The sequence below is a fragment of the Lentibacillus sediminis genome (assembly GCF_002763455.1).
Lineage (GTDB): Bacteria > Bacillota > Bacilli > Bacillales > Amphibacillaceae > Lentibacillus_D > Lentibacillus_D sediminis_A.
This window is the reverse complement of record NZ_NIXK01000006.1, coordinates 173,015-230,685: the sequence shown is the minus strand read 5'-3', so window position 1 is coordinate 230,685 and position 57,671 is coordinate 173,015. Positions and strand designations below refer to the sequence as shown.

Annotated in this window: 54 protein-coding genes and 1 riboswitch (1 of these 55 cut by a window edge); of the genes, 49 read left to right on the top strand and 5 right to left on the bottom strand. The window is 44.1% G+C overall.

Annotated elements, in window-relative coordinates; genetic code table 11:
* From CEG13_RS11915 to CEG13_RS11870, 10 genes are all read left to right on the top strand, one after another.
* Nucleotides 1-345, top strand: partial view of a GspE/PulE family protein gene (locus CEG13_RS11915; protein ID WP_100012104.1) — the final stretch only. It extends 1,281 nt beyond the left edge of the window; the window shows 345 of its 1,626 coding nt (coding positions 1,282-1,626); its start codon lies beyond the left edge, outside the window; the stop codon is at nucleotides 343-345.
* Between the two features lie 11 nt (nucleotides 346-356).
* Nucleotides 357-1,409 carry a type IV pilus twitching motility protein PilT gene (locus CEG13_RS11910; RefSeq protein WP_100012103.1) on the top strand — a complete coding sequence of 351 codons (1,053 nt, stop codon included), beginning with the start codon at nucleotides 357-359 and terminating at the stop codon, nucleotides 1,407-1,409.
* Nucleotides 1,399-2,595: a type II secretion system F family protein gene (locus tag CEG13_RS11905; protein ID WP_100012102.1), complete on the top strand. Its 1,197-nt coding sequence runs from the start codon at nucleotides 1,399-1,401 to the stop codon at nucleotides 2,593-2,595. The genes CEG13_RS11910 and CEG13_RS11905 overlap by 11 nt, the downstream gene beginning before the upstream one ends.
* 46 nt (nucleotides 2,596-2,641) lie before the next feature.
* Nucleotides 2,642-2,725, top strand: a riboswitch (cyclic di-GMP riboswitch).
* Between the two features lie 31 nt (nucleotides 2,726-2,756).
* The gene (locus CEG13_RS11900) at nucleotides 2,757-3,146 is read left to right on the top strand and encodes a competence type IV pilus major pilin ComGC (protein ID WP_100012177.1); all 390 of its coding nucleotides are present in this window, start codon (nucleotides 2,757-2,759) and stop codon (nucleotides 3,144-3,146) included.
* 86 nt (nucleotides 3,147-3,232) lie between these two features.
* The gene (locus CEG13_RS11895; RefSeq protein ID WP_100012101.1) at nucleotides 3,233-3,988 is read left to right on the top strand and encodes a prepilin peptidase; all 756 of its coding nucleotides are present in this window, start codon (nucleotides 3,233-3,235) and stop codon (nucleotides 3,986-3,988) included.
* Nucleotides 3,989-4,002: 14 nt separating this feature from the next.
* Nucleotides 4,003-4,908: a type IV pilus biogenesis protein PilM gene (gene pilM, locus CEG13_RS11890; RefSeq protein WP_100012100.1), complete on the top strand. Its 906-nt coding sequence runs from the start codon at nucleotides 4,003-4,005 to the stop codon at nucleotides 4,906-4,908.
* 16 nt (nucleotides 4,909-4,924) lie between these two features.
* Nucleotides 4,925-5,479 carry a hypothetical protein gene (locus CEG13_RS11885; RefSeq protein ID WP_100012099.1) on the top strand — a complete coding sequence of 185 codons (555 nt, stop codon included), beginning with the start codon at nucleotides 4,925-4,927 and terminating at the stop codon, nucleotides 5,477-5,479.
* A complete protein-coding gene (locus CEG13_RS11880; RefSeq protein WP_100012098.1) occupies nucleotides 5,460-5,996 on the top strand; it encodes a hypothetical protein in 537 nt (178 codons plus the stop codon). The genes CEG13_RS11885 and CEG13_RS11880 overlap by 20 nt, the downstream gene beginning before the upstream one ends.
* Nucleotides 5,997-6,051: 55 nt before the next feature.
* Complete coding sequence (locus CEG13_RS11875; protein WP_100012097.1) at nucleotides 6,052-6,279, top strand: hypothetical protein; 228 nt, start codon at nucleotides 6,052-6,054, stop codon at nucleotides 6,277-6,279.
* A 69-nt stretch (nucleotides 6,280-6,348) separates the two neighbouring features.
* A complete protein-coding gene (locus CEG13_RS11870) occupies nucleotides 6,349-7,656 on the top strand; it encodes a DRTGG domain-containing protein (RefSeq protein ID WP_100012096.1) in 1,308 nt (435 codons plus the stop codon).
* A gap of 307 nt (nucleotides 7,657-7,963) precedes the next feature.
* Here CEG13_RS11870 and CEG13_RS11860 read toward each other — a convergent pair whose 3' ends face one another.
* Nucleotides 7,964-8,257, bottom strand: a complete 294-nt coding sequence (locus CEG13_RS11860; protein WP_100012094.1) for a YtpI family protein — start codon at nucleotides 8,255-8,257, stop codon at nucleotides 7,964-7,966.
* 89 nt (nucleotides 8,258-8,346) lie between these two features.
* Here CEG13_RS11860 and CEG13_RS11855 point away from each other — a divergent pair, with 89 nt between their 5' ends.
* Entirely contained in the window at nucleotides 8,347-9,285 is a 939-nt protein-coding gene (locus CEG13_RS11855) for a DHH family phosphoesterase (RefSeq protein WP_100012093.1), read from the top strand.
* Between the two features lie 346 nt (nucleotides 9,286-9,631).
* Here CEG13_RS11855 and CEG13_RS11845 read toward each other — a convergent pair whose 3' ends face one another.
* The 3 genes from CEG13_RS11845 to ytrH all read right to left on the bottom strand — a co-directional run bounded on the left by CEG13_RS11845 (nucleotide 9,632) and on the right by ytrH (nucleotide 10,849).
* Nucleotides 9,632-9,826: a YtzJ family protein gene (locus CEG13_RS11845; RefSeq protein ID WP_100012091.1), complete on the bottom strand. Its 195-nt coding sequence runs from the start codon at nucleotides 9,824-9,826 to the stop codon at nucleotides 9,632-9,634.
* A gap of 187 nt (nucleotides 9,827-10,013) precedes the next feature.
* Nucleotides 10,014-10,517 carry a sporulation membrane protein YtrI gene (gene ytrI, locus CEG13_RS11840; protein ID WP_100012090.1) on the bottom strand — a complete coding sequence of 168 codons (504 nt, stop codon included), beginning with the start codon at nucleotides 10,515-10,517 and terminating at the stop codon, nucleotides 10,014-10,016.
* On the bottom strand, nucleotides 10,517-10,849 hold the full coding sequence (gene ytrH / locus CEG13_RS11835; protein ID WP_100012089.1) for a sporulation membrane protein YtrH: 333 nt from the start codon (nucleotides 10,847-10,849) through the stop codon (nucleotides 10,517-10,519). Before ytrH ends, ytrI begins: the two co-directional genes overlap by 1 nt.
* A gap of 144 nt (nucleotides 10,850-10,993) precedes the next feature.
* Here ytrH and dnaE point away from each other — a divergent pair, with 144 nt between their 5' ends.
* The 34 genes from dnaE to CEG13_RS11655 all read left to right on the top strand — a co-directional run bounded on the left by dnaE (nucleotide 10,994) and on the right by CEG13_RS11655 (nucleotide 52,085).
* On the top strand, nucleotides 10,994-14,341 hold the full coding sequence (gene dnaE, locus CEG13_RS11830) for a DNA polymerase III subunit alpha (RefSeq protein WP_100012088.1): 3,348 nt from the start codon (nucleotides 10,994-10,996) through the stop codon (nucleotides 14,339-14,341).
* A gap of 120 nt (nucleotides 14,342-14,461) precedes the next feature.
* Nucleotides 14,462-15,697 carry an NADP-dependent malic enzyme gene (gene ystJ / locus CEG13_RS11825; RefSeq protein WP_100012087.1) on the top strand — a complete coding sequence of 412 codons (1,236 nt, stop codon included), beginning with the start codon at nucleotides 14,462-14,464 and terminating at the stop codon, nucleotides 15,695-15,697.
* A 25-nt stretch (nucleotides 15,698-15,722) separates the two neighbouring features.
* The gene (locus CEG13_RS11820; protein WP_100012086.1) at nucleotides 15,723-16,352 is read left to right on the top strand and encodes a FadR/GntR family transcriptional regulator; all 630 of its coding nucleotides are present in this window, start codon (nucleotides 15,723-15,725) and stop codon (nucleotides 16,350-16,352) included.
* A 148-nt stretch (nucleotides 16,353-16,500) separates the two neighbouring features.
* Complete coding sequence (gene accD / locus CEG13_RS11815) at nucleotides 16,501-17,361, top strand: acetyl-CoA carboxylase, carboxyltransferase subunit beta (protein WP_100012085.1); 861 nt, start codon at nucleotides 16,501-16,503, stop codon at nucleotides 17,359-17,361.
* Nucleotides 17,358-18,314, top strand: coding sequence for an acetyl-CoA carboxylase carboxyltransferase subunit alpha (locus tag CEG13_RS11810; RefSeq protein ID WP_100012084.1), 957 nt, complete (start codon nucleotides 17,358-17,360; stop codon nucleotides 18,312-18,314). The genes accD and CEG13_RS11810 overlap by 4 nt, the downstream gene beginning before the upstream one ends.
* Nucleotides 18,315-18,630: 316 nt before the next feature.
* Entirely contained in the window at nucleotides 18,631-19,398 is a 768-nt protein-coding gene (locus CEG13_RS11805) for a YveK family protein (RefSeq protein WP_100012083.1), read from the top strand.
* On the top strand, nucleotides 19,373-20,020 hold the full coding sequence (locus CEG13_RS11800; protein ID WP_100012082.1) for a CpsD/CapB family tyrosine-protein kinase: 648 nt from the start codon (nucleotides 19,373-19,375) through the stop codon (nucleotides 20,018-20,020). Before CEG13_RS11805 ends, CEG13_RS11800 begins: the two co-directional genes overlap by 26 nt.
* A gap of 474 nt (nucleotides 20,021-20,494) precedes the next feature.
* A complete protein-coding gene (locus tag CEG13_RS11790; protein ID WP_100012080.1) occupies nucleotides 20,495-22,324 on the top strand; it encodes a polysaccharide biosynthesis protein in 1,830 nt (609 codons plus the stop codon).
* A gap of 367 nt (nucleotides 22,325-22,691) precedes the next feature.
* Nucleotides 22,692-23,846, top strand: coding sequence for a glycosyltransferase family 4 protein (locus CEG13_RS11780; RefSeq protein ID WP_100012078.1), 1,155 nt, complete (start codon nucleotides 22,692-22,694; stop codon nucleotides 23,844-23,846).
* Entirely contained in the window at nucleotides 23,831-24,952 is a 1,122-nt protein-coding gene (locus tag CEG13_RS11775) for a glycosyltransferase family 1 protein (protein WP_100012077.1), read from the top strand. Before CEG13_RS11780 ends, CEG13_RS11775 begins: the two co-directional genes overlap by 16 nt.
* Nucleotides 24,949-25,836, top strand: a complete 888-nt coding sequence (locus CEG13_RS11770) for a glycosyltransferase family 2 protein (protein ID WP_100012076.1) — start codon at nucleotides 24,949-24,951, stop codon at nucleotides 25,834-25,836. Before CEG13_RS11775 ends, CEG13_RS11770 begins: the two co-directional genes overlap by 4 nt.
* Before the next feature lie 16 nt (nucleotides 25,837-25,852).
* Nucleotides 25,853-26,935 (top strand): EpsG family protein, encoded by a 1,083-nt coding sequence (locus tag CEG13_RS11765; protein ID WP_100012075.1) that lies wholly within the window; start codon nucleotides 25,853-25,855, stop codon nucleotides 26,933-26,935.
* Between the two features lie 15 nt (nucleotides 26,936-26,950).
* Nucleotides 26,951-28,030: a UDP-glucose 4-epimerase GalE gene (gene galE, locus CEG13_RS11760; RefSeq protein ID WP_100012074.1), complete on the top strand. Its 1,080-nt coding sequence runs from the start codon at nucleotides 26,951-26,953 to the stop codon at nucleotides 28,028-28,030.
* 26 nt (nucleotides 28,031-28,056) lie between these two features.
* Nucleotides 28,057-28,641 carry a sugar transferase gene (locus CEG13_RS11755; protein WP_275661805.1) on the top strand — a complete coding sequence of 195 codons (585 nt, stop codon included), beginning with the start codon at nucleotides 28,057-28,059 and terminating at the stop codon, nucleotides 28,639-28,641.
* A complete protein-coding gene (locus CEG13_RS11750; protein WP_100012073.1) occupies nucleotides 28,638-29,270 on the top strand; it encodes an acetyltransferase in 633 nt (210 codons plus the stop codon). Before CEG13_RS11755 ends, CEG13_RS11750 begins: the two co-directional genes overlap by 4 nt.
* Before the next feature lie 86 nt (nucleotides 29,271-29,356).
* Nucleotides 29,357-30,547 carry a DegT/DnrJ/EryC1/StrS family aminotransferase gene (locus CEG13_RS11745; protein ID WP_100012072.1) on the top strand — a complete coding sequence of 397 codons (1,191 nt, stop codon included), beginning with the start codon at nucleotides 29,357-29,359 and terminating at the stop codon, nucleotides 30,545-30,547.
* A gap of 3 nt (nucleotides 30,548-30,550) precedes the next feature.
* Complete coding sequence (locus CEG13_RS11740) at nucleotides 30,551-30,883, top strand: helix-turn-helix domain-containing protein (RefSeq protein WP_100012071.1); 333 nt, start codon at nucleotides 30,551-30,553, stop codon at nucleotides 30,881-30,883.
* Nucleotides 30,884-30,887: 4 nt separating this feature from the next.
* Nucleotides 30,888-32,045 (top strand): glycosyltransferase family 1 protein, encoded by a 1,158-nt coding sequence (locus tag CEG13_RS11735; protein WP_100012070.1) that lies wholly within the window; start codon nucleotides 30,888-30,890, stop codon nucleotides 32,043-32,045.
* Nucleotides 32,017-33,204: a glycosyltransferase gene (locus tag CEG13_RS11730; RefSeq protein ID WP_100012069.1), complete on the top strand. Its 1,188-nt coding sequence runs from the start codon at nucleotides 32,017-32,019 to the stop codon at nucleotides 33,202-33,204. Before CEG13_RS11735 ends, CEG13_RS11730 begins: the two co-directional genes overlap by 29 nt.
* A gap of 14 nt (nucleotides 33,205-33,218) precedes the next feature.
* Nucleotides 33,219-34,274, top strand: a complete 1,056-nt coding sequence (locus tag CEG13_RS11725; protein WP_100012068.1) for a glycosyltransferase family 2 protein — start codon at nucleotides 33,219-33,221, stop codon at nucleotides 34,272-34,274.
* Entirely contained in the window at nucleotides 34,271-35,437 is a 1,167-nt protein-coding gene (locus tag CEG13_RS11720) for a CDP-glycerol glycerophosphotransferase family protein (RefSeq protein ID WP_100012067.1), read from the top strand. Before CEG13_RS11725 ends, CEG13_RS11720 begins: the two co-directional genes overlap by 4 nt.
* Nucleotides 35,424-35,840: an adenylyltransferase/cytidyltransferase family protein gene (locus CEG13_RS11715; RefSeq protein WP_100012066.1), complete on the top strand. Its 417-nt coding sequence runs from the start codon at nucleotides 35,424-35,426 to the stop codon at nucleotides 35,838-35,840. The genes CEG13_RS11720 and CEG13_RS11715 overlap by 14 nt, the downstream gene beginning before the upstream one ends.
* Before the next feature lie 11 nt (nucleotides 35,841-35,851).
* Entirely contained in the window at nucleotides 35,852-36,844 is a 993-nt protein-coding gene (locus CEG13_RS11710; protein WP_100012065.1) for a glycosyltransferase family 2 protein, read from the top strand.
* Between the two features lie 26 nt (nucleotides 36,845-36,870).
* Entirely contained in the window at nucleotides 36,871-37,869 is a 999-nt protein-coding gene (locus tag CEG13_RS11705) for a glycosyltransferase family 2 protein (protein ID WP_100012064.1), read from the top strand.
* 21 nt (nucleotides 37,870-37,890) lie between these two features.
* Nucleotides 37,891-39,084 (top strand): glycosyltransferase, encoded by a 1,194-nt coding sequence (locus CEG13_RS11700; protein WP_100012063.1) that lies wholly within the window; start codon nucleotides 37,891-37,893, stop codon nucleotides 39,082-39,084.
* 6 nt (nucleotides 39,085-39,090) lie between these two features.
* Nucleotides 39,091-40,125, top strand: a complete 1,035-nt coding sequence (locus CEG13_RS11695; RefSeq protein ID WP_100012062.1) for a glycosyltransferase family 2 protein — start codon at nucleotides 39,091-39,093, stop codon at nucleotides 40,123-40,125.
* Between the two features lie 268 nt (nucleotides 40,126-40,393).
* Entirely contained in the window at nucleotides 40,394-42,745 is a 2,352-nt protein-coding gene (locus CEG13_RS11690; RefSeq protein WP_100012061.1) for an RIO2 family protein, read from the top strand.
* Between the two features lie 153 nt (nucleotides 42,746-42,898).
* Complete coding sequence (locus tag CEG13_RS11685; RefSeq protein ID WP_239984634.1) at nucleotides 42,899-44,110, top strand: glycosyltransferase; 1,212 nt, start codon at nucleotides 42,899-42,901, stop codon at nucleotides 44,108-44,110.
* Nucleotides 44,111-44,147: 37 nt separating this feature from the next.
* Nucleotides 44,148-45,932, top strand: coding sequence for an ABC transporter ATP-binding protein (locus CEG13_RS11680; protein ID WP_100012060.1), 1,785 nt, complete (start codon nucleotides 44,148-44,150; stop codon nucleotides 45,930-45,932).
* A gap of 3 nt (nucleotides 45,933-45,935) precedes the next feature.
* A complete protein-coding gene (locus tag CEG13_RS11675) occupies nucleotides 45,936-47,225 on the top strand; it encodes a phosphotransferase (protein ID WP_100012059.1) in 1,290 nt (429 codons plus the stop codon).
* Between the two features lie 71 nt (nucleotides 47,226-47,296).
* Entirely contained in the window at nucleotides 47,297-48,271 is a 975-nt protein-coding gene (locus CEG13_RS11670) for a metallophosphoesterase (protein ID WP_143469672.1), read from the top strand.
* 528 nt (nucleotides 48,272-48,799) lie between these two features.
* Nucleotides 48,800-49,759: a 6-phosphofructokinase gene (gene pfkA, locus CEG13_RS11665; RefSeq protein ID WP_100012057.1), complete on the top strand. Its 960-nt coding sequence runs from the start codon at nucleotides 48,800-48,802 to the stop codon at nucleotides 49,757-49,759.
* Nucleotides 49,760-49,790: 31 nt separating this feature from the next.
* Nucleotides 49,791-51,551 carry a pyruvate kinase gene (gene pyk, locus CEG13_RS11660; RefSeq protein WP_100012056.1) on the top strand — a complete coding sequence of 587 codons (1,761 nt, stop codon included), beginning with the start codon at nucleotides 49,791-49,793 and terminating at the stop codon, nucleotides 51,549-51,551.
* Between the two features lie 141 nt (nucleotides 51,552-51,692).
* Entirely contained in the window at nucleotides 51,693-52,085 is a 393-nt protein-coding gene (locus CEG13_RS11655; protein WP_100012055.1) for an FxsA family protein, read from the top strand.
* Here the strand turns inward: CEG13_RS11655 and ytvI are convergent, their stop codons facing one another.
* Complete coding sequence (gene ytvI / locus CEG13_RS11650; protein ID WP_100012054.1) at nucleotides 52,086-53,192, bottom strand: sporulation integral membrane protein YtvI; 1,107 nt, start codon at nucleotides 53,190-53,192, stop codon at nucleotides 52,086-52,088. It lies immediately after the preceding gene.
* A 246-nt stretch (nucleotides 53,193-53,438) separates the two neighbouring features.
* Between ytvI and citZ the strand changes: the two genes are divergently transcribed.
* From citZ to CEG13_RS11630, 4 genes are all read left to right on the top strand, one after another.
* On the top strand, nucleotides 53,439-54,557 hold the full coding sequence (citZ, locus tag CEG13_RS11645; protein ID WP_100012053.1) for a citrate synthase: 1,119 nt from the start codon (nucleotides 53,439-53,441) through the stop codon (nucleotides 54,555-54,557).
* A gap of 94 nt (nucleotides 54,558-54,651) precedes the next feature.
* Nucleotides 54,652-55,920: an NADP-dependent isocitrate dehydrogenase gene (gene icd, locus CEG13_RS11640; RefSeq protein WP_100012052.1), complete on the top strand. Its 1,269-nt coding sequence runs from the start codon at nucleotides 54,652-54,654 to the stop codon at nucleotides 55,918-55,920.
* A gap of 18 nt (nucleotides 55,921-55,938) precedes the next feature.
* The gene (gene mdh, locus CEG13_RS11635) at nucleotides 55,939-56,877 is read left to right on the top strand and encodes a malate dehydrogenase (protein ID WP_100012051.1); all 939 of its coding nucleotides are present in this window, start codon (nucleotides 55,939-55,941) and stop codon (nucleotides 56,875-56,877) included.
* Nucleotides 56,878-57,147: 270 nt separating this feature from the next.
* Nucleotides 57,148-57,624 (top strand): MaoC family dehydratase, encoded by a 477-nt coding sequence (locus CEG13_RS11630; protein WP_100012050.1) that lies wholly within the window; start codon nucleotides 57,148-57,150, stop codon nucleotides 57,622-57,624.
* Nucleotides 57,625-57,671: the final 47 nt, after the last annotated feature.

Sequence of the window (57,671 nt, the reverse complement as noted above, 5' to 3'; positions counted from 1 at the left end):
CGGCTTGTGCGGAAAATTTGCCGAGACTGCAAGAGCGAGCGCGAGCCGACGGAAATGGAAAGGGAAATTTTCCGCAAAAATGGCGTCCCGGTTGAGCGGATGTATTACGGCAAAGGTTGCAGTGCCTGCCACCAACAGGGGTACCGCGGCAGGATTGCGGTGCAGGAAGTGCTTGTGGTGGATGACGCAATTAAACAGATGTTGCTAAACCACCAGTCGATGGCCGATATTAAAAGCTATGCCAGGGAGCAGGGGATGGCCTTTTTAATCCAGGACGGACTGGAAAAAATAAAAGCCGGTCAGACAACGATGGAGGAAGTCATGCAAGTATCGATCAGTTTCTAGGGGGAAAACGTATGAACGAGCAATTGGATGAGTGGCTGAGAGCCGCCTTTGAACAACGCGCCTCTGATGTCCATTTAACGATTGGCAAGCCGCCAATTTTTCGGATTAACGGAAAATTGATCGAGCAGAAGGAAGCGGTGATCAAGCCGGCAGTCACCAGGGAGATTATCCACGATATCTTGACAGGCGAACTGCTTGAGGCGCTCAAACAGACGCGGGAGCTGGATTTTTCCTATGGCATACACGGGGTGTCGCGTTTTCGGATAAATGCGTATTTCCAGCGAGGGGAGCTGTCTCTTGCAATCCGGATTGTGCCGACAAGCATTCCTTCCCTGGATGAACTGTTTCTTCCGGCGGCGGTTCGGGAAATTGGGCATTATCCCCAAGGGCTTGTGCTGGTGACAGGGCCGACCGGCAGCGGAAAAAGCACCACCTTAGCCGCAATGATTCAGCATATCAATCAGACGATGGAAAAGCATATTATTACGCTGGAGGACCCAATTGAGTATGTGCATACCCATCAACGTTCGATCATTGACCAGCGCGAGGTCGGGTTTGATACCAACAGCTTCGTAAATGGACTCCGTGCCGGCCTGCGTCAGGACCCGGACATCATTTTAGTAGGGGAAATGCGTGATCTGGAGACCATTTCCACCGCGATTACCGCTGCAGAAACAGGACATCTTGTGCTGGGTACACTGCATACGACTGACGCTGTCTCGACAATAGAGCGGATCATTGATGTTTTCCCGCCCGGTCAGCAGAATCAGATGCGCCTGCAACTGGCCACGATTTTAAAGGCGGTCATCTCGCAGCGTCTTTTGGTTACCAAGGATAATCTGGATAGGCGGGCGGCCACAGAAGTGTTGATTAATACCGCTGCGATAAAAAATCTGATCCGAAATAAGAAACTTCATCAAATCCAGAATGTGCTGCAGACATCGAAAGAGCAGGGGATGCACACATTGGAGATGGACTTACTTCGCTTACTGCAGCAGGGACAGATTTCCTATGATGCCGCTTCCCCTTACATGCCGGAAAGGAGTTTCCAGCATGGAATTTGATTACAGCGGAAAAACGCTCTCCGGCCAAAGGAAAAAAGGGAAGATCGACGCGGCAAGCAAAAGGGAGGCCCTTTTTCAGCTGGAAAGTGAAGGGCTGGTGATTGTGGAGCTCGGTGAAACAAAATCATGGAATCAGGAAATCGTGATACATAAAAAGGTGAATATCAAAGATTTTGTGTTGTTCCTGCGCCAGTATTCCACGCTAATTCACGCTGGTGTGCCGATTTCCGAGGCGACGAAAACGATGATGGAGCAAACAGAGAGCCGAGTGCTGGAAAATGTACTTGCCGATGTGGACAAGCAGTTGGACCAGGGACAGGCCCTGTCAGCTGCTGCGGAGCGCCATCCCAAGATTTTTCCGCCGCTTCTGATTAATATGATCGTCGCTGGAGAGGCAAGCGGTCGGCTGGATGAGATTTTAGAAAAAATGGCATCCTATTACGAGAAATCGCACCGCAATCGGCAAAAGGTGATCTCCGCTTTGCTTTATCCGACCATTGTCGGGATCATAACCATAGCCCTGAGCATCTTTCTGCTGACGTTCGTCGTGCCGCAGTTCGTTAACATGTTTGCGTCGATGGGCGAGGAAATTCCTGCATTCACTCAGTTCGTTCTGACGCTCAGTGACTGGGCTGTTGCTTACTGGTGGACCATTATTGCGCTGTTTTTGCTGGGCTGGCTTTGCTTTCGTTATCTCAAGCGCTATGATGGGTTTGTTTATCAAGTTGACCGGCTGAAACTGAATATTCCTTTTTTAGGAGTTCTGGTTCATAAAGGGACGCTCGTTCGCATGACGCAAACCCTGAGCACTCTGGTCAACAGTTCCGTGCCCATTCTGCAGGCGGTGGAAATTACGGAAAGAGTGGCAGGAAACCGTGTGATCGAGGCAGGTTTGGCAAGAGCGAGAAAAGCACTTGAAACCGGGGAGTCAATGGCAACTCCACTAAGGGAAGATAAAACATTCCCTCCGCTGGTCGTGCAAATGGTGGATATTGGCGAAAAAACCGGAACGCTCGATCAAATGCTGGCCAAAGCGGCAGAATTTTACGAGGAAGAAGTCGAGCAATTATCCAATCGAATTAAAGTATTGATTGAACCATTGATGATTATTGTACTGACAGTGATCGTGGGAGGAATTATTGCCGCGGTAGCCTTGCCTATGTTTTCCATGTTTGAAAATTTTTAGTAAAGTTGTAGATTTTTGCCAGTTGCTAGTTTATAATAGAATTAGGACTAAAGTAGGATGCGAGGATAGGCCATTTGTAGGTGGGCACTTGAATGGTCTGGAGCGAGTAGTGCAACCGGCCGACTAGTATTAATACTATTATTAAGAGAGGCGGCGATTTTTTGTTGAAGAAGATGCAGAAGTTCTGGAAGCAGCAAAAAGGGTTTACACTGGTGGAATTGCTTGCGGTGATTGCTATTTTGGGGATTATTGTGGCGATTGCTGTACCAGCGATTGGGAATGTTATTGCAGGTGCGGAAGATGATGCCGATGAGGCGAATATAGAGCTGATTGAGAATGCAGCAAGACTGGCAGATGTGAGCGGAGAATTTACTGATGATGAAGATGGGATGACAGTGGCTGAATTACATTCCACTGGCTATTTAGAAGAAATCCCTAGTAATCCTGCAGACGACAATCAGGTATATGCTGGTTCGGTAACGAAAAATGAAGATGGAATTTTTGCGTATACAGAAAGCTGGGAAGAAGTCTCAACGGATGAAAATCAATAGATTATATTAAGCGCCCAGGCAAAATTACCTGCCGGGCGTTTTCTTTCCATACATAGTTTGCTAGACTCGAACAAGGAGACAACAGCATGGACATCGCAATCATTTTCATATTCTTTCTGCTAGGGCTTATTTTTGGCTCTTTCTTCAATGTAGTTGGGCTGCGCCTGCCACAAAACATACCCTTCGCCAATGACCGGTCTGCCTGCCCGCACTGTCATACTCAACTGTCCTGGTATGAAAACATCCCACTAATCTCATTCCTCTTGCAAGGCGGAAAATGCCGGCACTGCAAACGAAGGATTTCCTTCATCTACCCGGCAGTAGAACTGTTCACCGGAGGATTATTCGCTATCAGCTATATAAATTTCGGCCTGGACTGGGAATTGCTGACCGCATTGCTCCTTGTTTCCATGCTGATGATTATATTTGTGTCTGATATCGCGTACATGCTCATTCCGAATAAGGTACTATTATTTTTTCTGCCGCTAATGATCGGGATGCGGATCATCGTGCCGCTTGAACCGTGGTGGTCGCCGATTGCCGGGGGACTGATTGGCATTGCGGTGGTTGCCCTGATTATCCTCGTCAGCCGCGGGGGAATGGGCGCAGGGGACATGAAATTGTTCGGCGTGCTGGGCATTGTGCTCGGGACGGAAAAGCTGCTGCTTACTTTTTTCCTTTCCTGTACGATAGGAGCGATCGTCGGGCTGGTGCTGCTTGTCGGCAAGGTGATCGACCGCAAGCAGCCGGTCCCATTTGGTCCTTATATTGTCGTGGCAGCGCTGATCAGTTATTTTTACGGGGGCGAGCTGATTCGCTTGTACCTTAACTTCTACATATAAGCAGGTGTAAAATCATGGGTTTGATCAAACAGGGCAGAGTGAATATCGTGCTGACCAGTCGTGTATTAAGGTATACGTTTAATAAAAATCCTTCTGTCGGCGGACTGCAATCCCACGGGGAAGTGCAATTACCGGAAGACACGATCAGAGATGGCCAAATCGTTAATCAGCAGGCACTTACAGCGGTTGTACGCCAGTTGGTGAATAAACATAAATGGAAGCGGAAAAAGCTTTACTTTGCCGTACCGGATGATACGGTAGTGATGCGCCAGCTTCAGGTGCCTGCCGCCCTCGCCAAAGAAGAAGCGCTGAGCTATGTCCATACCCACCTCGGCAGCAGTATTTACCTGCCGTTTGCTAATCCGTCTATTGCCATTGAAATGCTCGAGGGGGGCGGCGATCAGCGTGATGTGCTGTTGTATGCCTATCCGAAAGACAAGCTGACCGCATTTGAAAAAGTGTTCACGGAAGCTGGCTTGAAACCTGCTGCGGCAGATCTGACGTCCTTATCCGTGTACCGTTATTACTACCGGATGGCTGATAAGGGTGAGAAGCATGTTCTGCTGATCAACTGGAATCAAGACGCACTTGTGCTGACCGTTTTTCAGCGTGACAAAGCAATTTTCACCCGCCAAATGAAGATGGAGACGGGAGAAGCCGCAGACGAGACAGCAGCATTTCATGCAATGAATGAGTACCTGACCGAGATCGGCCGGATCATTGACTTTTATCAATTTTCCATTACCAAAGGAGAGGCCTCCATTACCCAGCTTGTCCTCTCCGGTGACGCACCGCTTATCGGGGCGGCCGGTGAAAGGCTGAAGGAGCGGTTCAACTTGCCGGTGCATCAATTTGCCAATGAAGAGCTGTCGGCAAAATACCTCGATGTCCTCGGACTGGCGCTGAAGCAGGATACATAGAAGGAGTCCGGTTTAGATGAACACAGAGATCAACCTGCTTGAGAAAAAACCGAAAAAATTCCTGCCTGTTCTTGTTTGGGGGCTGGTTTTCGCTGTATTGCTTGCAGCAGTCGTAATCCTCTTAATCATGCAACAAAATCACTTCGAGGATAGACTGGCTGCACTTGGTGAAGAACGTGCCCAAGTAGAGGCAGTATTGGAAGAGCAGCAGGTTCAGTATGCTGATGCCCGCCAGCTTGAGCGCCTTCAGCAGGGGATGGCAGAAGTTCAGCGGGAGGCCGTGCCAACGATTCCGCTGTATCAGGAAATCCTCAGCCTATTTTCTGCACAGGGGCAGCTGCTTGGCTATCATTTTACCGAAGAGAATTCGCTGGTGATCAATGGAGCCTTTGCCAGCCTCCAGGAAACGGCTGATTATATTGCCGACCTTCAGCAGTATCCGTATGCTGCTTACGTGAATCTGGACAGTGTCAGCATGATGGAAAATGCGTACCAGGCAACGATTCACGTAGGGATCGACCGGGAAATTCTGAGAGAGGTGCTTGGTACAAATGAAAATGCGCTGGACTAAAAAAAACTATATCCATCTTGCCCTAGGCACGGTTGCTTCACTCATAATCATTTACGCAATTTGCTATTATTCTCTTCTTTCTCCGCTTATCGCCGAAGTGACTACTGCCGAGGAGCAAATTTCCCAGCTGGAACAACAGGCAGAAATGGCAATGGAAGGTGCAGACGCATCTGAGGAGACAGAACTCACCGAAGCCCAGCTAAAGGTGCCGGCGACCAAATCTCCGGAAACCGTGCTGATTAATCTGGAGCAGCTGGCCGAATCGGCGGGAGTGACAATTGAGTACCTTGGGGCAATGGAACTCGAAGCGGCAGAGAAAGAAGAGGAAGAAAGTACAAGTCTTGAGACAACCAGCTACACCATGGATGCTTCAGCAGGTAATCTCTCAGACATCAATCGCTTCTTAGAAAGTATCACAGCAAGCGAGCGATTGATGCTCATCGATACCCTGGATGTTCAGCAAACAGAATCAGACGCCTTTGCCACTGTTACACTAAGAACCTTTTATCTGGAATAGAAGGTGATAAATCAACTCCCCGCTCATAAACTTTAATAAGAGGGGGGGATTTTTTATGCGGCACTATACAATACTGCGCCTGCTGCTCGCCGGTTTTCTGCTTTATTTTGCCTGGCCGGCGATACCTTCAGCAACCACGACAATCGAGCTGATCTTCTGGGGCGGCTGGCTGGGGTTTTTCTTGCTTGTATTTGGATCCAATCTGGCTACACTATTACAGATGATGCGCCCGCCGGTAATGGAACAGAAAGAATTAAGGCGGAGACAGCCCGCTAATCATTGAGTTAATCGCTATTCAACTGTATAATAAAAATTAAATACGGAGTAATACAGTTGAAAGTTGGTGGGCACTTTGGCAACGAAGCATGAGCAGATTATCAAGCATATTCATTCATTGCCTGTTGGAAACAAAATTTCAGTCAGGCAAATTGCCAAAGAATTGCATGTGAGTGACGGGACGGCATACCGGGCAATCAAAGAAGCGGAAAATCTCGGGATTGTCAGTACCATTGAACGAGTGGGCACGATCCGGATTGAACGGAAACAAAAAGAGAATTTTGACCGGCTTACGTTTGCTGAGGTCGTCAATATTGTGGATGGACAAGTATTGGGCGGCAGGGAAGGGCTTTATAAAACGCTGAACAAATTCGTGATTGGCGCGATGGAACTGGATGCGATGCTGCGCTATACTGAGGCCGATTCGCTTTTAATTGTCGGAAACCGCGTGAAGGCCCACGAGCTGGCACTTAAGGAAGGAGCGGCTGTTTTAATCACCGGCGGGTTTGATACCGATGAGCAAATCAAACAGCTTGCCGATGAAAAGCAGCTGCCGATCATTTCTTCCAGTTATGATTCGTTTACGGTGGCCGCCATGATTAACCGGGCGATTTACGATCAGCTGATCAAAAAAGAGATCGTGTTTGCCGGCGATATTCTCACACGGTTTGAAGATGCGTATTATTTGCATGCCAAGGATACGGTGCAGGATTGGTATGAATTGAATCAGACGTCCACCCATGCGCGTTTTCCGGTCGTGGATGACCGCGGCCGGGTAATCGGCATGGTGACAGCGAAGGATATTATAGGCAAGGAAAGCGATGTGGTGATTGACCGGGTGATGGTTCGCAATCCGGCTGTCGTCCAGGAAAAAACATCTCTGGCGTCTGCTGCACATTTAATGGTCTGGGAAGGCATTGAGCTCGTTCCGGTGGTTGATCCGTCGAACAAGCTGAAGGGAGTTATTTCCCGGCAGGATGTGCTGAAGGCCTTGCAGCAAATCCAGCGCCAGCCGCAAATTGGAGAAACGATTGATGATACAATCAGTGCCAATCTGCAGGCGTCGGATGAGGAAGAAGGAGTCTATCATGCCGAAGTGACCCCGCAAATGACCAACCAGCTTGGGACCCTTTCCAATGGCGTATTTACCGTGCTGATTACGGAAGCGAGCAGACGGCTGCTTGCCCATGAGAAAAAAGCCGATATGGTCGTGGAGAATGTCACGGTCTATTTCATGAAGCCGGTGCAGCTGGACAGTCAGCTGACGATCCGCCCAGAGCTGCTGGAGGCCGGCCGGATGTACGCCAAGATTGATATCGAAGTGCTCCATGATCGCAAAGTTGCCGGCAGGGGGCTGATTATGGCCCAGCTAATCCACCGGTGAACCAGAAATGCGGAAGCGCCCGTTTAGCGACGTATGGGCTGCGCCCCGACATGCGGGGTGGATCAGCGTTGCCGCGCAAAGCGGCGGTTTTAGCTGATCATTCTTTCGAAGGAGATAAAGGAAACATGCCTCTGCAAAAGGGGTATGCCGGCGTTGGCCGCAAAGGCCGTACTTAGCCGGCCTTCCTTTAACTTCGAGCCGATGTTGACTTATCGTACGAAGGTGAGGGAAGTCCACTAGTCGCTGAGTGCTGTAGCTAGACAAAAAAAGCTGACCCCATCATGTGTCAGCTTTTTCATCTATCCAATTAATCGGCTCTCACACGCTGCCATTCGCGCTTGTAGTGTTTTACCTCCCGGAAGCCGCGCACGAGCTGCATTCCGCCAAGCAGGAGGAAGACAATGCCGATAAACAGCGAAAGTCTTGTCTGGTAAAATAGATACTGGTTGATTGCGAAAAAAAATACAACGCTTCCCAGACAAATACGTGATCTTGCATTAAAATAGGCTTGGACGAGCCCATCTCTTTCTCTCAGAATCTGAACTTTATAATAAACCCATAAAACAGCAGAAACAACAATAATAATCGGGAAAATAACCATTCTATCTCTCCTACTTTAAAACGATACATATATTGTACCTTTTTTTCCTGGTACAAGCTACCAAAAAAACGATTGAAGGAGTTAAAAACATGACCATCAGCCAAATTATTGCAGACATCAAAGTATACGATACAATTATTATCCACCGCCACGTGCGGCCGGATCCTGATGCACTTGGTTCCCAGTCAGGACTGAATGCAATCATCCAGCAAACATTTCCCGAGAAACAGGTTTATGCCGTCGGGGAGGAAGAGGATTCTCTGAAGTTTCTTACGGAGATGGATCAGATCGGCGACGAGGTATACGAAAATGCACTGGTAATTGTCTGTGATACGGCAAATGAGGCGCGGATTTCCGACGAACGGTACAAGCTTGGGAAGAAACTCATAAAAATTGACCATCATCCGGATGTAGATGCTTATGCAGACCTGCAATGGGTCAGCACTGAAGCCAGTTCAACGAGTGAAATGATTTATGAGCTTTTCCTTCATGGCAAAGAAGAAGGGCTGAAAATGAATGATCAGGCGGCAAGGCTATTGTACGCCGGAATTGTTGGAGACACAGGACGTTTTCTTTTTCCAAGTACGACCGCGAAGACGCTAAAGTATACGGCCGATTTGGTCAACCACAAGTTTGACCGCCCGGAACTGTATGACGGACTTTACCGAATCAACCACCGCTTGGCAAGGCTGAAAGGCTATATCCTGCAGCATTTTACCCTCACGGAATCGGGCCTGAGTGTGATTAACCTGACGAAGGACATTCTCGAAAAACACCAGCTTTCGGCTTCGGAAACAAGCCAGCTAGTCGGTGTGCTCGGCGATATTGAGGGAATCAAGGCATGGGTCTTTTTTGTGGAGGAGGACGACCAGATCCGGGTGCGGCTTCGTTCCAAAGGTCCGGTCATTAATGGAGTCGCGGCAAATTACAATGGCGGGGGTCATCCGATGGCGTCTGGTGCCACTGTCTATACTTGGGAGGAAGCCGAAGCACTTACGGCCGATCTGGAAAAAGTCTGCAAAGGTTAAAAGAATGGCTGTTTAAGCACATTATCTATATCTAATCTGCTGGTGGTTTATGGAGCGAAGACTTCAGCGGGAAGGCGAAGACTTCAGCGGGAGAGCGAAAACTTCGGCGGGAGAGTGGAAACTTCAGCGGGAGAGTGGAAACTTCGGCGGGAGAGCGAAGACTTCAGCGGGAGAGCGAAGACTTCAGCGGGAGAGTGGAAACTTCGGCGGGAGAGTGGAAACTTCAGCGGGAGAGTGGAAACTTCGGCGGGAGAGCGAAAACTTCAGCGGGAGGTCACGAAAAAAGCACCAAAACAATAAAAAAAGCTGATTTCCGCCCTGCAAATGGGTGGTAATCAGCACCAATCTAACTGCTTATTTTATCTGTTAATGGAATGAACCAGCATCCGGTCCGTCCGATGTCGTAATGAACATGCAGATCTTCTCTCTCGATGTTCCGTTTCATTAAGCGAATGAGCTCATGTGATTCGGCATATGCCGAGTGTCCTTGTTTCAGCTGGGCGATTTTTTCGTCGCGCAAACGCCGCTGGGTGATAATCACGTCTACCCATCTCCTTTCATTAAAAAACCAGGCACACGCCAAATAGGACGTTAGCCTGCGGGATGCAGTCCGAAATATGCAACCATTTTCAGACATCTCCAGAAAAGATACGCTTTTCTAACTTCATTATATAAAAAAGTGTTGACAATTGCCACTGCTTTGCATGATTTTTCAATAAATGGTCACATTAACTGCCCTGCTCTGCTTCCACTTCAAGAAAAATGGTCTGAGACATAATCAGTTTGGTGACGGTGAAATAATACGTGAACTGATCGATGGAAAATCCTTTATTTTCAATAGTGGATACCAGCAGCCGGTCACTTCCAGCAATAAGTGACAAATCCTCGCCGATAAGATGGGAAAGCTCTTCCCTCAGCATTTCCTCCAGCTGATGAACAATCAGCCGGTCCAGGCTTAGTTCTTCTCCGTTGGTGATCGTGATTTCCACTGCCTCCACGGTTACTGGTTCCGCTGTTCGGTCATCCAGATTTTCATTATCCTCCAAGAGTGCCGCATTCTGATTTTCCAGCTCCATCACCCGGGATTCCAGCTCCAGATTCTGCTCCAGGAGCTGCTCATACATGGAGCCGTACATGTAAATGAAAATCCAATACGAGAGAATCGCTCCAATAACCGCTCCAGCCAAAAACCGCTGCCACGTTCTTTTTTTATGGTAGGGAGGGACATGCATCAGCCGATATCCTCCTGGATCAGCCATTCAAGCAGCATGATGGCAGTCTTTACCCCGCCCATTGCAGATAAAATCAGGAGAATCTGTTTAAATAAATCCATCGTGGACCCGTCGAGTATGCCGCGTTCAAAATTGGAAATCGCATCAAATGTGCCGCCGATCGCCGCAACAATTGCCCAGATGCGCAGGTTTTTGGCAATCCGGCCGATCGATGTCAAGGGTGCATTGCCTGTAGCAAACTCGCCAATGCTTCCGATAATCGATCCGCCGATAATTACCCCAAATGCAATAAAATAACAATGAATGAATGAGGCAAAGAAACGTTCTTCCATAGCTGCACCCCTTCCAGAGGCTTGTTCTATACATCGTATGAGGACAAGGAGTGAGTTATGAAAATATTTCTCTGAAGCATCGTATGTATGGGCATCACACAGCTAAAGTTGCTATAATAAAAGAAGAATGGAGGGCGGGAGCAAATGGCATACATACCTTTACAAGTGAAAAGCGGCTACAGTCTGATGAACAGCACTATTACCATACCGAAATTAATCAAGCAGGCTAAAGAACTGAAACTGGATGCGCTGGCACTGGCCGATGAACAGGTACTTTATGGTGCCATCCCGTTTTATAAAGCCTGTATGGCAGCTGGAATCAAGCCAGTCATCGGGATGAGTACTGCCGTTATTCTGGAAGATGAGTACCGTGCAGATTGTGTGCTGCTTGCCAAAAATAACGAAGGCTACCACTCCCTGATCCATATCACCACAGCCATTCAGCAAAAGCAGGCACCAGGTATCAGTCTGGAGGAGCTGAAGCAGCATGCAACAGGACTTATTTGCCTGCTCCCAGCTTCCGACCCGGCACTTGCCCGTCTCTTGCTGACAGAGACACATGACCAAACAGCAGCTTATTTACATAAATGGACATCCGCATTTGCGGAGGGAAATTTTTACCTCGGTGTCTCCCAGGATGAACAGGAGCAAACCCAGAGGCTCCATTATTCACTGAAAGCTTTCCAGGAAAATTATCAAATTCCTGCTGCAGCCGTGCAAGAGGTCCGCTATCTGGATGAAAAGGACAAGGAGGCTTACTCCTGGCTGCAAGCGATGAAACAGGGTAGCCGCGATGTAAAGGATGAGGCTTTGCAGCGGCCCGATTACCATCTGCGCTCGCCTGGGGAGATGGAGCGGCAGTTCTCTTTTTGGACGGAGGTGCTTTCAGAAACTGAGTCGATCCGCGATAAATGTAATGTGGAATTTCAATTTGACCAGCGGATGCTGCCATCTTTTCCGGTTCCGGAAGCGATCAGTGCTCATGATTATCTGGAAAAACGCTGCCGGGAACTGGTGAAAACGAAGTACCGTGAGATCACCGATACCATTGCAGAACGGCTGGACTACGAGCTCCATGTCATCCAGTCGATGCAGTTCAGTGCCTATTTTTTAATTGTGGCTGACTTTATTGATTATGCAAAAGCAAACAATATCCTGGTGGGACCGGGAAGAGGCTCTGCTGCGGGTTCACTGGTGGCCTATGTACTTGGTATCACGGATGTTGACCCACTCAAATACGACCTGCTGTTTGAGAGGTTTCTGAACCCCGAGCGGCTGACGATGCCGGACATTGACATTGATTTCTCCGATGCCAGAAGGGACGAGGTCATCGAATATGTCCGAGAAAAATACGGGAAAGAGCATGTGGCGCAAATTATTACATTTGGCACATTCGCCGCCCGCTCACTGATTCGTGAATTAAGCAAAATGATGGAAATCGATCAGCGGGATGTGAATTTTATTATCCGGCAGATCCCGCCGCAGTCAGGAAAAAGCATTGGACAGATTGTCAGACAATCCAAGGATCTAACGGAGTATATTAAGCAATCGGACAAGCTGAAGGGCCTGTTTTCCGTGGCCGCCCGCTTGGAAGGCATTCCGCGCCACATTTCCACCCACGCAGCAGGTGTCGTGATCAGCGAGCAGCCGCTGACTGAGGTGGTGCCATTAACCGTCGGGGCCAATCAGACCAGTCTGACACAGTACCCAATGAATGAGCTGGAGGAAATTGGCCTATTGAAGATGGATTTTCTCGGCCTTCGCAACCTGACCCTAATGGAGAACATTCTGAAGTCGATCAATTTTTCCGGCAGAGAGCAACTGGAACTGACGGACATCCCGGAAAATGACTCGGACACTTTTGCCCTTTTGCAGACTGGAAAAACCAATGGCATCTTTCAATTGGAATCTCAAGGGATGAAGCAGGTCCTGACAGGCCTGAAACCGACATCTTTTGAGGATATTATTGCGGTCAATGCCCTGTACCGGCCGGGGCCGATGGAATTCATCCCTACCTATATCCAGCGGAAGTTTGGCAAGGAAAAGGTGACTTATCCGCATCCGGACCTTGAACCGATTCTGGCCCGTACTTACGGCGTCCTGGTCTATCAGGAGCAAATCATGCAAATTGCCCACCAGATTGCCGGGTTTTCGCTGGGGCAGGCAGACATTCTCCGCCGTGCTACGAGCAAGAAAAAGCAGGCCGAAATGGATGAACAGAAAGAAGCGTTTATCCAGGGCTGCCGGGAAAATGGCTACAGGGAAGCAGTCGCTGAGGAGATTTTTGACTGGATAGTAAGGTTTTCCAATTACGGTTTTAACCGGAGCCATGCGGTTGCCTACAGCATGATATCCTATCAGCTCAGTTATCTGAAGGCCCATTATCCGGCAAACTTTTTCGCTGCACTGATGAGTTCCATCGCTAACCAGCAGGAAAAAGTGGCCGCATATATCAAAGAAATCAAAGAGATGGACATCCCGTTGAGGTCGCCATCCATCAACAAAAGTTTTGGCCGGTTTTCAGTGGAAGGAAGCACGATCCGCATGGGGCTTTTGGCCATCAAAGGCATTGGCGGGCAGGTGATCAGGGAAATTATCCGTGTCCGTAAAAACGGACCATTTAAAGATTTGTTTGATTTCTGTCTGCGTGTCCCGCTGAGTGTGGTGAACCGATCTTCACTGGAAACTCTGATTATGGCGGGAACGTTTGATGAGGTTTACAGCAATCGCGCCAGCCTGCTTGCCTCTGTTGACGGGGCAATTGAGCAGGGCGAATTGTTCCGGGAATTCAATGAACAATCCAGCCTTTTTCAGGAGCAGATCGACCTGGAAGCAAGTTATGTGGAAATGGAAGATCTCGGCCTGATGAGAAAGCTGGCAGATGAAAAGGAATTGCTCGGTGTCTACATTTCCAGCCATCCATTAAAAGAAATGCGCCGGCGGCTCAGGGAAAACGGGCTGATTACCCTGACCGAGGCCGCCAAATTAGTCGGCAAGCGGCACGTAAAGTCAGCTGCAGTGATTCAGACAATCAAAACCATCCGTACGAAGCGGGGGGACGCGATGGCCTTTCTCACCATCGGTGATGAGACCGGGGAGATGGAAGCAGTCATGTTTCCAGAGTTGTACCGTGAGACAAATCGCTGGCTAGAAGAAGAAATGTTGGTACTCGTAAGCGGAAAAATTGAATCGCGGAACGGGAAGGTGCAGTGGCAGCTGGCAACTATCCAACCATTGGAAGAAAACTCACTGGAAAAAGAGCCCCAGCCGCGCCTGTTCATTCGATTGTCTAATGAAAGCCATGAAGATGCCCTTGAAGAACTAAAGGGTATTGCTGCAGCACATCCAGGGAGCACCCCTGTAATTATTTTTGATCAGGAGACGAAAAAGGCCTACAAGTTAGCGAATAACTATTTTGTCGAACCGAATCATGCCTGCATGCAATCACTAAAAAGCTATTTTGAAAAAGAGAATGTCGTTCTGCAAAAGTGAGTGGGTCTGCTTTACAGACGGCCTCCATTTGTTATAATGAAAGAATTAAAGGGTGGTCTGACCACCATGGACACCTTGAATCCACACCCGTATCTTACTGTTAAAAAAGGAGCGATAAAAATGGCAACCTTGAGAGATGAAGCACTAGAGATGCATAAAGTAAACCAGGGGAAGCTGACAACCGAGTCCAAAGTGCCTGTCACCAATGCGGAGGAGTTAAGTCTCGCCTATTCTCCGGGAGTAGCAGAACCCTGCAAGGAAATCTATGACCGCAAAGAAACAGTCTACGATTATACCATGAAAGGAAATATGGTAGCAGTTGTCAGCAATGGTTCAGCCGTACTCGGGCTTGGCAATATTGGTGCGGAGGCAGCACTCCCTGTCATGGAAGGAAAATCCGTTCTGTTTAAAAGTTTTGCCGGGGTGGACTCTTTTCCAATCTGTCTGGATACATATGATGTCGATGAAATTGTCCGCACTGTCAAATTGATGGAGCCGACATTTGGCGGGATTAATTTGGAAGATATTGCCGCACCGGATTGTTTCATCATTGAAGAACGCTTGAAAAAGGAAAGCAACATCCCGATTTTTCATGATGATCAGCATGGTACGGCAATTGTGACGGTGGCCGGACTGATCAATGCCATGAAACTGGTGGGCAAATCGTTCTCCGATATCCGCGTTGTTTTAAACGGAGCCGGTGCTGCGGGAATTGCTATTACCAAATTATTATACAGCTTCGGTGTAAGGGAAATGATCATGTGTGATTCCAAAGGAGCAATTTATGACGGTCGTCCTTATGGCATGAATGATGTGAAGGAAAGTGTAGCCAAGTACACAAACAATGCCAAAAAAGAAGGATCACTGGAGGACATGCTTGACGGGGCGGATGTATTTTTGGGTGTTTCGGTAGCCGGGGCGCTGACCAAAGAAATGGTCGAAATGATGAACGACGATCCGATCATCTTTGCTATGGCTAACCCGAATCCGGAAATCATGCCGGAAGACGCCAAAGAAGCAGGAGCGAAAGTGATCGGCACAGGCCGGTCCGATTATCCCAACCAGGTCAATAACGTGCTGGCTTTTCCGGGAATTTTCCGCGGAGCGCTGGACGTACGGGCAACCAGGATCAATGAAAAGATGAAGGTAGCGGCAGCGTATGCGATTGCTTCCCTGATTACCGAAGAGGAACTGCACGATGATTACGTGATTCCCGCGCCGTTTGATCCACGGGTGGCTCCGATTGTAGCGTCCAGTGTGGCAAATGCAGCAATGGAATCCGGGGTTGCCAGAATTCAGGTGGACCCGGAAGAAGTTGCCGAGAAAACCAGGAAACTCACGCGGATAGATAATTAAGACGGTAAAGGAGTGACCCTCGGCTGTGTCCATCACACCGAAGCAAAAAGTATATCAAGGTGTCCTGCAGGAGATTCGCCTATTCATCGAAAAGAATGGACTCACGTCCGGGGATAAGCTTCCGTCAGAACGAGAGCTTGCTGATACGCTCCAGAAAGGGAGGTCTTCCGTCAGGGAAGCGCTCAGGGCCATGGAATTGCTAGGCCTGATTGAAACACGGCAGGGAGAAGGAACTTTCCTTAGCACGTACCGGCAATTTCACACCGTGGAATTGCTGGCCTCCTTTATTTTGCGGGAGAACCATACTAGGCAGGACTTGATCCTGGCAAAGAAAATACTCGAAAAAGAAGCGGCAAAATTAGCAAGCAGTGGTATCGCGTGTGCTGACATTGATGAACTAAGCGCGATAATCAGGGAAAAGGCCGGAAGTCCGGAGCAGCGTCATACTGCATTTTTTCATTTATTATTTTATCGAATTGATAACTTGCTCCTGGCCAAAGTCTGGCAGCTGATGGAGGAATTTTCCGGAGCGGTCGGCAGCCTGTATTATGAAGAGGCCTTTTACCGGGAACTGCTAAAATTGTATACTTCAGGGGAGTACCTGGGTATTGAAGAGCTGTATGAAAAACAAGGTCATTACAAATGCAAAAAATAATCATTTAAATCGACGGGTTTTGACAGTATTTTCATCCAGCAAGTGGTATTATGTCAGAGGACAACCTTATGGAAAAGCGGGATCGCCAAGTACTTAAGCATTTCTTTCCAAGCGGTCCAAGGTTTGTGGAAAAAGGGGGAACATTACCTTGCTTAAAGATTTTTTTGCCAAGAAGAAAAAGTACGCATCCATGCCCAGTGAACAGGCAAAGCAAGACGTGCCGCAAGGGTTAATGCAAAAATGCGCTGGATGTCATAAAATTTATTACCGAAAAGAAATGAGAAAGAATTTAAATGTATGCCCAAATTGCGGTCATCATCACCAGCTGAATGCAGGGCAGCGGATTGAAAGTTTGTTTGATGAAGGCACCTTTCAGGAATGGGACAAGCAGCTGACGTCCAGCAATCCCCTTGATTTTCCCGAGTATGAAGAGAAAATAGCGAAAGACCGGGAGAAAACCGGACTGAATGAAGGGGTAGTCACAGGAAAAGGAGCAATTGACGGCAGTCAGACGGCATTTGCTGTCATGGACGCCAGCTTCCGGATGGGCAGCATGGGCTCCGCGATTGGAGAAAAAATCGCCAGGGCCATCGAGAATGCCAAGGACGAATCACTGCCTTTTATTATCTTTACCGCGTCAGGCGGGGCAAGGATGCAGGAAGGGGTGTTAAGTCTGATGCAAATGACCAAAACCTCTGTTGCGATCCAGCGCTTTTCCGATGCCGGCGGCTTGATGATTTCGGTAATGACTCACCCGACAACAGGCGGGGTGTCTGCCAGCTTTGCTTCCCTTGGTGATTATAATTTTGCCGAGCCGGGTGCACTGATTGGATTTGCCGGGAGAAGGATTATTGAACAGACCATCCGGGAGAAACTGCCGGAGGATTTCCAGACCGCAGAATTTCTGCTGAAGCATGGCCAGTTGGATCAGGTGGTTCATCGCCATGAGTTGAAAAATCTTCTGTCTGCCTTGCTTGAAATGCATCAGAAGGGCGGCGAAAAAGCATGAAACAGGTATTGGACTTTGAAAAGCCGATCGTCAACCTGAAGGAAAAAATCACGGAACTGAAAAAGTTTACCGACGACAGCGAGATTGATTTAACGGAAGAGATCACGACACTGGAAAAAAAGCTCGCTGTGCTGGAGAAAGATATTTACGGCAATCTCCGCCCCTGGAACCGGGTGCAGATGGCCCGCCATCAAGAAAGGCCGACAACACTTGATTATATTGAAAAACTGTTTACTGGCTTTTTAGAGTTTCACGGCGACCGGCTGTATGGCGATGATGAAGCGATCGTGGCGGGAATTGCCTATTATAAAGACACTCCTGTGACGGTCATCGGCCACCAGCGCGGCAAGGATACCAAAGAAAATATCAGAAGAAACTTTGGCATGCCGCATCCCGAAGGCTACCGAAAAGCACTAAGGCATATGAAACAGGCGGAAAAATTTAACCGGCCGATTATCTGTTTCATTGATACGAAGGGAGCTTATCCTGGAAAAGCAGCTGAGGAGCGCGGGCAGAGTGAAGCAATTGCCCGCAATCTGATGGAAATGGCTGGGCTCAAGGTGCCGGTTATTTGCATCGTCATTGGCGAAGGCGGCAGCGGCGGAGCACTCGCACTCGGAGTCGGCGACCGTATTCACATGCTGGAGAACTCCACCTATTCTGTTATTTCACCGGAAGGGGCGGCAGCGCTGCTTTGGAAAGATTCCGGCCAGGCACAAAAAGCTGCCGAAACGATGAAAATCACCGCCTATGACTTAAAACAGCTCGGGGTGATTGACCGAATCATTCCCGAACCGATGGGCGGCGCACACCGGGATGTCGACCAGCAGGCGGAATATATCGACCAGACCATTGAGATATCCCTCGGGGAATTAACCGGTATTTCGGCAGATAATCTGCTGGAAGAGCGCTGGCAGAAATATAAAAAAATCGGGGAATATGAAATTCTTTGATTGGCATTATGAGAGGCGAGCAAGATGGCCTCTTTTTTTTGCAGTTAAGTATACATAAAACTTGGCGATAAGCCAAGTTTTTTTATATGTTGTAAAGTGTATGGATTTCCCAAAATCACAACATCATTATAAGCAAAATGAAAAAATTCTTCTTTTTTGCAAATTACCTATTGACATGTTCTTTATAAAGAACTAAACTAGGAAATAAGACATTTCAGGCAGTCTTATTTTTTTAAATTCACCGTTCTCTATAAAGAATAAAACAAATGCATGTGAATATAATGACCTATATCCCAGCAGAATGAGGTGGTTCTACATGAAAAACAATGCACAGGACTCATACATAAATAGTGAACACCCCAAGGAGATTAATTTACGGGAATATTTTGAGGTAATAAAACGCCGTTTCTGGATCATTATCCTGGTAACAGTCCTTATGACGGCTGCGGGCTATATTTACAATTATTACAGCACCCTAAACAGCACGTCCCTGTATGAGACCTCGACCAGAATGATTTTTGGTTCCGAAGAGGAAGATATGAATACCCTGATGGTCATGATTGAAGACCCGATCATTATGGAAAACGTAAAAAATGAACTGCAGCTGACAAGGCCAGTGGAGGCCATGCAAGCACAAATAGAGGTTACCAGACTCGATGAATCCCAGGTGATTCAGATTTCCGTCACCGATCAGGATCCTGAAACGGCAGCAAATATTGCAAATGCCACAGCTGCTTCCTTTAAAAGTGAAATTGCATCCATTCTTGACTATAACGCCGTTCAGTTATTATCGGAAGCCAAGGAAAATCCGCTTCCAATTAACGCCCCGCCAACCATCAGCTTAAGTGTGATTGCACTGGCCGCCGGAGTCATTCTGGGTGTTGGTCTGGTGTTTTTACTGGATTCCATGGATGACAAAATCCGAAAAGAACGGGAAGTGGAAGAAATCATGGGCGTACCGGTCATCGGCATTGTTTCCAATATGAATAAAAAGAAATATGCGTTTGTTGAATCAAGAAAGAAAAAATCCAAAAGAAGAGGTGAAGCTGTTGCGATTAATGAAAATGCCTACAACGAACAGTAAAAAAACACATCTTCTCACTTATAGTGAACCTGATTCAATTATATCGGATCAATTCCGAACGATTCGAACAAATATACGATTTTTAACCAATGATAAAGAGAATAACATTATTCTTGTCACTTCACCGGAGGACGGGGAAGGAAAATCTACTATGATCACCAATTTGGCGGTCTCGATTGCAACACAAAAGGAAAAAGTACTTTTGATTGATGCCAATTTAAGAGGTTCGATTATTCACCGTACATTTTACGTTCCCAATGATATTGGCCTGGCAAATGTATTAAAAGGTTACGCCCCTCTGGAAACTGCGGTGACGAAAACTGACATCGAGCAGCTGGATGTACTGACAAGCGGGACGGAGGTTGCGAATCCAACTGAATTACTCGGAAGTGCCAACATGACAAACCTGTTAAAAGAAGTCGCACCAGCATATGACATGGTATTAATCGATTCACCAACCATATTGAAATCAACAGAAACAAGAGAGCTGGCCAATCAATGCTCAGGAGTCATTCTGGTAGTTACCTGCGGGAAAACCGGCATGGCAAAACTGATGGAAGCAAAACGGATATTGAAGCTGGCTCACGCAAAACTGATGGGAGTTATTTTCAACGATAGATAGGCAATTTTTTTTACTGACATTGTTCTTTATAAAGAATTAAATAATTCTGGTGATGTCATGCTTACCATTATCAATGCAGACACTCGGTCATGCTGTGGGTTTTTTATGGAACCTTAGACACGTTCGTTGTCGGTAGTGTGATGTGAGGGAGGGTTAGATGCCCACTACATATATTTTTAAGGATGTTCAAAAGTCCGGTAACAATGACACATCACAGGGGAACTTCTGCTAAGTTCGCCCACGTCCTGTGGGCAACGCAGAAATCACCACATCCTGTGGAAGCTCGTTGGCTTGCTTTTCCGCTACTCACGTATTTAAAAGCATACGCTTCGTTCCTTGGAAAAGAAAACCACTTTTCCTGCGTGCTAGATCGTCTGCTCAAAAGCGGCACCGCCTCGAACTTCTTGGTCCTTGTTATCCTCCTTTTTGAACACATATTATTTTTGCATTCAAATAATAATAGGAGGTGAGGTGATGACATACAGGCAGCGGCTTTCTTTATTTATCTTTATAGATTCCCTGATTGTGTTAAGTGCCATTTTATTAAGTGTATTTCTGTTAAGTATAGATACGAAGGCATTTGCTGTTCCTTTGCTGATCATCTCGCTTGCCATTCTCAGTTGTCATTATATGTTCTCTATAAAATACAAGCTGTACAAAAAGGTATGGGAGTATGCCAGCATTCAGGAATTACTGATTATATTAAAGGTCGTTTCTTTTTCCATTCTGACAGCGGCCATACTTCAGTTCCTATTTATTCAGGAAATTCATTTCAAATTTATCACGGTCGTTTGGCTTCTGCATCTGTTTTTCATTGGCGGATCGCGTTTTGTTTGGCGGGTGTACCGGGATACGGTGATGAATAAATCCGCAACCGAAATACGGACATTGATTATTGGGGCGGGTTCTGCAGGGACGATGGTTGCCAGACAAATGATGAGAAATAAACAAAGCGAACTTTTGCCTGTTGCTTTTATTGATGATGACAAAAGCAAACTGCAGCTGGACATCTATGGACTGCCGGTAGTTGGTGGAGTCAAAGATATTGCTGGGAAAGTGGATGAACTGCAAATTGATCATATTATTATTTCCATCCCTTCCTTAAACAAGAAAGAATTAAACACGATTTTTCGGGAATGTGCCAAGACGAGCGCAAAAACGAAAATCCTTCCATTATTGGAAGATTTGATTACCGGAAAGGTATCGATCAACGAATTTCGTGACGTCCAGGTCGAGGATTTATTGGGAAGAGATCCCGTCCAAATGGATATGGAAAGCATCTCGGAAAACATTACAGATAAAGTGATCCTGGTAACCGGTGCGGGAGGGTCAATTGGCTCGGAAATTTCACGTCAGGCAGCCTCTTTTCATCCGCGTAAACTAATTTTATTGGGGAATGCGGAAAATGATATTTACGCCATAGAAATGGATCTGATGGAAAAATATAAAACTAGCAAAACAGAAATCATTCCCGAAATAGCAGACATTCAGGATGCGGCAAAAATGATGACAGTCATGAGCCGGTATAAACCGGACGTTGTTTATCATGCTGCGGCCCATAAGCATGTGCCAATGATGGAAAGGAATCCAGAGGAAGCGGTAAGGAATAATATCATTGGAACGAGAAATACGGCGATAGCGGCACACCGTAATCACGTAGAGAGCTTCGTTATGATTTCAACCGATAAGGCGGTAAATTCGACCAGCGTTATGGGCGCTTCCAAACGGCTCGCGGAAATGATTGTTCAGGATATGAATAGAAAAAGCAGGACAAAATTTACCGCTGTCCGGTTTGGCAATGTGCTGGGAAGTACCGGAAGCGTGATCCCGCTGTTTAAAAAGCAAATTGAAAAGGGTGGACCGGTTACCGTCACCCATCCCGATATGGTCCGCTATTTTATGACAATTCCGGAGGCTTCCCGGCTCGTCATTCAAGCAGGCTCTTTAGCAGAAGACGGCGAAATATTTATTCTCGATATGGGAGAACCGGTTCGAATCGTCGACCTGGCCAAGAACCTCATCAAATTATCCGGAAATTCTCTTGAAGATATTGAGATAGTGTATACAGGGATCAGACCTGGCGAAAAGCTGTTTGAAGAGCTTTTGAAAGAAAATGAAGTCCATGACAATCAGGTATTTCCCAAAATATACGCAGGTAAAACGACCGAGCTTTACATCGAGGAGATCAACGAAATTATAGCAAACTATCAATCTATTGACACAGCTACATTGAGGGAGCAATTAGTAGGGCTGGCAAATGATGAAATAGTGGCTTGGGAGCCGGAAGTTGCGGTGTCGGTTTAAGGCTCTTAAAAATGAGACATAGGCTGCCGCTCCGGGAATACCCTTCGCTGGTGATGTGCTTTTTAAAATCCCAGCCGAGAGTGGAAACTTCCGGTCGAGAGTGGGAACTTCCGGTCGAGAGCGGGAACTTCCGGCCGAGAGTGGGAACTTCCGGTCGAGAGCTGGAACTTCCGGCCGAGAGCGAGAACTTCCGGCCGAGAGCGGGAACTTCCGGCCGAGAGCGGGAACTCCCGGCCGAGAGTGGGAACTTCCGGCCGAGAGCGAGAACTTCCGGCTGAAAGAGAAAAATACCGGCCTGGAAGGTGCTCGGCTGCCCGCAGCAAAATTTTAATAAACACCCTAACAAAAAGGAGGGGAGGGACTAAGAATGAGAAATAAAGTGTTGTATTGTGCTACCGTGGACTACCATTTTAAAGCGTTTCATTTACCCAGCATGAAGTGGTTTAAGGAACAGGGATGGAAAGTAGATGTTGCGGCAGCCGGAGAGATTGATCTGCCATACACGAATACCAAATATAACATTGCCATTCAGCGTTCTCCCTTTCATCGGTCAAATATGCAGGCATATGAACAACTGAGGCAAATTATCAATCAAAACAATTATGAAATCATTCACTGCCACACCCCTTTGGGAGGTGTCTTGGCACGGCTTGCCGCAAGGGAGGCGAGAAAGAAAGGAACAAAGGTTGTTTATACCGCCCATGGTTTTCATTTTTGCAAAGGGGCGCCTTTCGTCAACTGGCTTATCTATTACCCGATTGAAAAGTATCTATCACGGCATACGGACCATTTAATCACGATCAACAGGGAAGATTTCGAATTGGCAAGAAAGCACCGGTTCAAAGCCGATCAGATTGAATGGGTACATGGCGTCGGGGTGGATACCGAAAAATTTAAACCGGCTGCCCCCAATGAAAAAGCTGCATTAAAAAAGTCATTTGGCTATGCGCCGGATGATTTTTTATTATTTTACGCAGGCGAATTCAATAAAAATAAGAACCAGCAGTTTCTGATTCAAGTAATGGCTTTAGTGAAGGATGATCTCCCCCATGTGAAATTGCTGCTAGCTGGAGAAGGTGCTTTAATGGAAGACTGTAAAAAACTGGCTGAACGTTTAAGCATCAATCACATGGTTGAATTTCTTGGTTTTCGTAAGGATATTGAAAAAATCTTACCGATCTGTGATGCAGCAGTAGCGTCAAGCCACAGAGAAGGCCTTCCTGTCAATGTGATGGAGGCGATGGCCACAGGACTGCCTGTTGTGGCGGTAAATAACAGGGGACACCGGGAGCTGATTCATAACAACAAAACAGGTTGGGTTTTGCCCAATTTTGACCCACAGGCGTTTGCACAAAAAATCACCACCCTGGCCAAAAGGGAAGATGTAAGAAGCCAGTTCGGGCTAAATGGAAGAAAAGCCATCATTGAAAATTACAGCATAACGAAGATTTTGCAGGAAACGGTGCACATTTACGAAGACTGTATGGCAGGAAAGGAGGAAGAGGTATGGGCAGCCCAATAAGAATATTGCATGTAGTAGTAAACATGAATCGCGGCGGTGCTGAAACCCTGATTATGAATCTCTACCGAAATATCAACAGGGAGAAGATTCAATTTGACTTCCTGACCTGCAATGAGGGTGCTTTTGATGAGGAAATTTCCCGGATGGGAGGAAAGATCCACCGAATCCCATATGTGACAGAGGCCGGGCCAATTGGTTTCAGCCGGGAAATCATCCAGTTTTTAAACAGAAATCCCTATAAAATCATTCACTCCCATTTAGATCGCATGAGCGGGCTGGTACTCAAATCGGCAAAGAAAGCGGGAGTTCCGGTCCGGATCGCCCATAGCCATAACACTGGAAGTGAAGGGGGTTTTGTTTCCAAAACCTTTAAATGGTACGCAGGAAGTCATATCCCTTCCAATGCTACTCATTTTTATGCCTGCTCTCTGGGGGCAGCAAGCTGGTTATTTAAACATCATTCGAAAAAGGCCTTTATATTAAAAAATGGCATTGAGCCCGACAAATTTCAGTTTTCCACGGAGGTGCGTGAGGAAACGAGACGTACATTAAACCTGGGACCAAACCAATTCGTTTTGGGGCATATCGGCAGGTTTAACAAACAAAAAAATCATTTGTATTTGCTAGATGTATTCCGGAACGTATCGAAACAAATTCCCAAGGCCGTTCTGATACTGGTTGGAGATGGTGCACTGAAAGGTGAGATCAAAGAAAAAATAATGGAATTGAATCTGGAGGAGAAAGTAAAGCTGCTTGGCATCAGGGATGACACGCATAAACTGCTGCAGGCTTTCGATTTGTTTGTGTTCCCCTCCTTGCATGAAGGGCTGCCGGTTTCTCTTATCGAAGCACAGGGAGCGGGCCTTCCCTGTTTGATTTCAAACAGGATTACCAAGGAAGTTGATATGGGCCTTGGCTTGGTGGAACAGCTTTCGCTTGGCCGTATCAACAGTTGGGTCGAGCGAATTCATCATCTTAGCCAGGAAAGAAACATAAGGTGGACAGACGAACAAGCGCTTCAGGCGCATGGATATGACATAAGAAGAACAGCGGAGTTCGCACAATCGTCCTACCTGTCTTTGGGAATGGGGGACCCGCTCACATGAAAAAGCTGACCGTTTTTACACCAACTTATAACAGGGCCGATTGTCTGATCCAGTGCTATGAAAGTCTGAAACGCCAGTCATGCAAAGATTTCACATGGTTAATTATTGATGATGGATCGACGGATGATACAAGGCAAATGGTCAATGAATGGAAGAAAGAAAAGGAAATCGATATCCACTATCATTACCAGGGGAATCAAGGGATGCATGGTGCGCATAATACCGCTTATGGAATAATCGAAACGGAATTGAATGTTTGTATTGACTCCGATGACTTTATGCCGGACGACGCGGTGGAAAAAATTCTCAACTTCTGGGAAAAGCATGGCAGTGACGAGGTCAGCGGCATAATGGGACTAGATGCAACAAATAAAAATGAAGTAATTGGGACAAGATTCCCTCAGGATTTGCGAACCACTACCCTGTTTGATCTTTATAACAAGCATGACGTCAAAGGGGATAAAAAACTGGTCTACCGCAGTAAATTAACAAGAAAGTATCCTTATCCTACTTTTGCGGATGAAAAATATGTTGGTCTTGCCTATAAGTATCACATGCTGGATAAGGATTATGAAATGCTGCTCATGAATGAGATTTTATGCTATGTCGAATACCTCCCCGACGGCTCTTCCAGAAATATGCTGAAGCAGTATCGGAGGAATCCACAGGGCTTTTCTTTTTACCGGAAAGAATTAATGAAACTGCCATTTGCAAACAGGCTATTTAAATTCAGGCAGGCGATTCACTATGTTTCCTCAAGCATGCTCAGCAAAAACAAGCGATTCCTGCTGGAGACACCGGATAAACTGCTTACTATCTTGGCATTGCCCATAGGAACGATACTGTTTCTGTACATTACGTCCAAAACAGCAGATGCGACTTGAAAGGGTTAATTAACTTATGACATTACTATGGATCAATCTGCTGCTCGTTTTTGCATTTGCCTTTTTCGCCAGGTATTTTTCCCGGCCGGTATATGCCGGCGGAATGGCAATGACACAAATGATCCAGCCCAATAAACTGCTGATATTCGGTTCGATGGTGGTCCTTGTGCTTATTGCCGGCCTCCGTTCCAATATTGGGGATACCTTTAATTACAAAAATATATTTGCTGATAATACGTTCACCTGGGAATATGTATTATCCGAGAAAGATATCGGCTTTGGCGCATTGCAGATGATGTTAAAAAATTATGTTTCCGAAGATCCGCAAATCATGATTTTTACGGCTGCACTTATTACCAATGTTTTAATTGTTTTGGTTTTATCCAATTATTCCAGGATGGTTGAGCTCAGTTTGTACGTTTATATTACCGGCGGGTTGTTTCTCATATCGATGAATGGTATCAGACAGATGCTTGCTGCAGCCATTGCATTTACAGCTATTCGCTTTTTGCTTCACGGGAATTTTTTTAAATATGCGGCGGTAGTTGCCTTCGCTTCTTTATTTCATCAAAGTGCATTAATTCTATTGCCTGTTTATTTTCTTGTCAGGTTTAAAGCGTGGTCCAAAGCAACGTTTGGCTTAATCATTATGGTCGTTCTTATCGTTATCGGGTATGAAACATTTTCCAGTATTTTATTTACTGCCATTGAAGATACCCAATACGCAAATTATGACGACTTTGCCGAAGGAGGCGCCAATATTCTCCGGGTAGCTGTTGAGTTGGCCCCGCTGTTTGTTGCTTATTTAGGGAGAGAAAAGCTGAGGAGCGTCTTTCCGAACAGTGACATTATCGTCAATATGGCGTTAATTAGCTGTGTTTTTATGGTGGTTGCTACACAAGAATGGATTTTTGCCAGGTTATCGATCTATTTTCAGCTGTATCAACTAATTTTAATCTCCGGGCTGCCGATAGTGTTCCGGGAAAAAGACAGGAAGTTTGTATACCTCGCCATCCTGTTTTGTTATTTGGCGTTCTATTTTTACGAAAATGTCATCACACTCCATATTATATATGAAAGTGAGTATCTAAATTGGTAGAAAGGAGGGATGGTCATGACGATTTTGATTACAGGAGGAGCCGGATATATCGGAAGTCATACCTGTGTGGAGTTGCTGAATAACGGGGAGACCATCATCGTGGTAGATAACTTTTCCAACAGCAAACCCGAAGCATTAAACAGGGTCCAGCAGATAACGGGAAAAACATTTAGAATCTATGATGCGGATTTGTTGGATAAAAAACAGCTAAGAGAGATATTTCTGGAAAATGAGGATATAGATGCGGTGATCCACTTTGCTGGGTTAAAAGCAGTGGGAGAGTCGGTTGCCGTTCCGCTTTCGTATTACCGGAACAATATCAACGGGACACTGGTTTTATGTGAAGTGATGCAGGAATTTACGGTGAAAAACCTGGTGTTCAGTTCCTCAGCCACTGTCTACGGTGCTACGGATCAGGTGCCGATCACAGAGAATTCACCACTTGGATCGACAAATCCATACGGCAGGACAAAGGTGATGATCGAACAGATACTTGGAGACATTGCTTTTGCAGATCCAGACTGGAGCATCGCGTCTTTAAGGTATTTTAACCCGGTGGGGGCCCATGAAAGCGGCCTGATTGGCGAAGATCCGCATGGCATACCGAATAATTTAATGCCGTTCATTTCCCAGGTGGCCGTTGGGAAAAGGGAAGAGCTGCACATATTCGGCAGGGAATATAACACGAGGGATGGAACTGGGGTTCGAGATTATATCCATGTCGTTGATTTGGCAAAAGGACATTTGAAAGCATTGGAAAAAGTAACTGCGATGAAGGGGATGGATGCCTATAATCTTGGTACGGGAAAAGGCTTGAGTGTCTTGGAAATGGTGATGGCTTTTGAAAATGCAGCCAATAAAACGATCCCTTTTCGTTTTACTGAACCAAGACCGGGAGATGTAGCCGTCTGTTATGCAGACCCGTCCAAAGCAGGGTCCCAATTGGGCTGGCAGGCAGAAAGGGGGCCGGAAGCCATGTGCAAAGATACCTGGCGCTGGCAGCGTAATAACCCATCTGGTTATGACAGAAAAACGTTAACGGTGTATAAGGAAAAAACTCCACGACATGAGCCAGTGGAGTTTTTTAATAGTTGAAAATCTCGACAAGGGAGGGAGTAAAAGTGAAACGGTGCATGGATCTGGTTATTTCAATCTCACTAATCATCCTGCTGTCTCCACTCATGGTACTAGTCGCAGCTGTGATTAAAATTCGTATGGGAAGTCCTGTATTGTTTAAACAGGGGCGGCCCGGGCTTGGTGCACAACCATTCACCCTTTATAAATTCCGCACAATGGAAAAGGGTGAGCTTTCCGATGAGATTCGTTTAACGTCCCTCGGCAGGCAGCTTCGGAAATATAGTCTGGATGAATTGCCGCAGCTGGTCAATGTGGTGAAAGGCGAGATGAGTTTAGTCGGACCGAGGCCACTCTTGATCGAGTATTTGCCGCTTTACAATAAACAGCAGTCGCTCCGTCACAAGGTAAAGCCAGGGGTGACAGGCTGGGCACAGGTCAATGGCAGGAATGCAATAACCTGGGAAGAAAAATTTCAGCTGGATACATGGTACGTAAATAATCAACGACTCTCCCTGGATTTGAGAATACTGTTCTTAACGATTGCTAAAGTAGTGAAAAGAGAAGGAATCAATCAACAGCACGCCGTGACGGTAGAAAAATTCAGCGGCACGGAAGAAGTACGGCAATGAAGGTGATTATCCTGGGAGACGGCGGACACAGCAGGGTGATTCAGGAAATGCTTGAGACGATAGGCAGCGGTGAGGTAATTGCCATATTGGATGATAAATACACCCAGGGTTTTCAGCGAAATGGCGTGATTCATGCGGCCATTTCTTTTTTATGGAAGCTGCTACGGAGTAATACGAAAATTGTGGTGGCGATCGGCCATAATGAAATACGGAAAAGAATAGTAGATGAATTGAACCTGCCTGCCTCCCTTTATTTATCGGTGATTCACCCTACAGCAGTGATCAGTACATCTGCCATGATAGGGAGCGGCACCGTCATTATGCCATATGCCGTGGTCAACGCAAAAGCGGACATCGGGAGGCATTGTATTATCAATACGGCTGCTGTCGTAGAGCATGACTGTGTAATTGGTGATTATACCCATATTTCACCGAATGCGACATTGGCCGGAAATGTTAGTACCGGTGAAGGAGTGCATGTCGGCTCAGCTGCAACGATCATACCGGGAAAGCATATCGGACGCTGGTCGGTTATAGGTGCAGGATCCACCGTGATTGAACCCATTCCGGCATACAGCAAGGCAGTTGGGAGTCCAACGAGGATTATTGAAAGAATATTAATTAAGTAGTTATTCGGGAGGTGACAGGCACCATCAAATGTTTCGACAAAATCCGGGAGGTGACAGGCACCCTCCCCAAAAAAGGTGGTGGTTTTTTGACAGATTCAAGGATTTTTCTTTCTCCGCCACATTTGAGCGGAAAGGAAGAAAGGGCTATAAAGGAAGCAATTGCATCCAACTGGATCGCCCCGCTGGGACCCCATGTAGATGCTTTTGAAAAAGAAATGGCGACCTTCACCGGGGTTAAAAGCGCCGTTGCCGTCAGTTCAGGAACAGCAGCCATTCATCTGGCACTGGATTTACTGGGAGTCAAGGAAGGGGATAAAGTATTTTGCTCCACATTGACGTTTGTGGCAAGTGCCAACCCCATACTCTATCAGGGGGCAGAACCTGTTTTCATTGACTCCGAACCGGCATCTTGGAACATATCACCAAGAGCACTCAAAAAAGCTTTTCAGGATTCAGCGCAAAAAGGGACATTGCCAAAAGCTGTGATTGTCGTCAATTTGTATGGACAAAGTGCAAAGATGGATGAAATTATCGCCCTGTGCAATCAGTATGACGTGCCGATGATTGAGGATGCAGCCGAGTCATTGGGAACGATTTACAGGGGCGCGGCATCCGGTTCATTTGGCAGGTTTGGGATTTTCTCCTTTAACGGAAATAAAATTATCACAACATCCGGTGGAGGGATGCTTGTATCAAATGACGAAGCGGCAATGGAACGTGCGAGGTTTCTGGCAAGTCAGGCCCGTGACCCGGCACCGCATTATCAGCACAGTGTCAAAGGGTACAATTACCGGATCAGCAACCTGTTGGCCAGTGTCGGCAGAGCACAGCTTGAGGTGTTGGAAAAAAGAATTGCAGCACGAAGAAGTATTTTTGATATTTATTATCACTCACTGTCGGACGTTCCCGGAATCACCTTTATGCCGGAACTGAAGGACACAAAAACAAACCGATGGCTGTCCGTCATGCTTATCAATGAAACAGAAGCAAGGGTCACCGTAAGTCAGCTGCTACAGGCATTGCACAGGCAAAATATCGAAGCACGCCCTGTGTGGAAACCGCTCCATCTGCAGCCGTTATTTAAAGGAGCTGCCTACTATTCACACCGTACAAACGAACATGTAGCTGAATCGTTATTTGCAGCAGGGATTTGCCTGCCTTCCGGATCAAACTTAACAATCGACCAGCAAATACGAGTCATTACATGCATCAGGCAAATGATTGAAGGAGACATGAGTAAACGAAGCTATTTGATCTTAGGAAAACATGAGGTATAGAAAATGCTGGGGACAAATATAAAAAACATCCGTGAAAAGAAAGGGTTAACATTATCAGAATGTGCACAACGCGCGAAGGTATCGAAATCGTATTTGAGCAATATCGAACGAAATAAAAACAGGAACCCCTCCATTTCCATCCTTGAAAGACTTGCGAATGTCCTTGATGTGGATTTACGCCGATTAATTGATACAGATTTGGAAAATAGTGTCCTGTCTGATCGCGAATGGATGGAATTTGTCCATGAACTGAAGGAATCAGGGGTGAAGAAAGATCAGGTGCAGCAGGTGATTGAATTTACAAGATGGCAAAAAGAACAAAAGCAAAAGGAGTAACGAAATGGATAAATCACGTCCTGCCAGAATCCTGCATGTTGTTGGGGCGATGAACCGTGCCGGGACGGAAACGATGCTGATGAATATTTACCGGAACATTAACCGGGAGCACCTCCAGTTTGATTTTGTTTCCTACAGCAGAGAGAGTGCACATTACGATCAAGAAATAAAGAAGCTTGGCGGCAACGTATTCCACCTGTCCAAAACGACATCCATGAAAGAACTGTATCATGTCATGAAGAAACATGGACCATATGCGGCAGTGCATTCCCACACCTTATTTCATTGCGGCATTGCCAACGCTGCAGCCATTCTGGCGGGGATTAAAATAAGGATTGCCCACGCCCACACGACGGAGGATGACAGCGGCACTTTTTTGCGAAGAGTTTATATAGCGTTCATGCGTTTTATCATTCTATGCTCTTCTACTAAATTATTGGCTTGCAGTAAAGGTGCTGCAAGGTATTTATTTGGGAGTTCTGTACTGCAGATGGAAAAATATGCTTATTTTCCCAATGTGATCAACTATGAAGCATTTTTAAAGCATCGAGGAGCCGAAGTGAAGAAATACAAAATGGAAAAAGGCATGGGAAACAGTATGGTCATCGGCCATATAGGCAGGTTTATCGAAGCAAAGAATCATCTGTTTTTGTTAGACATATTTAAACGTCTGTTGGAGAAAGATCCTACCATTAAACTGCTGCTGGTAGGGGATGGGGAATTAAAAAAATATATAGAGAAGCGGGCAAAAAGAGAAGGAATCTATGAAAATATCACGTTTGCCGGTATTCGAGATGATATTGATACGATGCTTCACAGTATGGATGTATTTGTTTTTCCTTCCCTTTATGAGGGACTCGGTCTGGTGTTATTGGAAGCACAGGCAAGCGGGGTTTCCTGTGTCGTATCGGAGGCCATCCAGCATGAAGCTGATGTTGGACTGAATTTGCTGTGGACACTTTCCCTGGAGGAGGGAGGAGAGGTCTGGGCAGAAAAAATCAGGCAGGCAGCATCCGCCGGCAAAGAACGGAATGCCCATCGTGTGAAAGCGGCCTTCGAACAAAGCGGGTATTCCCTGGATGAAGGGGTTTCCACACTTATGGATATCTATCAGATTAGTGGGAGAGAAAAGAATGAAAGACATGTTAATCGCTTCTTTTGATATGGAAGTCGGCGGAGTGGAACGAAGTCTGATCAGTATGCTGGACCATTTTGATTACACAAATTACAAGGTCGATCTCATGCTGTATAAGCATCAGGGCGAATTTATGCAATTGCTGACAGACAGAGCAACGCTGCTAAGAGAGATTCCAGCGTACGCGACATTCAGGAAATCTATTAAACAGGTGTTTATGGATAAGCAAATTCCACTTGGGTTATCCCGCATTGTTTCTCGCATCCATGCCGATGTCAGAGGGAAGCTGAAGGGGACGAGCGAGCCGGGATACTATCAGATGCAGCTCATGTGGGAATATGCACTTCCATTCCTGCCGGAGCTGGAAAAGAAATATGATGTGGCTGTCAGCTATCTGTGGCCGCATTATTTTGTAGCGGAAAAGGTCGAGGCCAAGACGAAGATTGCCTGGATTCATACGGATTACGCGACGGTGGATACGGATGTTGAGCTGGATATGAAAATGTGGGAGAAATTTGACCATATTATTGCAGTGTCGGAAGCATGTGCGGCATCTTTTTTGCAAAAATATCCGGAACTGGAGCAACGGGTAACGGTGATTGAAAATATCACTTCTCCCCATCTCATTCGGAAACTGGCTGATGAACGGGTAGAGAGTCCCATGATGGACGATCAGCGCTTTAAATTGATAACGGTAGCCAGGCTATCCCATGCCAAAGGAATTGATCAGGCAGTGAAAGCATTAAGACAATTGAAGGACAGAGATTACAATTTTGCATGGTATGTTGTCGGGTATGGCGGTGATGAGACCATGCTGCATCAACTAATTGCCGAAAACGAGCTGGAGGACAACTTTTTTTTATTGGGGAAAAAGATAAATCCCTACCCGTTTATCAAAGCAGCAGACCTTTATGTCCAACCATCAAGATATGAGGGGAAAGCGGTCACTGTCGGCGAGGCACAGATACTAGGGAAACCGGTGTTGATTACGAATTACACCACAGCACCTAGTCAGGTACAGGATGGATTTGATGGGTGTATTTGTGAGCTGTCGGTGGAGGGGATCGCTGATGGTGTGGAAATGCTGTATAACGATCCTGACCAGAGACAGCAACTTGCAGCAAACTGTATAGAAACAGATTATGAAAATACCGGCGAACTGAAAAAATTGTATGCATTTGTTTAGAAGGGAGTGTCCACATGCTGGAAAGAGGCAAGGTCAGTATTGTTGTTCCGTTATATAAGGTGGAAAAGTACATCCATCGCTGCACCGACAGTATTCGGAACCAGACCTATACCAATCTGGAAATTATTCTCGTTAATGATGGTTCCCCTGATGAGTGCGGCAATATTGCAGAAGAATACCGGAAAAAGGACAGCAGGATAAAGGTGTGCCATAAGGAGAATGGCGGTCTTTCTGATGCACGCAATTACGGCATGAGAGAGGTAACTGGGGAGTATACGATGTTTGTGGATAGTGATGATTGGATTGCATCTGACATGGTCCAAAGTTTCATAAAAGCGATGACAGAGATGGAAGCGGACCTTGTTCAGGGAGCATTTTATTATGCCTATGATGATAAGCTTTTTGTCGACGAGCGATTTTTTAAACAAAATGCGGAGCCTGTAATTTTAAACAAAATGAATGCCATGAAAGAACTTGTCATTAATGAGAAGGTGAAAAATTTTGCATGGGGGAAGCTGTATAAAACCTCACTTATACAGAACATCCCTTTTAAAAAAGGCGTCTTATTTGAAGATGTGTTCTGGGCTCATCAGGTGATGCACCGGGTGGAGAAACTGGTACTGCTTCATCAGCCGTTTTACTATTATTATCAGCGTCCCGACAGTATCGTTGCTGCTTACACACCGAAGAACCTGGATATCATGGAAGGATTAAAGGAACGGCATCGTTTCCTGGAAAGCTATTTTCCTGAATTTCTGAATGAATCCTATAAGCTGATGTTAAAAACATGTCTGATCCACTATCAGCTGTTATGGAGAAACAAGGGAAAAAATGCGATGCATTGCCAGAAAATAAAAACTTATATCAGGCAGAATCACAGCTATTTCAAAAATGCAGTGGAACAAGATAAAGAATGGAGCAGGCAGTTAACATTATTTTCATTACATCCATCCCTGCAAATCGCTTATCTCGGTATAAGAAAAGGACTCCGCGCTTTAAGGGTCTTACCAAAACCGGAAGGACTGCATGCTGTGAAGGTAAATCCAGGAAAGGAGGCGGCCGTAAAATGAAACAAGTGCTGGCACGTTTGCTCATTTATTTTTTTAACCTATTTCCAATGCAAAACAACAAGATCTTCCTATTCAGCTATTATGGCAGCAACTATGGATGCAACCCGAAGTACATTTCAAATTATATTAGTGCGCATGATGCAAAAGGCAAATTCGATGTTGTCTGGGCCTTTAACCATCCAGATGATAAAACGGGACTAAAACATGTCCGAAAAGTAAAGACCATGTCGCTTGCCTATTTTTACGAATTATGCACCTCCAAAGTCGTTATCACAAACTACCGGACGACAGATTTATTTGTGAAGCGGAAAAATCAGTATTACATACAGACCTGGCACAGTTCACTGCGTTTAAAGCAAATTGAAAAGGATGCAGAAGATGTGCTGCCCCCGGGTTATATCCGAATGGCAAAAAAGGACTCGCGAAAATGTGACTTATTGCTTTCCGGGTGTGCATATAGTACCGCCATTTTCCGAAGGGCATTCTGGTGTGACGGGGAGATTTTTGAACATGGAACACCGAGGAATGATGTGTTGTTTCAGAATAACCGGATGCTTCGAAACAACATTCGCGAAAAGCTGAATATCGATCAGACAGCAAATGTTTTACTTTATGCTCCTACTTTCCGTAATAATAATGATTTGGATATCTACCAATTGGATTGGACCAGGATCACGGATACGTTAAGGAGTAAATTTGGAAATGACTGGGTTATTTTAGTCAAGCTGCACCCGCATTTACTGCACAAATCGGATCAGCTGGCCTATGGAAGCAATATGATGGATGTGACAGCCTATGATGACATTCAGGAATTGCTGCTCATTTCCGACGTCTTAATAACAGATTACTCATCACTGATGTTTGATTTTTCCATCACAAAACGCCCGTGTTTTTTATATATTCCGGATGTCAAAACATATACGGGGCAGGATCGAAAGCTGTATTTTGACCTGGATGAACTCCCTTTTATTTCTGCAATGAGTGAGGAAATGCTGCGCGAGGAAATCATGGCGTTTGACCAAAACAAGTATGAGCGGAAAATGACACGGTTTCATAAGATGACCGGATCGTTTGAACAAGGAAAAGCAAGCAAACATTTATTGGAACATATAGAACAAGTTTGTTTCGGAAAGCAGAGGAGGGAAACGGATGAAGCGATATAAAGTAGGGTATACAACAGGGGTTTTTGATTTATTTCATGTCGGGCACCTCAATATTTTAAAAAGGGCAAAAGAACAGTGTGACTACCTGATTGTCGGTGTCAGCACGGATGAGCTGGTGATGGAGTACAAACAAAGAAAGCCGGTGATCCCATTTGAGGAACGACAAGAGATTGTTGCAGGCATTAAGTATGTTGACCAGGTGGTCCCACAAATAAATAGGGATAAATTTGCTGCATGGGAACATTTACCTTTTGACGTCATGTTTGTCGGAGATGACTGGAAAGGAAATGCTCTTTTTAATGAAATGGAAAAGAAATTTGCTGCAGTTGAGGTGGAAATTGTTTATTTTCCTTATACGAAGGGTGTTTCTTCGACGATGGTGAAGGAGAAGGCAATGCTTTAGGGGGTGTGAAAATGAAACCAGTGATTAGTGTTATTGTGCCGGTTTATAATATTGAGTCGTACCTGCCCAAGTGCGTAGACAGTATTTTAGCGCAGACATTTACAGATTTTGAAGTGATTCTAGTTAATGATGGTGCAACGGATCAAAGCGGAGAAATATGTGATTTTTATGCAATGCACGATCAGCGGGTTAAAGTCATTCATCAGCCCAATGGCGGTTTATCAGCTGCAAGAAATAAAGGCATTTCGCAGTCCAGGGGAAAATACCTCTCTTTTGTTGATGGTGATGACCGGATAGATAAACATATGTTTGAAAAGTTGATCGAGAAATGTTTATTAACAGAATGTGATATTGCTGTTTGCGCCGTGGGAAGAGAGATAGATGGTGAAGAGACGTTCCAGCAGCCTAAAATGGAATCGATAATTGAGCTCGATAATACCGAGGGGATGAGAGAGCTCTTTAAAGGTCAGCTCTACCGATTCGCTGCATGCAGCAAACTATATAAAAAGGAATGCTTTGAAAGAATATCCTATCCGGAAAATAAAATTCACGAGGATCTGGCTACCACATATAAAGTAATGGCATGTGCCAGGAAGGTTACCTTCATCAACTATGTAGGATATGTATATGTGAAAAGGGAGGGTAGTATTTTAAACCAAAGCTATAACGAAAAACGCCTGGATTCCTTCCCTGCCTGGAAAGAAATTATTAAATTCATGGATCAAAATTACCCGGAACTTTCAAATGAATATTTGGCCTGTTTCGGCTATTGGGCCATTGATCATATGTTTTTCATTCACTACCAAATCGATGACAAACAAATCAAACAGGAATACCTGAAGTATATACGGAAATATATACAAAATAATTATAAGTCTCTTATCAGATTAAAGGAATTAAACCTAAAATCTAAATATCTCCTCAGCATCCTGGCATTAAATCCCAGGCTGTTTGTGGTAAATAATAAAATGACCAAGATGATAAAAAGCACAAAGGCTGCCTAGCAACGAGGGAAGGGAGGGGACTCTAAATGAAACCGAAAATAAGTATAGTCGTACCTGTTTTTAATGTGGAACCCTACCTGAAAAAATGTATTGATTCCATACTAAATCAAACATTCAAGGATTTCGAAGTGATTCTTGTAAATGATGGATCAACAGATAACAGCGGGCAGATATGTAATGAATATCTGGATATGGATGCCAGAATTAAAGTCATTCATAATAAGAATGGCGGTCTTTCTTCAGCGAGGAATGCAGGTTTAAGCGTGTCCAAAGGGGAATATGTCGGGTTCGTGGATAGTGACGATTATATAAGTGAAAATATGTATGAAATTTTATATCATCATGTAATAGAAGCTGCATCGGATATTGTTGTATGTGATTTACTTCCTGTTGAGGAAGGAGAATCACATGATGCAAACCAGGTTGACCCAGAATGCACTGTTTGTCATTATACAAATACTCAAGCCTTACATAAACTTTATGATGCAAAATCCACATTTGTTTATGCGGTGAATAAACTTTACAGAAGAAGTATTTTTAACGATGTGGCGTATGATAAGGGAAGATTATATGAAGATGAATTTATTATCCATCAGCTCCTTTATAAAAGCGAAAAAGTAACGTATATCCAGGCAACATTATATTTTTATGTGCAAAGAGCAGGAAGTATTGTCAATTCTTCCTTTTCTGTTAAAAAATTTGATAGAGTGTATGCCCTAAAACAGAGAGAAGTTTTTTTCAGAAATAAAAACCTGCCTGAATTGCATCAAAAAGCGCTAAAACATTATATGGAAGTTTTCTTTTGGTACTACTATCTTGCGAGACAGGATTTAAAAGAGGCTGGTCAAGAAAGGGAGGAACTAAAAAAAACCTTTAACGACAGCTTATATTCTCTTATGAAGCATCGGGAAATAGGACTGAAGCAAAAAGCAATGTTTCTGGTGTTTCGAGTCAATCCTGCACTGGTTGAATGGATCAAAAATTGGAGCGTATTTCAAGGCAGGGAACACCATTCAAAAATATAAATGGGAGGAGGTGAGAATAGAATGAAAAAGAAAAAGCTGTTATTTGTAATTGATTCACTTGATGTTGCCGGTGCAGAAAAGAGTCTTGTTTCATTACTGAATTTACTGGATTTTAACCGGTATGATGTGGACTTACAGCTGTTTGCATACGGCCATACACTGGAAGAATTGGTACCAAAAGAAGTTAATCTGTTGAAACCATTCAATTATACAAACTTTACAAAACTGAATGTAAAATCAGCACTCCTCCATGCTGTTTCCAACTCACAGCTTCACATGCTCACGTCCAGGGTGAAGTATTCACTTCGTATACGAAAAGGTTACTGCAACAACTCCAAGAAAGCGAGGGTATACTGGGAAAGTGTTTCGAACGTGATAGAAAAAAACCCGGTTGAATACGATGTTGCCATCAGTTATGCACAGGGCGTTCCGACATTTTATGTTGGCGAAAAAATAAAAGCAAATAAGAAAATAGCTTGGATCAATGTCAGCTATCGGCTGGACGTGGAAGAGAAGAAGTTTCAAAAACTCTTTTACGATCAATATGATAAAATAATTGCCGTTTCCCATTCTGCCAAAAATGTTTTCCTGGAAACATTTCCAGTTTACAAAGATAAGATGGACATACAATATGATATAAATAATCCTCAACTCATTTCTGAAATGGCTGAAACCGGGAAAGGGTATGAGGATTTTTTTGATGGGATTAGAATCCTCACCATCGGCAGACTTGCACACCAAAAGGGTTATGATACCGCATTGGAAGCATGTAAACGGCTGAGGGATGAAGGTGTACATTTTAAATGGTATGTTCTCGGGAAAGGACCATTAAAGGCGGAGATAGAAAAGTCCATTCGTGAAATGGATCTTGCGGAACATTTCATCTTGCTTGGTGTTGAGGCGAATCCCTACCCTTTTATAAAAAAAGCTGATGTTTACGTGCAAACATCAAGATACGAAGGATTTGGTCTTGCTATTGCTGAAGCGCGAATGCTGAATGTTCCGGTTGTAACGTCGGAATTTGACGCTGTTTATAATCAAATGACAGATGGGAAAAATGGTCTGGTTGTCCAAAGGGATGCAAAAGCCATTGCAGAGGGGATCAAACGCATCATAAATGATAAAGAGTTAAATAGCAGCATCATTGCATACCTGACCAATGAGAAAAAAGGGAATGTGGAGGAAATAGAGAGATTCTATCAATTAATTGAGTGACAAGGGGTGTCCAAACTGAGTGATGATTTAATAAGTGTAATCATTCCCACGTACAAAGGAGCAAACAAACTAACGCGTGCCATTGACAGTTTACGAAATCAAACATATCAATCAATTGAAATTATCGTGGTGGACGATAATGATCCTTTTTCTGCGGAACGTAAAGAGACAGAAAGCGTAATCCGCGGCTATCCATTATCAGGCATAAAATATATTAAGCACTTGAGCAATAGAAACGGAGCGGCAGCACGAAATACAGGGATCGCCGCCTCCGGGGGGAGCTACATCTGCTTTTTGGATGATGATGATTTTTATTTGCCAGATAGGATTGAAAAAAGTATCAGTGCACTTAAAAGCAATCACCAATACGACGCTGTTTATTGCGGGGTGGTGATGATAAAAAACAATAAAATAAAAAAAGTAATCAAAGCGGAAAAACCATTGGTTCAAAAGGATATTTTATTAAATGAGATGGTCATTGGTACAGGGAGTAATTTATTTTTTACAAAAAAAGCAGCGGATACATTAACCGGGTTTGATGAGGAGTTTACCAGACATCAGGATCTGGAGTTTCTGGGCAGGCTTTCGAGAAGTTTTAACATTATTCACTTGGACGAAGCCTTGATTGTGAAAGCGGAAAACGAAACGGATAATACACCGGATTATCCTGGGATTGCAACAGCCAAAAAGCTTTACTTTACGAAATTTGCTAAGGAAATTTCACAGTTGCATGAACAGGAAAAACAAAACTTTTTCTGCTATCACTACGATGTGCTTTTAAAATCAGCTCTCAATTCAACGAACGGATCCAATGCAGAGGAAGCTATCAGCAATTTGATGAAATATCGGGCTTTAACTCTGGATGAAAAAATACAGGCTCTTTTCATTGATCTTAAATACGTACATGGAGCGTATAAAGCAACCAGGGACATTTACCGCTATATAAGGTACCAATTTCTGTTTAAGCCTAAAGAACCTATATTGGCGATAAATGAACGTACGAAGGAATTTATTCTTCAAACACTGGGAGAAAGAACGTGAACAAGGACTAGCCGGTTTATACGGAAATTTATAGTATGGATTGTTTTCAAAAATGATTTACTGAAGATATTACCTCAGAGTAGACCAACTACACGTATAATCCTAGTTAACCTGATAGGTTAACGCTGGGAGGCTCACCAGCCTCCTCAGGAAAGTGAAGTGTATTCGTACTGTAGGTCAGATAGCAACAATCTATGCGAAAACAGCTGGAATTAGGGGAGAAAACCATGATGAAAATAAAAACTCTTATCTTAAATGGAGGTAAAAAATGACCACATTAAAAAGGGGTTTCTATCGATTAATGAGGACGCTAATTATGATGGTAACGGCCATTTTCGGTATAAACAAAAATGTTACCATTTCAGATTTATTATCCGATGGAAAAAAAGTCATAGAATTTGACATGCAAAATACCAATTTCGTCAATATAGTCTCTAGTTCCGCAAGATATTTGGGATTTGCTAATAAAAAAACCACCAAAGATTTAAAAAAGGATATAAGTGAACAGGAGTTATTACAAAGAATCCTTAATAAAGAAGACTACCCAAATTACCACAAAAACAATGCAGATATACTTGTTTTATCAGGAAATTCCTATAAGCTGATTGCTGACCATAGGAATTTTTTTCATTCTAACTTCGTTTTGATTGAAAGGAGATTATTCTTAAAACAGTTGTTGAAAGTAATCAAACCATTGTTTAAACACGTATTATTATCTAGAATTTATTATTATGGATCAATTAACGTTCCTCGTCATAATACAAAATATATGGTGTTTAAAATTGCAGTTTCAAGACCGCAGCTTACAAGAAAATATATCTCACCAATAATTGGTGTAGAAGGTTTTTTTAAATCATTAAATGATAATGAGGTAAATTATGCGATTCTTAGATGGTTTGAGGAATTGCCTTACATTAAGCCAGGGGAAGATATCGACCTTTTAATTGATGACCAGGATGCTGAAAGAGTAGCTGATTTATTGAATCAAGAGCCTGGTTTAATCCCAACAGACATTTACAGTACCACAGGTCTCCCAGGATTTGATTATAAGGGAGTTTCTTACTATCCCCCATTTTTGGCAAAAGAAATACTGGATGAAGCAACTTTATACAATGGTATTTATCGTGCTGCTTTTGGGGAGAGCTACTTTTTAAGTCTAATCTACCATGCTGTATATCATAAAGGGGAAAAATCCGGTATTAAATCAGTTTATAAAAATATTAACCTTTCTATGAATCCTGAACATAATTATAAATCAATTATAAGGGAAATTGCCCTGGATAATAAGTGTAATATAAAGCTTACATTAGAAGGGTTAAATGATTATTTAAAAGCTAAGGGTTGGGCACCTCCTTTAGACACGATAGCCAGATTAAAACAAAAGAACAAATGGATGGATGTACACTTTTCTACGATGGAAAACATGAATCAAGTTGGATTAACTGTTTTTATTATAAGGGGAAAAGCCTCAAAGCTTAAGAAAGAAAAAATGATTATTGACTTCATTCAAGAAGAAGGTTTTGATATCTTATTTACCAAAAGATTGACAGAAAAGGAGAAGGACTATGCAAGCAGTCGTATACGAGGAGGAAATTGGAGAGAGGGTCCGTATAAAACTACTGGGGGAAAACCGGAACTTATCATAATTGCTCATGATTTTGTTCCTGTTGACCCTTCAAGAGAACAGCTGATGTGGTGTCCGAATATTGATAACGCTCGAGTATTAAGGAAGAGAGTGATTCGGGACAAAGTAAACAGTTCCTTGCCTTTATCAGAACAATGTAACATGATTCATTCGAGTGATAACTGTAATGAAGCTGCTGAATATATAACGATACTTGCACCTGAATTGAAGGATAGAATTGATAAAAAAACAGCTAGATTATCAGAAGAGTATCTTTCAAATTCAAACTTTGAAGTTATCAGGGATTTAACAGGAAATGGACGTCGTGCGAAGGTTGAACTTATAAAATTTAACGGGCAATTAGCAGTTAAAAAAACGTATAAGCGAAATTTTCTCGACTTCTGCCAAAGAGAAATATTTGCAATACAGAAATTCTCTGCAAAAACAGATGCTGTCCCTGATCTGCTGGATTATGGGGTTAACTATTTCATTATTCCCTATTATGAGGATTCATTGAATTTCGATAAACTTAAAAATAAATTACTCCCACTTGAAATTATGAGGGAAGTAATCGATACATTAAAGGTTTTTTATGAAAATGGATATGCATTAATTGATTTTCATCCTGGCAATATAATTTATGATAAAAAAGAAGGTATTAAATTTATTGATTTTGAGTTTCTTTATAAATATAAAGAATCTGAAAAGCCTTCTTCATTTGAAAAAAACTTTGATTTTGCAGGAATTCCTGAAAGCTTCTCAGCTGATTTACCGGTTTTGGAAACTATTCATTGCAGAACCTATGAAAATACCTGGAAAAGGTTCACTCGTTTAAGTTTGCAAAGTTTATTGCACGACAGTTATTTTATACAATCTATAAAACGAAAAGTTAATATCCTTCTTGAGGGCACAAAGGAAAAAATTAAAAACCTGTATCTTTTAATGGGAGAGAAATACGGAGAAATGATTATGTCATTGATAGGAAGAATCAGTTGAAATTTTGAGTTTACCCCATTGGAGTGGTAAATATTGAAAGAATTTCAATTGTTTCTTGACCAAAAAAATGATATTAATACTGATCATGGTAGTGGTGGCAGTGTTGTTCGAAACGGTTGGGATTAGGGCTGATAGGAAAGGGAAGGACACGGAATGAAGAAAGAAAAAATAGTTTTCATGGTTATCAGTATGAATGTTGGTGGAACGGAAAAGTCGCTGCTGAATCTAATCTCCACTCTTCCAAGGGAAAAATACGATATAAGTTTATTATTACTCGAAAATAGAGGTGGATTTTTAAATGCCATTCCGGAAGATGTAGAGATTATTCATTTTGAAGGACTTAAGGAATTAGCAAAGCAGCTGAAAACCCCGCCAAAACAAATGATTCTTCAGTTATACAGCGATATAAAGCTCATAAAGGCAACAAAGTTATTATTCTTAAACATCATTTTAAAGTTAACAAAAGACAAGGGAACTTACTTTAAGTCGTTATTAAAAAAACACCCAAAATTAAATAGAGAATTTGATATTGCCGTAGCTTATGCAGGTCCAATGGATTTCATAAGCTATTTTGTTGTGAACAAAATCAAAGCGAAAAAGAAAGTTCAGTGGATTCATTTTGATGTTACCAAAGTAGGATTTGATCAAAGGTTCGCAAATCGGATTTATAAAAACTTTGATAAAATCTTCGTCGTCTCACAGGAAGGAAAAATAAAGCTGGAGGAGACTATGCCTGGTGTAAAAGAACAGATTGAAGTGTTTCCAAATCAAGTTTCCACAAAGGATATTCGTCACTATGCATATATTGGTAAAGGATTTCAAGATTCTATTGAAGGAGTGCGAATTCTTACTGTGGGCAGGCTAGCGAAAGAAAAAGGCCAGGACCTTGCTATAAAAGTTTTGGCAAAGCTAATAGAGGAAGGCTGTAACGTGAAATGGTATTGCCTTGGAGAAGGAGAAGCAAGAAAACAGTACGAAACGCTTATTAAAGAATTTAAAATTCAGGATGATTTCATATTACTAGGGTCAGATCCCAATCCGTATGCCTATATTTCTCAATGTGATATATATGTGCAGCCATCCCTGCATGAGGGATATTGTATCACGTTAGCTGAAGCGAGGTTGCTATCTAAGCCAATTGTTACTAGTGATTTTACCGGTGCCAGAGAGCAAATAAGAAATGAAGAGACCGGATTGATCGTATGTGCTGATGAAGAAGCCATTTATACTGGTGTAAAGAGGCTGGTGGAAGATAAAGACTTAAGAGAAAAATTTACGGATAACCTAAAGCAGCAAACCAGTTGCCAGACCACTTTGACAAATGATTATTTTACCCGAGACAGAATAACAGATAAGGCAATTTAGGCTTTAAGTGAAAACATAAGAAGAAGGTGTGAGTGCATTGCGGGATAAATTTAAAAAACTGTTTTTACTATTTAATAAAAAAGAAAAGAAAAAGCTGCTGATTTTATTTTTTATGATGACGATAGCTGCCGTTTTGGAAACATTGGGGATCGGACTGATTGTTCCTTTGGTTGGTATTGTAACTAACCCGGAAATCATTCAGGAGCAATCTGTGCTCAATTATTTGTACACCATGTTCAATTTCCAGTCAACAGCAAGTTTTATCATATTCGCAGTAGTATTGTTATTAGCCTTTTTTGTTATGAAAAATCTATATTTGCTCTTATTCCTCTATGCTCAGAATAGAGTGATTTTAAATCAGCAGGTTAAATTATCTCGTAAAATGCTCAAAGAGTATATGATAAAGCCATATACTTTTCATCTGCAAAGAAATTCATCTGAGTTATTAAGGAATATAAATAAAGAGGTGCCTAAAGTATTTCAGGGCATTATCATGGCGGGTTTCCAGTTGGTTACAGAAATACTTGTGATCATTTCTATTTTACTATTACTGGTGATTACTGCACCGCTCGCAACGTTAACTGCCGCAGTAATATTGACAAGTAGCATTGTCATCTTTTTTAAGATCTTTCGGAAGAAAATCAGTCAGCTTGGTAAAGAGCAGCAAAAAGTTGGAGGAACAATGATTAAGTGGGTTAATCAGGCCTTAGGAGCGGTGAAAGAGATAAAAGTTTCGGGCAAGGAGAACTTCTTCGTAAGCGCTTATACAAAACAAAGCCAGATCAAGGCAAATAATAATCGGTATTTAAAAATGCTGGAGCAGTCGCCAAGGTTGTTTATTGAAACCATTTTAGTCTCCACTGTCTTAATAACGTTGCTTATCATCGTATTTCAGGGGACGAGTTCACAGGAATTGGTTTCGATCATGGCGTTATTTGCCATGGCTTCATTCAGATTAATGCCTTCCATTACAAGGCTAATTGCATTAATTACTTCCATACGAGTAAATCAGCCTGCGTTAAATGTTGTAATAGAAGATTTATTTGAGAATAGAGAGGAAGAGCCTATTCAGGAAGTTTTAAAGGGAAAGGCAGACGCAGGTAATGAAGCCAAATCATTTTATGACTCGATCATACTAAAGGATATATCTTACCGGTATCCCGGACAGGGAGAATATGCTATTAAAAATGCTTCACTGACCATCCCAATCGGAAAATCCGTTGCCTTTATCGGGGAGTCCGGTGCAGGTAAAAGTACGATTGTTGATATCATTCTGGGAGTGCTGAAGCCAGAGAAAGGAAATATTTTAGTGGATAACCGGAAATTAACAGATCAAAAGAATGTGTGGCAGAAAAAAATTGGCTATATTCCGCAATTTATATTTTTATCGGACGATACAATTCGGGGTAATATAGCATTTGGTCTTGAACCGGATGATATTGATGATCAAGAAGTATGGAGGGCACTTGAACAAGCACAGTTGAAAGAATTTGTCGAACATCTTCCGGACAAATTGAAAACAAATGTTGGGGAGAGAGGTGTCAGGTTATCCGGCGGGCAGCGTCAGCGGGTTGGAATTGCCAGAGCATTGTATCACAATCCGGAAATATTATTTATGGATGAAGCAACATCTGCATTGGATAATAAAACGGAAAATGAAATCATGAAGGCAATCGACGGGTTAAAAGGTGAAAAAACGCTGATCATTATTGCCCATCGATTAACTACGATTAAAAACTGCGATGTAATATATAAAATAAACAAAGGAAAAATTGTAGATATTGACAATAGACTTGAATATACAACCATGAAAGGAGGGTAAATAGTGCAAATCTTATCAAGGGTACTGGAAGTGATAAGTGAAGAAGGTACGAACACATTTTATATGAAATTGCGGGGGAAATGGCAAAGTATAACTTTCGAAAAGCGAATAATGAAAGAAAAGTGGGAAGAGGCAGTTGAAATTGGAGAGAATTTGACATCTATTTTTCCAAAAAATGATAGATACCCACAACAATTGGCTTTATGTTATCAGAAGCTTGGCAGAAATAAAAAAGCAAATAAAATTATTCAGGGGTATTTAAAGTTGAATTCTGACCTTAATGAGATGATAGATTTCTTGGAACATACATTTGATTCACCAAGTATACTTGATTCAAAATACGTGCGTATACGTGGGAAAAATAATGATGGTCTTATTGAACATAATTTCAGTGATGGTAAAGCATATCTAACGAAGATGAGCAGAAATCCCAAGCATAATGTAATGGAGAAATTATTTTACTTAAAAGTATATGGTTATTATCCGGTTATAAAAAATACAACGCCAAAATTAATTAATTTTGCAGAAATTGAGAAGGATCATCTAATGCTGTTTACTATGGAAAAGATAGAGAAAAAAGAATTTAAAATGACCACGAATACGATTACACAAGTTGCAGAAATATGTAAAGCAATTAGTTCCATTAAGTATGGAGAAATTCGAAATTGGTTTCCTATGCAGGCGCATGAAGTATGTCATGATTTACAAAAATTGCTTTGGTCATTTAGTTCTATCCATAAAGAACCACGCAACAAAGAAGTCTTTGATTTTATCCATGAAAAAATTAATAAGTTAAATTACTCCAGAAACTCTAAAACGTTAATAAAAAGAATGGAGGATATTATTATAAACAAAAGAATATACAAAGAGCTTAATCCGCTAATACATTATTCCATCCAACATGGTGATCTATTTCATTATAACTTATTATGGGAGAAATCCAGTAATAAATTATATGTTATTGATTGGGGAACAGTGCGGATAGGTCCTGCTTGGTGTGATATGGCAGGATTTCTTGGGAAAGAAAAAATCACTTTTCAGGAAATTCAATCCAGTTATCTTTTAAATAATAATGTAAGCGGTCATTTGAAACCAATTGAAAAGCTATTCTTTATCTATACGCTTATAGTTGTGTGGTTAATTAAGTTTAGTAAAAAGGAATTCGAGAACAGCCATGAAACGCATATTTTACCAGCAATTGAGCTTATGGAGGAAATGGCAATGAACCTGACAGATGAAAAGGTTGATGATGAAAAGCAATTAAAATCTATTACAAGCAGCATCTCCGTGTGAATATGGTTTTATTAAATTTCTGTTACGAAAATATAATAAGTATAGCTTAAGAAGGTGGAGCGCGATTGGTTGTGAAAAAAACAGCTGTAAGCCTATTACTGGGGATCGTTGCAATTATTGTATTGATATCGTATGTTGTTTGGGATAATAACCGGATAAAGCTGATGGAACAGGAAGTTGACATTGATCAATTACCCGAACAGCTTCAGGGTTTTCGCATCCTGCAAATCACCGACCTGCACGAAAAAGAATTTGGCGATAATCAACAGAAACTAATAGAAGCTATTAATTCTATTGACTATGACGCCATTGTTTTCACAGGAGATATGCTGGACAGCACCGAAAGTAATAACTATACTCCTTTTTATCACCTGATCGAAGGCATTAACAATAAAGAACATGCCTGGTTTGTCCCCGGTAACACGGATCCGGATAGCTACCAATTGGAGCCAGTCGTCCGGAAAAGTGAATTTATCCAGGGGATGGAAGAAAGAGGGGTAGAATTATTAGAGTCTATCGATACTGTTTCAAAAGATGGTCATAGGATCTCTTTCGTTAATTTTGAACTGTCTATAATAAAAAGCCCCGAAAATCTGGGGGAAACGGAAGGTGTTGTCCTTCCAGCTTATGCAAAGGATGAACGATTTCTTACGTATCAAGCGTCATTATGGGAAGATGTTCAAGTTTTAGATGGAATGAGAGAATCTGATGTACTTGTAGCTCTCAATCACTACCCCGTCCAGGATGCCCGAATTGAATCGATCAAAAGTAATTCGAATATGCATTGGCGTGATTTTGATTTAATCATGGCAGGGCATTACCACGGCGGGCAGATCCGCCTGCCCTTGATCGGTGCCATTTTTGTTCCTGAACCATGGTTTGAATCAAACGGTTTTTTCCCGCAAAGCGATCGGGTAAAAGGGCTGTGGGAATATGATGGAACGAAACAATATGTCAGTACTGGACTGGGGAGCAGCGATGTAATACCCTTTCTCAAGTTCAGATTCTTTAATCCGCCGGAGATAAATCTATTGGTATTAAATTAGAAAGCAGATTAACCGTCGTCCGCGGTAATTGCTCCTTCCTATCTGCGCTTGTTCTCCTCTTTAAACTATAATCGAAACGAGTTGAATATTAGGGACATAAAATCGGAAAAAAACATCTGTATTTTTCGCCCCCTTTTTCGAATTGAATTCGATTATATATGTAAAGGATAAACCTATGATTTTCCGCTCCAATCAACAAGGATAAAAGTGGATAAATATAATGAGTTACAAGCACAACATGAGCGGAGGAAATACCCCGAGACTCCTGCGGGAAGAAAACCTAGGCGAGATCCCGAAGTGTGACAGCACAAGGGGGCTCGGCAGCTTTCCGCGGAAAGCGAGGGGTATTTCCGTAGCGGCAGGTTATCCGCAGTTTTCAATTAAATTCACCCCCAAACACCATAAACAAAACTAAGAAAAATAAAAATACTCCTCTGTAAAAGGCAATTAATTGCTATTTTTAACTGTAAAGATTATCTTGGAGTAAAGACTATCAGGAGTCAGACAATATACAGAGGTGAACAAGAAATGAAGAAAATCGGTATATTGACCAGCGGCGGAGATGCTCCGGGAATGAATGCTGCAATCCGCGCGGTGGTGAGAAAGGCGATTTACCACAATGTCGAGGTATATGGAATCAAAAACGGCTTTCAGGGCCTTATTGAAGGAAATATTGAAGAGATGAATGTTGGATCTGTCGGCGATATCATTCAGCGCGGCGGAACGGTTTTACTGACCTCAAGAAGCGAGGAATTTAAAACAGATGAAGGGCAGCAGAAGGCCATCGAGCAGTTAAATAAATTTGAAATTGAGGGCCTGGTCATCATTGGCGGGGACGGCAGTTTCCGCGGAGCCCAGAAGCTCACTGAGAAAGGGTATCCCTGCATCGGCATTCCCGGCACAATCGACAACGACATTCCGGGGACCGACTTTACTATCGGCTTTGACACCGCATTGAATACGGTTATTGAAGCGATCGATAAAATCCGCGATACAGCCACTTCGCATGAGCGAACTTACATTATTGAAGTAATGGGCCGGGATGCCGGTGATATTGCCTTATGGGCCGGGCTTTCCGGAGGTGCAGAGAGTATTCTGATTCCGGAAAGCAAGGAAGATTTCGACGGGATTGTCAACAGGCTGAAGCGCGGAAAAGAGCGCGGCAAAAAACACAGTATCATCGTTGTAGCAGAGGGAGTCGGCAGTGGATTTAACTTTGGCGACAGGATTCAGGAGGCGACTGGCCTGGAAACACGGGTTACTGTGCTTGGATATATACAACGCGGCGGCTCCCCGACTGCATCAGACCGGGTACTTGCTTCAAGGCTTGGCGGCCGGGCAGTCGAACTGCTGCTGGAAAACAAAGCGGGCAGAATGGTTGGTATTCAGAATAACCAGCTTATCGACCATGATATTCTGGAAGTACTGTCCGATGAGCATTCCGTTGACCTTGGGATGTACAACTTATCAAAAGAACTGTCGATTTAGCAGTTTGGGTGTTGAAGGAGGAAGCAAAAAAGTGAGAAACACAAAAATCGTATGTACCATTGGCCCTGCTTCAGAGTCGGTGGAAATCTTGGAGCAATTGATCGATGCCGGCATGAATGTCGCTCGCCTGAATTTTTCTCATGGCGACTTTGAAGAACATGGCAGCCGGATTAAAAATATCCGTAAAGCGGCGGAAAACAAAGGAAAAACGGTGGCAATTCTGCTTGATACCAAAGGACCGGAAATCCGTACAGGAAATTTCGCAGATGGACAGGCAGAAATTTTGCAAGGTTCGACTGTTGCAGTTTCAATGAAAGAGGTGGAAGGGACGGCGGAACGCTTTTCCGTCACGTATCCAGGTCTGATTGAGGACGTCCATGAAGGTTCCACCATTTTACTGGATGACGGGCTGATCGAATTGGAAGTTACCAGTATCGACAAAGAAAAAAGCGAAGTAAAAACCGTTGCGAAAAATACCGGTGTCATCAAAAACAAAAAAGGTGTCAATGTGCCCAACGTATCTGTCAACTTACCTGGAATTACGGATAAGGACGCGAGCGATATTATTTTCGGCATTGAACAGGGAGTAGATTTCATTGCTGCATCCTTCGTGCGCCGGCCGTCGGATATTATGGAAATTCAAGCACTGTTGGAAGAGCATGACGCCACCCATATCCACATCGTTCCCAAGATAGAAAACCAGGAAGGTGTGGACAATATTGATGATATTTTAGAAGTAAGCAATGGGCTGATGGTAGCTCGCGGGGACCTTGGCGTAGAAATTCCAGCTGAGGATGTGCCGCTGGTGCAGAAAATGCTGATTAAGAAATGCAATACAGCAGGCAAACCTGTGATCACAGCAACCCAGATGCTTGATTCTATGCAGCGTAATCCGCGTCCTACAAGAGCGGAAGCATCCGATGTTGCCAATGCTATTTTTGATGGAACCGATGCAATTATGCTTTCCGGGGAAACTGCAGCAGGCAACTATCCGGTAGAATCCGTACAGACAATGAGCAATATTGCTGTAAAAGCAGAATCGGGATTGGATCATAAATCACTGCTTGAGCAGCGCTCCAAGTCTGTAGATATGACGATTACTGATGCGATCAGCCAGTCTGTTACACATACGGCGATGAATCTTTCCGTCAGTGCAATTATCACACCAACGGAAAGTGGGCATACAGCGAAAATGATTTCCAAGTACCGCCCGCATGTGCCGATTGTAGCGGTCACCTATTCTGGCCGGGTTAAGCGCCAGCTCTCGCTTGTCTGGGGCGTGTATGCTGTGAGCGGGGAACGAGCTGGCTCCACGGATGAAATGCTTGATGGCGCCATTGAGCGCGGCTTGAGCACCAACTTGTTTGACCGCGGCAGCAGAGTCATCGTCACGGCAGGAGTGCCTGTTGGTGAAAGCGGGACAACCAACATCATGAAAGTGCATGTTATCGGCGATGTATTTGCGAAGGGTCAGGGAATTGGCCGGCGCAGTGTTTACGGCAGAGCAGTTGTTGCCAAAACAGCCGAAGAAGCAATGGAAAAAATGGAAGAAGGCGATATTATCGTCACATATGGCACGGAACGGGAAATGATGCCGGCACTGGAAAAAGCAGGAGGTATTGTCACCGAGGAAGCCGGCTTGACCTCTCATGCCGCAGTCGTTGGTTTAAGCCTTGGTATCCCGGTTATCGTTGGGGTAAAAGATCTTTTTGACCTGATTGAAGATGGCCAGGATATTACCATCGACGGAACCAAAGGAGATATTTACCACGGCCATACCCGTGTGCTGTAGAAAACTGCCAAAATAGGAGGGGCCCCCGGTGGAGCCCCTTCCTTTTTAAATTGACGCTCCATGTATTATAATAAAATTAGGTGTTCAAAAAGGAGAATTGTTACCCGGCTTTTTGAACTTCCTCTAGGAAAAGGGGGTAATATGTTGCGTTGGCTACTGCTTATCCTGCTTGTTGTATCAGCTTTAGAGATCGGCGTTTTCCTGTGGGCAGGGAGTCTGATTGGCCCCTGGTGGGTTGTTGTACTGATTATTCTCACTGGTGTAATAGGCATAATGCTGGCGAAACAGCAGGGGGCGGAAACACTGAATCGTGCCCGTCTTTCCATGAGTAAAGGAGAGCCCCCGACCGAGTACCTGATCGATGGTTTATGTATTCTCATCGGAGCCGTATTTTTATTTTCACCGGGATTTATTACCGATACGGTTGGTTTTTTGCTGGTTATTCCAGTTACGCGCAAGCTATTCAAAAATCAGATCAGAAAACTTATCGAGCGAATGGCCGGAAGCAATACGATTATTTACCGCAGATGGTGACTAGCCTTTGATAAAATTCCACAGTGGATCCAGCGCCCCGGCATGGTAAAGTGCCTGCAGCACAACCAGCAGGACAGGGGCAATAATCAAACCGGCAAATCCCCATACCTGCAATCCGACGAAGATGGCAATCAGTGCGGCAAGCGGATGGAGTCCGATGCTGCCTGAAAGAACTTTTGGCTCAAGCAGCTGCCTGGTGACGATCACCACCATATAAAGAATGGTGAGACCAATCGTCAGAGAATATTCTCCGGTGATGAACAAATAAAGGATCCAGGGAAGAAAGATAATTCCTGTGCCAATATATGGAAGCAAATCAAGCGCCGAAGCTAAGATGGCAATGGTAAAAGCATGTTCCGTCTGCAGAAACAGTAATCCGGCAAAAATAATGCAAGCACTTACTGCCATCAGGATCATCTGTGCTTTGAAAAACCCGGTGAGCGCCTTCTGCAAATGGTGGGCAACCTCTTTTAATGAGGAACGGGCGGAAGCAGGCAAAAGCCTCACCAAAGCCTCCTTCATCCTGTTCCAGTCATTGGTCAGAAAGAATGCTGCCAGCACAAAAAAAAGAAAAGCCGTGACAGATCCGGGAAGAGACGAGAGAAAGGCCGGCAGTCCGGCAAGTATTTCTTGTAGAAGAGAAGCACCTGTCTCGGCAATCGAACTTGCCAGGTTTTGCAGATTTTCCATAATGGCATCCTGCTGCCCGGGATCAAGTCCCTGGAAGACGGATAGCAGTGATTGATAAAGCGGAAGAGCCGTATGCTGTACCCATTGCTCGGCATGGGATACAAGTGTCTGAAATTCTGCCGGTAGTTTTTCGGCCAGATAGATGCTTCCCTGCACTAGCTCAGCAGCAAGGATCGACAAACCGGCAATCATTACGCATAAAAGCAGTCCCATCATGGCGAAGGTTGCGACCGATCTGGGAAAACCCATGCTTTTTTCCAAAAAAGTGACAGGCGTGTTCAATAAACCGGCCAGGAGAACGGCAAACAGAAGCGGATACAGGTAGACAAACGCATATTGAATGAAAAAGTAACTGATAACGATGGCGCCAATGACGATGATAGCGCGAAGTATTTGCCAAAGAAGTGGCTTGTACATAGCAGGATCCTCCGATTCATAAGGAAAGCTTGTACTAATTTACTTATGATAGCACCCGGTAAAATAGACATGAAGATTAGCGGGAAAAATTTTAAGGCTTAAATTAACCGGTTTCAATTCACATTACTTTTCTAATACTTTATAATTGGTAAGGGGATGACAATATTCGTCAAAAGAAATATTGTTCCGTCTTACAATCGAATTCCAAAATGGAAGAGCAATTGATAGAAAAGGAGAGGTTTTTACATGACAGAATCAACAAAGGGCTTAGAAGGAATCGTCGCCACACAGTCATCCATCTCATCCATCATCGATGATCAGCTGACCTATGTCGGTTATAAGATTGATGATTTGGCGGAGAATTCCAGTTTTGAAGAAGTTGTTTATTTACTGTGGAATCAGAAGCTGCCGAATAAGTCGGAGCTGGATGCCTTTAAACAAGAGCTTTCCGATAATATGGAACTCCCTGGTGGCGTGATTGAGCATCTGCGTTCCTACGATTTATCTACAGTGCATCCGATGGCAGCATTGCGCACAGCGGTTTCCCTGCTTGCCCTGTATGATGACCAGGCGGATGAAATGGATACGGAAGTGAATAAACAGAAAGCCTTGCGTATTCAGGCGAAAATGGCCACAATTGTTACGGCATTTGCCCGCATTCGCCAGGGGAAAGATCCAGTGGCACCGAAAAAAGAATACAGCTATGCGGAAAACTTTCTCTATATGCTGAACGGGGAAGCGCCAAAAGACATTGAAGTGGAAGCGATTAACAAAGCGCTCGTTCTTCATGCCGACCATGAGTTAAATGCTTCTACCTTTACAGCGAGAGTCTGTGTCGCGACCCTCTCGGATATTTATTCCGGAATTACTGCAGCAATTGGCGCGCTGAAAGGCCCGCTGCACGGCGGAGCCAATGAACGTGTGATGGCGATGCTTGAGGAGATCGGCGAGGAAGACAATGCGGTTCCGTATATCAAAGAGAAATTTGCCAACAAAGAAAAAGTAATGGGCATGGGCCACCGTGTGTACAAAAACGGCGATCCACGTGCGAAATTTTTACGCGAGATGTCCCGTCAGCTGACCGAGCTTACCGGACAATCCAAATGGTACAATATGTCGGTGAAAATTGAAGACTATGTTAAAGAAGAAAAAGGGCTTCCGGCCAACGTGGATTTCTATTCCGCTTCGGTGTATCACAGCTTAGGCATCGACCATGATTTGTTCACACCGTTGTTCGCAGTGAGCCGTGCGTCCGGCTGGCTCGCACATATTCTTGAGCAGTATGCAGACAATCGCCTGATTCGTCCGCGTGCAGAATATGTCGGCCCGAAATCACCGGAATACGTTTCTATTGAAAATCGATAGTTATCTAAGAACGGCCGGTGCTGCCGGCTGTTCTCACGCAATGAAAGAATATGTTAGAATAAATCTGCAAGGAGATTAACGGGAGGTATTTGTTATGGGAGAAAAAATTGTTGTCGAAAATGGGAATTTAAATGTACCGGACACTCCAGTCATCCCTTTCATAGAAGGGGACGGAACCGGCCCGGACATTTGGGCAGCGGCGAGCAGAGTAATTGAGGCTGCTGTGGAAAAAGCATACAACGGGAAGAAATCGATCGAGTGGAAAGAAGTGTACGCCGGGCAGAAATCCTATGATAAATCAGGAGAATGGCTGCCAAATGAAACACTTGATCAAATCAACGAATACAAAATTGCGATTAAAGGTCCTTTGACCACACCAATCGGTGGCGGCATCCGCTCTTTGAATGTGGCATTGCGCCAGGAGCTTGATTTGTTTACATGCCTGCGTCCGGTTCGCTATTTCGATGGTGTGCCATCACCTGTTAAACGCCCGGAAGATGTAGATATGGTTATTTTCCGTGAAAACACGGAGGATATTTATGCCGGGATTGAATGGCAAAAAGGTACCGATGAAGTGAAAAAAGTAATTGATTTTCTGCAAAATGAAATGAATGTGAAAAACATCCGCTTCCCGGAAACATCCGGACTTGGCGTGAAACCGGTATCGGAAGAGGGAACAAAACGGATTGTCCGTGCAAGCATTGAGTATGCGCTTAACGAAGGGCGCAAGAATGTTACTTTGGTACATAAGGGTAACATCATGAAGTTCACCGAGGGCTCATTTAAAGCATGGGGCTATGAGGTCGCCGAGGAAGAGTACGGCGACAAAGTCTTCACATGGGCGGAATATGACCGCATTGTGGAAAAAGACGGCAAAGATGCTGCCAACAAAGCACAAGATGAGGCATTGGCATCAGGGAAAATCCTTGTAAAAGATTCGATTGCCGATATCTTCCTGCAGCAGATCTTGACACGTCCGAAAGAATTTGATGTGGTCGCTACCATGAACCTGAACGGGGACTATATTTCCGACGCGCTGGCAGCACAGGTTGGCGGAATTGGAATTGCTCCTGGAGCGAACATTAACTATGACACAGGCCATGCGATTTTTGAAGCAACACATGGTACTGCACCAAAATATGCCGGTCTGGATAAAGTGAATCCATCATCTGTGATTCTTTCCGGTGTGCTGATGCTCGAGCACCTGGAATGGAGAGAAGCAGCTGATTTGATCACCAAAGCAATGGACAAAACGATCGGTTCCAAAGTTGTGACGTATGACTTTGCCCGTCTGATGGATGGCGCAACCGAAGTAAAATGTTCGGAATTCGGCGATGAACTGATCAAAAATATGGACGCATAAGACGTAGGAGGATGCAGTATGGCAATCAAACGCAATAAAATTTCCGTTATCGGCTCCGGCTTTACCGGGGCTACCACGGCATTAATGATGGCACAGAAAGAGCTTGGGGATGTTGTGCTGGTCGATATTCCAGACATGGAAGATCCAACAAAAGGAAAAGCGCTGGATATGCTGGAAGCAAGCCCCGTTCAGGGATTTGACGCCAACATTACCGGTACTTCCAATTATGAGGATACAGCCGGATCAGATTTAGTGATCATCACCGCAGGTATCGCCCGCAAGCCAGGCATGAGCCGTGATGATTTGGTTAACACGAATGCGAAAATCATGAAAACCGTAGCTAAGGACATCGTCAAGCATTCACCTGATACGTTCATTGTTGTTTTGACCAATCCGGTAGATGCCATGACCTATACGGTGTTCAAAGAATCAGGACTGCCAAAAGAGCGGGTTATCGGCCAATCCGGAGTCCTGGATACAGCACGTTTCCGTACCTTTGTCGCACAGGAATTGAACCTGTCCGTGAAAGACATTACCGGCTTTGTGCTTGGCGGCCACGGTGATAACATGGTTCCGCTGATCCGCTACTCTTACGCTGGCGGAATTCCGCTGGAAAAACTGATTTCCCAAGATCGCCTGGATGCGATTGTGGAGCGTACCCGTAAAGGCGGCGGCGAAATTGTCGGACTGCTTGGCAATGGCAGTGCCTACTATGCCCCGGCTGCCTCTCTTACCGTGATGGCAGAAGCAATTCTTAAAGACCAGCGTCGCGTGATCCCATCAATTGCTTACCTGGAAGGCGAGTATGGCTACTCCGATATTTATCTTGGTGTGCCAACTATCCTTGGTGGTAATGGTATTGAGGAGATCGTCGAGCTTGATTTAACTGAAGAAGAAAGAAATGAGCTCGATAAATCAGCTGATTCCGTGAAAAACGTGCTGGATGTATTAAAGTAAGACTGTTTCTTAAATGATGATTGTTTTTTCGGCAGAAATAATCCCACATAAGCAGCCCCTATACACGTAGACTCCTGGGGGAGGAAGGGCATAGAGAGGCCCCTTAGTGCTCAGCACGAGGAGGCTCGCCAGCCACCCCGGAAAGCGAAGTGTATACGGGCTGTGGGGCTGCGAAAACAACATAAAATTTCCGCTCCCAATTTTATGGATGCAGGAGCGGATTTTTTCTGCTATAATAGAAAGCGCTTACATAAATAAAGGGGGATTACAATGATTGGGAAGAAAAGAAAACTTGGCAAAGCAGTCACCGATTTGCAGGTTGGGGATACGCATACAGAGAGGAAAAAGATGGAGGATAAAGAACTGTTGCTTTATCTGGGATTGACGGATGACGCCAACCCTTTGTATATTCAGCATGATTATGCCTCGCAGACACCATATGAGAAGCCGGTTGTTCCTGCCGTGATGCTGTTTGGCATGGTTTCTTCGTTGGTTTCCATGGATCTGCCCGGGCCGGGGAGTCATATTACCAGCTATGAAATGGCTTTTCCGCATCCGGTTTACCATAATGAAGAAGTGAGCATCACGGCGGAAGTGATTGCCGTAGATGTGCCGGAACAGCAGGTAGCCCTTAAGGTAAGCGGCACAAATGAAGCGGGAGATGAGGTAATTCATGGCAAGCTGACAGTCACTCCAGCCCAGAAACCAAATTCACTGACGGCCAACTCATTGGAGAATTTTTTCTAAGCTGACGGCTTGTGTATGTAAATTTTCATTTACATTCCGCTCAAATG

Excerpts from the sequence above, each read along its gene's own strand:
- CEG13_RS11910 (WP_100012103.1), top strand. The coding sequence starts at position 357 with ATGAACGAGCAATTGGATGAGTGGCTGAGAGCCGCCTTTGAACAACGC.
- CEG13_RS11905 (WP_100012102.1), top strand. The coding sequence starts at position 1,399 with ATGGAATTTGATTACAGCGGAAAAACGCTCTCCGGCCAAAGGAAAAAA.
- CEG13_RS11895 (WP_100012101.1), top strand. The coding sequence starts at position 3,233 with ATGGACATCGCAATCATTTTCATATTCTTTCTGCTAGGGCTTATTTTT.
- pilM (WP_100012100.1), top strand. The coding sequence starts at position 4,003 with ATGGGTTTGATCAAACAGGGCAGAGTGAATATCGTGCTGACCAGTCGT.
- CEG13_RS11885 (WP_100012099.1), top strand. The coding sequence starts at position 4,925 with ATGAACACAGAGATCAACCTGCTTGAGAAAAAACCGAAAAAATTCCTG.
- CEG13_RS11880 (WP_100012098.1), top strand. The coding sequence starts at position 5,460 with ATGAAAATGCGCTGGACTAAAAAAAACTATATCCATCTTGCCCTAGGC.
- CEG13_RS11875 (WP_100012097.1), top strand. The coding sequence starts at position 6,052 with ATGCGGCACTATACAATACTGCGCCTGCTGCTCGCCGGTTTTCTGCTT.
- CEG13_RS11860 (WP_100012094.1), bottom strand. The coding sequence starts at position 8,257 with ATGGTTATTTTCCCGATTATTATTGTTGTTTCTGCTGTTTTATGGGTT.
- CEG13_RS11855 (WP_100012093.1), top strand. The coding sequence starts at position 8,347 with ATGACCATCAGCCAAATTATTGCAGACATCAAAGTATACGATACAATT.
- ytrI (WP_100012090.1), bottom strand. The coding sequence starts at position 10,517 with ATGCATGTCCCTCCCTACCATAAAAAAAGAACGTGGCAGCGGTTTTTG.
- ytrH (WP_100012089.1), bottom strand. The coding sequence starts at position 10,849 with ATGGAAGAACGTTTCTTTGCCTCATTCATTCATTGTTATTTTATTGCA.
- dnaE (WP_100012088.1), top strand. The coding sequence starts at position 10,994 with ATGGCATACATACCTTTACAAGTGAAAAGCGGCTACAGTCTGATGAAC.
- ystJ (WP_100012087.1), top strand. The coding sequence starts at position 14,462 with ATGGCAACCTTGAGAGATGAAGCACTAGAGATGCATAAAGTAAACCAG.
- CEG13_RS11810 (WP_100012084.1), top strand. The coding sequence starts at position 17,358 with ATGAAACAGGTATTGGACTTTGAAAAGCCGATCGTCAACCTGAAGGAA.
- CEG13_RS11805 (WP_100012083.1), top strand. The coding sequence starts at position 18,631 with ATGAAAAACAATGCACAGGACTCATACATAAATAGTGAACACCCCAAG.
- CEG13_RS11800 (WP_100012082.1), top strand. The coding sequence starts at position 19,373 with ATGAAAATGCCTACAACGAACAGTAAAAAAACACATCTTCTCACTTAT.
- CEG13_RS11790 (WP_100012080.1), top strand. The coding sequence starts at position 20,495 with ATGACATACAGGCAGCGGCTTTCTTTATTTATCTTTATAGATTCCCTG.
- CEG13_RS11780 (WP_100012078.1), top strand. The coding sequence starts at position 22,692 with ATGAGAAATAAAGTGTTGTATTGTGCTACCGTGGACTACCATTTTAAA.
- CEG13_RS11775 (WP_100012077.1), top strand. The coding sequence starts at position 23,831 with ATGGGCAGCCCAATAAGAATATTGCATGTAGTAGTAAACATGAATCGC.
- CEG13_RS11770 (WP_100012076.1), top strand. The coding sequence starts at position 24,949 with ATGAAAAAGCTGACCGTTTTTACACCAACTTATAACAGGGCCGATTGT.
- CEG13_RS11765 (WP_100012075.1), top strand. The coding sequence starts at position 25,853 with ATGACATTACTATGGATCAATCTGCTGCTCGTTTTTGCATTTGCCTTT.
- galE (WP_100012074.1), top strand. The coding sequence starts at position 26,951 with ATGACGATTTTGATTACAGGAGGAGCCGGATATATCGGAAGTCATACC.
- CEG13_RS11750 (WP_100012073.1), top strand. The coding sequence starts at position 28,638 with ATGAAGGTGATTATCCTGGGAGACGGCGGACACAGCAGGGTGATTCAG.
- CEG13_RS11740 (WP_100012071.1), top strand. The coding sequence starts at position 30,551 with ATGCTGGGGACAAATATAAAAAACATCCGTGAAAAGAAAGGGTTAACA.
- CEG13_RS11735 (WP_100012070.1), top strand. The coding sequence starts at position 30,888 with ATGGATAAATCACGTCCTGCCAGAATCCTGCATGTTGTTGGGGCGATG.
- CEG13_RS11730 (WP_100012069.1), top strand. The coding sequence starts at position 32,017 with ATGAAAGACATGTTAATCGCTTCTTTTGATATGGAAGTCGGCGGAGTG.
- CEG13_RS11725 (WP_100012068.1), top strand. The coding sequence starts at position 33,219 with ATGCTGGAAAGAGGCAAGGTCAGTATTGTTGTTCCGTTATATAAGGTG.
- CEG13_RS11720 (WP_100012067.1), top strand. The coding sequence starts at position 34,271 with ATGAAACAAGTGCTGGCACGTTTGCTCATTTATTTTTTTAACCTATTT.
- CEG13_RS11715 (WP_100012066.1), top strand. The coding sequence starts at position 35,424 with ATGAAGCGATATAAAGTAGGGTATACAACAGGGGTTTTTGATTTATTT.
- CEG13_RS11710 (WP_100012065.1), top strand. The coding sequence starts at position 35,852 with ATGAAACCAGTGATTAGTGTTATTGTGCCGGTTTATAATATTGAGTCG.
- CEG13_RS11705 (WP_100012064.1), top strand. The coding sequence starts at position 36,871 with ATGAAACCGAAAATAAGTATAGTCGTACCTGTTTTTAATGTGGAACCC.
- CEG13_RS11700 (WP_100012063.1), top strand. The coding sequence starts at position 37,891 with ATGAAAAAGAAAAAGCTGTTATTTGTAATTGATTCACTTGATGTTGCC.
- CEG13_RS11690 (WP_100012061.1), top strand. The coding sequence starts at position 40,394 with ATGACCACATTAAAAAGGGGTTTCTATCGATTAATGAGGACGCTAATT.
- CEG13_RS11685 (WP_239984634.1), top strand. The coding sequence starts at position 42,899 with ATGAAGAAAGAAAAAATAGTTTTCATGGTTATCAGTATGAATGTTGGT.
- pfkA (WP_100012057.1), top strand. The coding sequence starts at position 48,800 with ATGAAGAAAATCGGTATATTGACCAGCGGCGGAGATGCTCCGGGAATG.
- CEG13_RS11655 (WP_100012055.1), top strand. The coding sequence starts at position 51,693 with ATGTTGCGTTGGCTACTGCTTATCCTGCTTGTTGTATCAGCTTTAGAG.
- ytvI (WP_100012054.1), bottom strand. The coding sequence starts at position 53,192 with ATGTACAAGCCACTTCTTTGGCAAATACTTCGCGCTATCATCGTCATT.
- citZ (WP_100012053.1), top strand. The coding sequence starts at position 53,439 with ATGACAGAATCAACAAAGGGCTTAGAAGGAATCGTCGCCACACAGTCA.
- icd (WP_100012052.1), top strand. The coding sequence starts at position 54,652 with ATGGGAGAAAAAATTGTTGTCGAAAATGGGAATTTAAATGTACCGGAC.
- mdh (WP_100012051.1), top strand. The coding sequence starts at position 55,939 with ATGGCAATCAAACGCAATAAAATTTCCGTTATCGGCTCCGGCTTTACC.
- CEG13_RS11630 (WP_100012050.1), top strand. The coding sequence starts at position 57,148 with ATGATTGGGAAGAAAAGAAAACTTGGCAAAGCAGTCACCGATTTGCAG.